The sequence below is a fragment of the Paenibacillus favisporus genome, from assembly GCF_040545415.1.
Taxonomy (GTDB): domain Bacteria; phylum Bacillota; class Bacilli; order Paenibacillales; family Paenibacillaceae; genus Paenibacillus_AQ; species Paenibacillus_AQ favisporus.
Map to the genome: position 1 here is coordinate 346,029 of NZ_JBEPLV010000001.1, position 55,618 is coordinate 401,646.

General features: G+C 53.5%; 62 protein-coding genes and 5 tRNA genes. 53 read left to right on the forward strand and 14 right to left on the reverse strand.

Annotated elements, in window-relative coordinates; translation table 11 throughout:
• Positions 1-388 precede the first annotated feature (388 nt).
• From spoIIGA to ABID47_RS01635, 12 genes are all read left to right on the forward strand, one after another.
• Positions 389-1,354: a sigma-E processing peptidase SpoIIGA gene (gene spoIIGA / locus ABID47_RS01580; RefSeq protein WP_116229543.1), complete on the forward strand. Its 966-nt coding sequence runs from the start codon at positions 389-391 to the stop codon at positions 1,352-1,354.
• Between the two features lie 136 nt (positions 1,355-1,490).
• Positions 1,491-2,213: an RNA polymerase sporulation sigma factor SigE gene (gene sigE / locus ABID47_RS01585; RefSeq protein ID WP_076169860.1), complete on the forward strand. Its 723-nt coding sequence runs from the start codon at positions 1,491-1,493 to the stop codon at positions 2,211-2,213.
• 77 nt (positions 2,214-2,290) lie between these two features.
• A complete protein-coding gene (sigG, locus tag ABID47_RS01590; RefSeq protein WP_076169861.1) occupies positions 2,291-3,073 on the forward strand; it encodes an RNA polymerase sporulation sigma factor SigG in 783 nt (260 codons plus the stop codon).
• Positions 3,074-3,379: 306 nt separating this feature from the next.
• Positions 3,380-3,697: a YlmC/YmxH family sporulation protein gene (locus tag ABID47_RS01595; RefSeq protein WP_116231581.1), complete on the forward strand. Its 318-nt coding sequence runs from the start codon at positions 3,380-3,382 to the stop codon at positions 3,695-3,697.
• Positions 3,698-3,782: 85 nt separating this feature from the next.
• Complete coding sequence (gene pgeF / locus ABID47_RS01600; RefSeq protein WP_435530594.1) at positions 3,783-4,649, forward strand: peptidoglycan editing factor PgeF; 867 nt, start codon at positions 3,783-3,785, stop codon at positions 4,647-4,649.
• Positions 4,646-5,338: a YggS family pyridoxal phosphate-dependent enzyme gene (locus ABID47_RS01605; RefSeq protein WP_354494697.1), complete on the forward strand. Its 693-nt coding sequence runs from the start codon at positions 4,646-4,648 to the stop codon at positions 5,336-5,338. The genes pgeF and ABID47_RS01605 overlap by 4 nt, the downstream gene beginning before the upstream one ends.
• Positions 5,338-5,784 carry a cell division protein SepF gene (locus tag ABID47_RS01610; protein WP_076169863.1) on the forward strand — a complete coding sequence of 149 codons (447 nt, stop codon included), beginning with the start codon at positions 5,338-5,340 and terminating at the stop codon, positions 5,782-5,784. The genes ABID47_RS01605 and ABID47_RS01610 overlap by 1 nt, the downstream gene beginning before the upstream one ends.
• Positions 5,785-5,791: 7 nt before the next feature.
• Positions 5,792-6,064 carry a YggT family protein gene (locus ABID47_RS01615; RefSeq protein WP_076169864.1) on the forward strand — a complete coding sequence of 91 codons (273 nt, stop codon included), beginning with the start codon at positions 5,792-5,794 and terminating at the stop codon, positions 6,062-6,064.
• Between the two features lie 9 nt (positions 6,065-6,073).
• Positions 6,074-6,856 carry a YlmH family RNA-binding protein gene (locus ABID47_RS01620; RefSeq protein ID WP_354494698.1) on the forward strand — a complete coding sequence of 261 codons (783 nt, stop codon included), beginning with the start codon at positions 6,074-6,076 and terminating at the stop codon, positions 6,854-6,856.
• 148 nt (positions 6,857-7,004) lie between these two features.
• A complete protein-coding gene (locus ABID47_RS01625) occupies positions 7,005-7,496 on the forward strand; it encodes a DivIVA domain-containing protein (RefSeq protein ID WP_076169866.1) in 492 nt (163 codons plus the stop codon).
• A gap of 941 nt (positions 7,497-8,437) precedes the next feature.
• Positions 8,438-11,530: an isoleucine--tRNA ligase gene (ileS, locus tag ABID47_RS01630; protein ID WP_354494699.1), complete on the forward strand. Its 3,093-nt coding sequence runs from the start codon at positions 8,438-8,440 to the stop codon at positions 11,528-11,530.
• Between the two features lie 179 nt (positions 11,531-11,709).
• Complete coding sequence (locus ABID47_RS01635; RefSeq protein ID WP_354494701.1) at positions 11,710-12,039, forward strand: DUF5665 domain-containing protein; 330 nt, start codon at positions 11,710-11,712, stop codon at positions 12,037-12,039.
• Here ABID47_RS01635 and ABID47_RS01640 read toward each other — a convergent pair.
• Positions 12,036-12,773, reverse strand: coding sequence for a TraR/DksA C4-type zinc finger protein (locus ABID47_RS01640; protein WP_354494702.1), 738 nt, complete (start codon positions 12,771-12,773; stop codon positions 12,036-12,038). The two genes, ABID47_RS01635 and ABID47_RS01640, sit on opposite strands and share 4 nt — an antisense overlap.
• Positions 12,774-13,000: 227 nt before the next feature.
• Between ABID47_RS01640 and lspA the strand changes: the two genes are divergently transcribed.
• From lspA to pyrE, 12 genes are all read left to right on the forward strand, one after another.
• The gene (gene lspA, locus ABID47_RS01645) at positions 13,001-13,498 is read left to right on the forward strand and encodes a signal peptidase II (RefSeq protein ID WP_076170153.1); all 498 of its coding nucleotides are present in this window, start codon (positions 13,001-13,003) and stop codon (positions 13,496-13,498) included.
• 47 nt (positions 13,499-13,545) lie between these two features.
• Positions 13,546-14,454 carry an RluA family pseudouridine synthase gene (locus ABID47_RS01650; protein WP_260869370.1) on the forward strand — a complete coding sequence of 303 codons (909 nt, stop codon included), beginning with the start codon at positions 13,546-13,548 and terminating at the stop codon, positions 14,452-14,454.
• 95 nt (positions 14,455-14,549) lie between these two features.
• Complete coding sequence (locus tag ABID47_RS01655; protein WP_354494704.1) at positions 14,550-15,803, forward strand: LL-diaminopimelate aminotransferase; 1,254 nt, start codon at positions 14,550-14,552, stop codon at positions 15,801-15,803.
• A gap of 235 nt (positions 15,804-16,038) precedes the next feature.
• Complete coding sequence (gene tatC / locus ABID47_RS01660; protein ID WP_234489325.1) at positions 16,039-16,767, forward strand: twin-arginine translocase subunit TatC; 729 nt, start codon at positions 16,039-16,041, stop codon at positions 16,765-16,767.
• A gap of 88 nt (positions 16,768-16,855) precedes the next feature.
• Positions 16,856-17,113, forward strand: a complete 258-nt coding sequence (locus ABID47_RS01665) for a twin-arginine translocase TatA/TatE family subunit (protein WP_354494706.1) — start codon at positions 16,856-16,858, stop codon at positions 17,111-17,113.
• Positions 17,114-17,464: 351 nt separating this feature from the next.
• Positions 17,465-18,019: a bifunctional pyr operon transcriptional regulator/uracil phosphoribosyltransferase PyrR gene (pyrR, locus tag ABID47_RS01670; protein WP_251677190.1), complete on the forward strand. Its 555-nt coding sequence runs from the start codon at positions 17,465-17,467 to the stop codon at positions 18,017-18,019.
• A 1-nt stretch (position 18,020) separates the two neighbouring features.
• Positions 18,021-18,929, forward strand: coding sequence for an aspartate carbamoyltransferase catalytic subunit (locus tag ABID47_RS01675; RefSeq protein ID WP_354494708.1), 909 nt, complete (start codon positions 18,021-18,023; stop codon positions 18,927-18,929).
• Positions 18,930-19,039: 110 nt separating this feature from the next.
• On the forward strand, positions 19,040-20,323 hold the full coding sequence (locus ABID47_RS01680) for a dihydroorotase (protein WP_354494709.1): 1,284 nt from the start codon (positions 19,040-19,042) through the stop codon (positions 20,321-20,323).
• Positions 20,324-20,421: 98 nt separating this feature from the next.
• Entirely contained in the window at positions 20,422-21,552 is a 1,131-nt protein-coding gene (locus ABID47_RS01685) for a carbamoyl phosphate synthase small subunit (protein ID WP_076169875.1), read from the forward strand.
• A 1-nt stretch (position 21,553) separates the two neighbouring features.
• The gene (carB, locus tag ABID47_RS01690) at positions 21,554-24,766 is read left to right on the forward strand and encodes a carbamoyl-phosphate synthase large subunit (protein ID WP_354494710.1); all 3,213 of its coding nucleotides are present in this window, start codon (positions 21,554-21,556) and stop codon (positions 24,764-24,766) included.
• 21 nt (positions 24,767-24,787) lie between these two features.
• Positions 24,788-25,525 (forward strand): orotidine-5'-phosphate decarboxylase, encoded by a 738-nt coding sequence (pyrF, locus tag ABID47_RS01695; RefSeq protein ID WP_354494711.1) that lies wholly within the window; start codon positions 24,788-24,790, stop codon positions 25,523-25,525.
• Positions 25,522-26,163 (forward strand): orotate phosphoribosyltransferase, encoded by a 642-nt coding sequence (pyrE, locus tag ABID47_RS01700; protein ID WP_105444549.1) that lies wholly within the window; start codon positions 25,522-25,524, stop codon positions 26,161-26,163. Before pyrF ends, pyrE begins: the two co-directional genes overlap by 4 nt.
• A gap of 138 nt (positions 26,164-26,301) precedes the next feature.
• Here pyrE and ABID47_RS01705 read toward each other — a convergent pair whose 3' ends face one another.
• Positions 26,302-27,168, reverse strand: coding sequence for a YitT family protein (locus ABID47_RS01705; RefSeq protein ID WP_116231585.1), 867 nt, complete (start codon positions 27,166-27,168; stop codon positions 26,302-26,304).
• 211 nt (positions 27,169-27,379) lie between these two features.
• On the opposite strand from ABID47_RS01705, the gene ABID47_RS01710 reads away from it, so the two are divergent.
• From ABID47_RS01710 to ABID47_RS01740, 7 genes are all read left to right on the forward strand, one after another.
• Entirely contained in the window at positions 27,380-27,544 is a 165-nt protein-coding gene (locus ABID47_RS01710; RefSeq protein ID WP_163879495.1) for a hypothetical protein, read from the forward strand.
• A gap of 108 nt (positions 27,545-27,652) precedes the next feature.
• Positions 27,653-27,729 (forward strand) — tRNA-Met (locus ABID47_RS01715).
• A gap of 38 nt (positions 27,730-27,767) precedes the next feature.
• Positions 27,768-27,844, forward strand: a tRNA-Ile gene (locus tag ABID47_RS01720).
• A gap of 25 nt (positions 27,845-27,869) precedes the next feature.
• Positions 27,870-27,955, forward strand: a tRNA-Leu gene (locus ABID47_RS01725).
• A gap of 152 nt (positions 27,956-28,107) precedes the next feature.
• Positions 28,108-28,193, forward strand: a tRNA-Leu gene (locus ABID47_RS01730).
• Between the two features lie 163 nt (positions 28,194-28,356).
• Complete coding sequence (locus ABID47_RS01735) at positions 28,357-29,025, forward strand: uracil-DNA glycosylase (protein WP_089550315.1); 669 nt, start codon at positions 28,357-28,359, stop codon at positions 29,023-29,025.
• Positions 29,026-29,057: 32 nt separating this feature from the next.
• Complete coding sequence (locus ABID47_RS01740) at positions 29,058-29,468, forward strand: hypothetical protein (RefSeq protein ID WP_076169879.1); 411 nt, start codon at positions 29,058-29,060, stop codon at positions 29,466-29,468.
• Between the two features lie 31 nt (positions 29,469-29,499).
• Here ABID47_RS01740 and ABID47_RS01745 read toward each other — a convergent pair whose 3' ends face one another.
• Entirely contained in the window at positions 29,500-30,582 is a 1,083-nt protein-coding gene (locus tag ABID47_RS01745; RefSeq protein WP_116229561.1) for an AI-2E family transporter, read from the reverse strand.
• Positions 30,583-30,795: 213 nt separating this feature from the next.
• On the opposite strand from ABID47_RS01745, the gene ABID47_RS01750 reads away from it, so the two are divergent.
• Positions 30,796-30,909 carry a sporulation protein YjcZ gene (locus ABID47_RS01750; RefSeq protein WP_084203873.1) on the forward strand — a complete coding sequence of 38 codons (114 nt, stop codon included), beginning with the start codon at positions 30,796-30,798 and terminating at the stop codon, positions 30,907-30,909.
• Between the two features lie 107 nt (positions 30,910-31,016).
• Positions 31,017-31,508, forward strand: coding sequence for a hypothetical protein (locus ABID47_RS01755; protein WP_354494712.1), 492 nt, complete (start codon positions 31,017-31,019; stop codon positions 31,506-31,508).
• Positions 31,509-31,541: 33 nt separating this feature from the next.
• Here ABID47_RS01755 and ABID47_RS01760 read toward each other — a convergent pair whose 3' ends face one another.
• Positions 31,542-31,703, reverse strand: coding sequence for a mechanosensitive ion channel protein MscL (locus ABID47_RS01760; RefSeq protein ID WP_076169882.1), 162 nt, complete (start codon positions 31,701-31,703; stop codon positions 31,542-31,544).
• Positions 31,704-31,876: 173 nt separating this feature from the next.
• Here ABID47_RS01760 and ABID47_RS01765 point away from each other — a divergent pair, with 173 nt between their 5' ends.
• On the forward strand, positions 31,877-32,617 hold the full coding sequence (locus tag ABID47_RS01765) for a glycerophosphodiester phosphodiesterase (protein WP_354494713.1): 741 nt from the start codon (positions 31,877-31,879) through the stop codon (positions 32,615-32,617).
• A gap of 77 nt (positions 32,618-32,694) precedes the next feature.
• On the opposite strand, the gene ABID47_RS01770 is transcribed toward ABID47_RS01765, so the two are convergent.
• The 3 genes from ABID47_RS01770 to ABID47_RS01780 all read right to left on the reverse strand — a co-directional run bounded on the left by ABID47_RS01770 (position 32,695) and on the right by ABID47_RS01780 (position 33,614).
• Complete coding sequence (locus ABID47_RS01770; protein ID WP_354494715.1) at positions 32,695-32,868, reverse strand: hypothetical protein; 174 nt, start codon at positions 32,866-32,868, stop codon at positions 32,695-32,697.
• A 169-nt stretch (positions 32,869-33,037) separates the two neighbouring features.
• Positions 33,038-33,232: a hypothetical protein gene (locus ABID47_RS01775; protein WP_089548166.1), complete on the reverse strand. Its 195-nt coding sequence runs from the start codon at positions 33,230-33,232 to the stop codon at positions 33,038-33,040.
• A 202-nt stretch (positions 33,233-33,434) separates the two neighbouring features.
• On the reverse strand, positions 33,435-33,614 hold the full coding sequence (locus ABID47_RS01780; protein ID WP_354494716.1) for a YjfB family protein: 180 nt from the start codon (positions 33,612-33,614) through the stop codon (positions 33,435-33,437).
• Between the two features lie 174 nt (positions 33,615-33,788).
• On the opposite strand from ABID47_RS01780, the gene ABID47_RS01785 reads away from it, so the two are divergent.
• Entirely contained in the window at positions 33,789-34,106 is a 318-nt protein-coding gene (locus ABID47_RS01785) for a hypothetical protein (RefSeq protein WP_354494718.1), read from the forward strand.
• Between the two features lie 95 nt (positions 34,107-34,201).
• On the opposite strand, the gene ABID47_RS01790 is transcribed toward ABID47_RS01785, so the two are convergent.
• Positions 34,202-34,274, reverse strand: a tRNA-Val gene (locus ABID47_RS01790).
• A 167-nt stretch (positions 34,275-34,441) separates the two neighbouring features.
• On the opposite strand from ABID47_RS01790, the gene ABID47_RS01795 reads away from it, so the two are divergent.
• From ABID47_RS01795 to ABID47_RS01805, 3 genes are all read left to right on the forward strand, one after another.
• Positions 34,442-34,639, forward strand: coding sequence for a hypothetical protein (locus tag ABID47_RS01795; RefSeq protein WP_354494720.1), 198 nt, complete (start codon positions 34,442-34,444; stop codon positions 34,637-34,639).
• 388 nt (positions 34,640-35,027) lie between these two features.
• A complete protein-coding gene (locus ABID47_RS01800) occupies positions 35,028-35,471 on the forward strand; it encodes a GNAT family N-acetyltransferase (RefSeq protein WP_116229567.1) in 444 nt (147 codons plus the stop codon).
• Positions 35,472-35,561: 90 nt separating this feature from the next.
• The gene (locus ABID47_RS01805; RefSeq protein WP_076169889.1) at positions 35,562-35,801 is read left to right on the forward strand and encodes a DUF3892 domain-containing protein; all 240 of its coding nucleotides are present in this window, start codon (positions 35,562-35,564) and stop codon (positions 35,799-35,801) included.
• Positions 35,802-35,907: 106 nt separating this feature from the next.
• Here the strand turns inward: ABID47_RS01805 and ABID47_RS01810 are convergent, their stop codons facing one another.
• Positions 35,908-36,645: an MBL fold metallo-hydrolase gene (locus tag ABID47_RS01810; RefSeq protein WP_354494722.1), complete on the reverse strand. Its 738-nt coding sequence runs from the start codon at positions 36,643-36,645 to the stop codon at positions 35,908-35,910.
• Between the two features lie 132 nt (positions 36,646-36,777).
• On the opposite strand from ABID47_RS01810, the gene ABID47_RS01815 reads away from it, so the two are divergent.
• The 3 genes from ABID47_RS01815 (at position 36,778) to ABID47_RS01825 (ending at position 38,129) form a co-directional block, all read left to right on the forward strand.
• Positions 36,778-36,969, forward strand: coding sequence for a hypothetical protein (locus tag ABID47_RS01815; protein WP_105444558.1), 192 nt, complete (start codon positions 36,778-36,780; stop codon positions 36,967-36,969).
• A gap of 196 nt (positions 36,970-37,165) precedes the next feature.
• Positions 37,166-37,717: a copper amine oxidase gene (locus ABID47_RS01820; protein ID WP_354494723.1), complete on the forward strand. Its 552-nt coding sequence runs from the start codon at positions 37,166-37,168 to the stop codon at positions 37,715-37,717.
• A gap of 94 nt (positions 37,718-37,811) precedes the next feature.
• Complete coding sequence (locus ABID47_RS01825; RefSeq protein ID WP_076169893.1) at positions 37,812-38,129, forward strand: DUF1292 domain-containing protein; 318 nt, start codon at positions 37,812-37,814, stop codon at positions 38,127-38,129.
• A 101-nt stretch (positions 38,130-38,230) separates the two neighbouring features.
• Here the strand turns inward: ABID47_RS01825 and ABID47_RS01830 are convergent, their stop codons facing one another.
• A complete protein-coding gene (locus ABID47_RS01830) occupies positions 38,231-39,706 on the reverse strand; it encodes an aminotransferase class I/II-fold pyridoxal phosphate-dependent enzyme (RefSeq protein WP_145131773.1) in 1,476 nt (491 codons plus the stop codon).
• Positions 39,707-39,886: 180 nt separating this feature from the next.
• Between ABID47_RS01830 and ABID47_RS01835 the strand changes: the two genes are divergently transcribed.
• Positions 39,887-41,170, forward strand: a complete 1,284-nt coding sequence (locus ABID47_RS01835) for an MFS transporter (RefSeq protein WP_354494725.1) — start codon at positions 39,887-39,889, stop codon at positions 41,168-41,170.
• A gap of 84 nt (positions 41,171-41,254) precedes the next feature.
• On the opposite strand, the gene ABID47_RS01840 is transcribed toward ABID47_RS01835, so the two are convergent.
• Entirely contained in the window at positions 41,255-41,881 is a 627-nt protein-coding gene (locus ABID47_RS01840) for a YktB family protein (RefSeq protein WP_354494726.1), read from the reverse strand.
• A gap of 306 nt (positions 41,882-42,187) precedes the next feature.
• On the opposite strand from ABID47_RS01840, the gene ABID47_RS01845 reads away from it, so the two are divergent.
• Positions 42,188-42,784 (forward strand): hypothetical protein, encoded by a 597-nt coding sequence (locus tag ABID47_RS01845; RefSeq protein WP_076169896.1) that lies wholly within the window; start codon positions 42,188-42,190, stop codon positions 42,782-42,784.
• A 181-nt stretch (positions 42,785-42,965) separates the two neighbouring features.
• Positions 42,966-44,378, forward strand: a complete 1,413-nt coding sequence (gndA, locus tag ABID47_RS01850) for an NADP-dependent phosphogluconate dehydrogenase (protein ID WP_076169897.1) — start codon at positions 42,966-42,968, stop codon at positions 44,376-44,378.
• Here the strand turns inward: gndA and ABID47_RS01855 are convergent.
• The gene (locus ABID47_RS01855; protein WP_076169898.1) at positions 44,369-44,704 is read right to left on the reverse strand and encodes a hypothetical protein; all 336 of its coding nucleotides are present in this window, start codon (positions 44,702-44,704) and stop codon (positions 44,369-44,371) included. The genes gndA and ABID47_RS01855 overlap by 10 nt on opposite strands.
• Positions 44,705-44,882: 178 nt before the next feature.
• On the opposite strand from ABID47_RS01855, the gene ABID47_RS01860 reads away from it, so the two are divergent.
• Positions 44,883-45,398: a shikimate kinase gene (locus ABID47_RS01860; RefSeq protein ID WP_354494727.1), complete on the forward strand. Its 516-nt coding sequence runs from the start codon at positions 44,883-44,885 to the stop codon at positions 45,396-45,398.
• A 260-nt stretch (positions 45,399-45,658) separates the two neighbouring features.
• Here ABID47_RS01860 and ABID47_RS01865 read toward each other — a convergent pair whose 3' ends face one another.
• Positions 45,659-45,961 (reverse strand): rhodanese-like domain-containing protein, encoded by a 303-nt coding sequence (locus tag ABID47_RS01865; RefSeq protein ID WP_076169899.1) that lies wholly within the window; start codon positions 45,959-45,961, stop codon positions 45,659-45,661.
• 135 nt (positions 45,962-46,096) lie between these two features.
• On the opposite strand from ABID47_RS01865, the gene aroA reads away from it, so the two are divergent.
• From aroA to ptsP, 4 genes are all read left to right on the forward strand, one after another.
• Positions 46,097-47,389, forward strand: coding sequence for a 3-phosphoshikimate 1-carboxyvinyltransferase (gene aroA, locus ABID47_RS01870; protein ID WP_076169900.1), 1,293 nt, complete (start codon positions 46,097-46,099; stop codon positions 47,387-47,389).
• A 68-nt stretch (positions 47,390-47,457) separates the two neighbouring features.
• Complete coding sequence (locus ABID47_RS01875) at positions 47,458-47,901, forward strand: CoA-binding protein (protein ID WP_076169901.1); 444 nt, start codon at positions 47,458-47,460, stop codon at positions 47,899-47,901.
• Between the two features lie 132 nt (positions 47,902-48,033).
• Entirely contained in the window at positions 48,034-49,920 is a 1,887-nt protein-coding gene (locus ABID47_RS01880) for a glucose PTS transporter subunit IIA (RefSeq protein WP_354494728.1), read from the forward strand.
• Complete coding sequence (gene ptsP, locus ABID47_RS01885; protein WP_354494730.1) at positions 49,917-51,695, forward strand: phosphoenolpyruvate--protein phosphotransferase; 1,779 nt, start codon at positions 49,917-49,919, stop codon at positions 51,693-51,695. Before ABID47_RS01880 ends, ptsP begins: the two co-directional genes overlap by 4 nt.
• Positions 51,696-51,802: 107 nt before the next feature.
• Here the strand turns inward: ptsP and ABID47_RS01890 are convergent, their stop codons facing one another.
• Positions 51,803-52,327, reverse strand: a complete 525-nt coding sequence (locus tag ABID47_RS01890; protein WP_354494731.1) for a type 1 glutamine amidotransferase domain-containing protein — start codon at positions 52,325-52,327, stop codon at positions 51,803-51,805.
• A gap of 352 nt (positions 52,328-52,679) precedes the next feature.
• Between ABID47_RS01890 and ABID47_RS01895 the strand changes: the two genes are divergently transcribed.
• The 4 genes from ABID47_RS01895 to ABID47_RS01910 all read left to right on the forward strand — a co-directional run bounded on the left by ABID47_RS01895 (position 52,680) and on the right by ABID47_RS01910 (position 55,453).
• Complete coding sequence (locus tag ABID47_RS01895) at positions 52,680-52,985, forward strand: hypothetical protein (protein ID WP_144025411.1); 306 nt, start codon at positions 52,680-52,682, stop codon at positions 52,983-52,985.
• A gap of 112 nt (positions 52,986-53,097) precedes the next feature.
• Positions 53,098-53,445, forward strand: a complete 348-nt coding sequence (gene ytxJ, locus ABID47_RS01900; protein ID WP_076169905.1) for a bacillithiol system redox-active protein YtxJ — start codon at positions 53,098-53,100, stop codon at positions 53,443-53,445.
• Between the two features lie 90 nt (positions 53,446-53,535).
• The gene (ccpA, locus tag ABID47_RS01905; RefSeq protein WP_076169906.1) at positions 53,536-54,549 is read left to right on the forward strand and encodes a catabolite control protein A; all 1,014 of its coding nucleotides are present in this window, start codon (positions 53,536-53,538) and stop codon (positions 54,547-54,549) included.
• A 205-nt stretch (positions 54,550-54,754) separates the two neighbouring features.
• Positions 54,755-55,453, forward strand: coding sequence for a 5'-methylthioadenosine/adenosylhomocysteine nucleosidase (locus ABID47_RS01910; protein WP_116229577.1), 699 nt, complete (start codon positions 54,755-54,757; stop codon positions 55,451-55,453).
• The last annotated feature ends 165 nt before the right edge of the window (positions 55,454-55,618 follow it).

Genomic DNA, 55,618 nt, shown 5'->3' on the forward strand with positions numbered 1-55,618 from the left:
TCGTTGCTCGAAAAACTTCTGTGTGAGTGCGCTCGGTCATTTCTGGCATCCGTGCCAATGCCTCAAGGCGTTCCTCTTTACAGAGTTCATCATATGTCATTAAGGCCGGATGTAATACTTATAACAATTTGATGATAGATATGGGAGTGTCGAATCCCTTGCCAACGGCGGCTTACGCTTCTTTTTCCCCGAAACTTCCTCTATAAAAGAACGGAACTCGACAAAAAAAGTTCAAGAGTCCCTTCCAATTTTAGACAGACTTTGAACCGTATTGTTTTTATACTAATCACATCTCCCAAAAATGCTTAAGAGAATATCGGCGTACCGTGTATGCGTTATGGATCCAATCATTCCATAAACAGGAAAGGCGTCAGGCAGGTGATAAGCACTGGTTGTGTATATTGATTTGATATTCATCACGAATCTGCTGATCGACGGTGCACTGCTCTGGCTTACAGCCTGGATGCGGAAGCTGAAGCCCCCGTGGTGGAGATTGATTGTGGCGGCTGTGGTGGGTGCCCTGTATGTCGTCATGATGTTTGTGCCGCAGCTCTCGTTCATGTATACCTTTTTGGTCAAGCTGGGTTTATCCCTGCTGATGTTATGGATAACCTTCGGTTTTGGAAGTCTTCAAAACTATATCCGGAATATGGGGGCCTTTTATATTATCAATTTTGCGGTAGCCGGGGGGATTATCGGGATACATTATTTGCTGCAAAATTCGGGAGAAATTTTTAACGGGATTTGGTTCACGGCTTCCGGCGGCATGTCGTTTGAGCTGAAGATCGGGTTCTGGTTTACCTTCATCGGGGTGTTTGGCATGCTGCTGTGGTTCAAAATGGTTCACTCGACCCGGAAGCAGGTGGAAAGTCGTTCCGTATTTATGGGTGAGGTCGCCGTCGAGATCGGCGGTCACCGGGTGACCTGCAGAGGGCTGCTGGATACGGGCAATCAGCTGAGCGATCCGCTGACGAGAACGCCGGTGATGGTCATGGAAGCTTCGCTGTGGGCGGACCGTCTGCCTTCGGGATGGTGCGAAAGGCTGGCCGATGGAGAGCCGGACAAACTGGTAATGGAGCTGGAACATATGGATTTTGCGTGGCAGGACCGGCTTCGTCTCGTTCCCTATCGGGGGGTGAACCGCAGCGCCTCGTTCATGCTGGCCATCAAGCCTGACGCCGTTGAGGTTCGGATCGGCGACGGCGTCCATCGTTCCAGCAAAGTGCTGGTCGGCCTGGACGGCGGGCAGCTGTCGGGCGACCGGTCGTATCAGGCCATTATCCATCCGAAGCTGGTTGAGGATGATGCCCAGAGTCCAGCAGCCGAGCCATTGGAAACGGCGGGTAACCTGTGATCGCAGGGGAAGGTCGAAGACCGCTTTCCTGCGGAAGACTAACGCTTATGCTTACGAAGATCGTTTTCCTATGGAAAACTAATGCTTATGCTTACGATGAGAGTTTTCCTGCGGAAAACTTATAGGAGGATCAATTATGCGTGTGAAATGGAGATTGGTAGCGCAGCTGCAGTACTACAGATTCCTGTTTCTCTTAGGACTCAAAAGCGAAGAAATCTATTACATAGGCGGCAGCGAGGCTCTCCCTCCTCCCCTGACACGCGAAGAGGAAGAATATTTGCTCCAGCGGCTGTCCACCGGAGATGCGGCCATCCGGGCGATGTTGATTGAGCGCAACCTGCGGCTCGTCGTGTACATCGCGCGCAAGTTCGAGAATACGGGCATCAACATCGAGGACCTGGTGTCCATCGGAGCGATCGGTCTGATTAAGGCGGTCAACACGTTTGACCCGGAGAAAAAAATCAAGCTGGCCACGTACGCCTCCCGCTGCATCGAAAACGAAATTTTGATGTATCTGCGGCGGAACAGCAAAATCCGGAGCGAGGTATCCTTCGATGAGCCGCTCAATATCGACTGGGACGGAAACGAGCTGCTGCTTTCCGACGTGCTCGGAACCGAAAATGATACCATTTACCGGAACATTGAGGAGCAGGTCGACCGCAAGCTTTTGCACAAGGCGCTCGACAAGCTGACCGACCGGGAAAGAACCATTATGGAGCTGCGTTTCGGCCTTCAGGACGGGGAGGAAAAGACGCAAAAGGACGTGGCGGATATGCTCGGCATTTCCCAATCCTACATTTCCCGACTTGAAAAACGCATCATCAAGCGGCTGCGCAAGGAGTTCAACAAAATGGTCTAGGCAAAATTTTTATCAGGAATAAAATGACCCTCCAGGGAGATAATGTACATTAGTTTCTCCTTGGGAGGTATATCATCATGACCCGAAACAAAGTCGAGATCTGCGGTGTGGATACTTCGAAGCTGCCCGTCCTGACCAATGTGGAAATGCGGGAGCTGTTCCATGACTTACAGCAAAACAACGAACGTACAGCCAGAGAAAAGCTGGTGAACGGCAACCTGAGACTGGTGCTCAGCGTCATCCAGCGATTCAACAATCGGGGGGAGTTTGTCGACGATTTGTTTCAGGTGGGCTGTATCGGACTAATGAAAGCCATTGATAATTTTGATTTGTCTCAAAATGTGAAATTCTCAACCTATGCGGTGCCGATGATCATCGGGGAAATTCGCAGGTATTTGCGGGACAACAACCCGATCCGGGTATCCCGATCACTGCGGGATATTGCGTACAAAGCGCTGCAGGTTCGTGATTCCTTAACGAATCAAAACTCAAGGGAACCGACGATTTTCGAAATTTCGGAAGTGCTGAACGTCCCCAAAGAGGACGTCGTCTTCGCACTGGATGCCATCCAGGACCCGGTATCGCTGTTCGAACCGATCTACCATGACGGCGGCGACCCGATCTACGTGATGGACCAGATCAGCGACGACAAAAACAAGGACGTCTCCTGGATCGAGGAGATCGCGCTGCGTGAAGCGATGCAGAGACTGGGACAGCGGGAAAAAATGATTTTGTCCATGCGCTTCTTCGAAGGCAAAACCCAGATGGAGGTCGCCGACGAAATCGGCATTTCCCAAGCCCAAGTATCACGTCTTGAAAAATCGGCCATCCAGCAAATGCAAAAGCACGTGAAATCGTGAATAGATGAAGTAAAGCAAGGCGGTCCGCGTTACGGGCCGTCTTTTTTTTATGGGTGAGATGATGGTCTGCTAGCTCGGCTTTCGGGTGAATCCTATGGTCGTCGACTTAAAGTTTCGAGAAACCGTACACAAAGCCCCTTCAAACCAACGCGGAGAGGCTGAGTATTGCGGAGGATTTCGCTTCAAAACATGGGCATTTTGCCCGGCGCCGGCATATATTAATCATATATATTGAACGAGTCTGATGAATAGACTGCTAAAGGAGAGGAACATGTGAATCCAGAACGTTGGGCGGTGGACAGAAACATGAAAATATCCGATTTTCAAACGAAGGATGTCATCAACATCGTGGACGGCAAAAGGCTGGGGCAGATCAGCGATCTGGAGCTCGACCTTCGCCAGGGGCGGATCGAAGCGATCGTCGTCCCAAGCTACAGCAAGTTCAGGGGGCTGTTCGGAGGCGGCAGCGACCTGATCATTCCTTGGAGCAATATCGTCAAAATCGGATCGGATGTCGTCCTCGTCAAGATGGAGGAACTGCGGACGCTCCAGGACGAGAAGGACGCCGCCTCCTACAGAGAGAGAACGGAGCAGGCCGACCGCCGCGGCTACCGGGATGTGTAAGGAAAGGTCTGCTTAGTCAAACCAATCATTTTGGTTTTATGCAAGCCGGGTCCATGTGGTACACTGGAGGTTGAGGTGATTGAAATTGGAACCGTTCAAGTTAAAAGAGGGCGATTCGCGCCCTTCGTTATTTATGCTGGAGCCGTGGGTTCATGAATGGAACGGCATCAGCGCCGGATTTACCGGACGGCATGGCGGCGCGGGAAGCGCGCCTTACGATACGCTTAACACCGCCTTTCATGTGGGAGACCAGCCCGAGACGGTGGTAGCCAACCGCTTGAAGGTTGCGGAAGAGCTGGGCTTTACGCTGGATGACTGGACGTGCGGGGAACAGGTTCACCGGGCGGACATCGCGGTGGTAACGAACGAAGGCCGCGGACGCGGCAGCCGGAACAGAGAATCGGGATTTCAGGATACGGACGGACTTCTGACGAACGTGCCAGGGGTGCTGCTGACGTCGTTTTATGCGGACTGCGTACCGCTATATTTTTACGATCCCGTTCACCAGGCTGTCGGACTGGCCCATGCCGGCTGGAAAGGGACTGTGGCCCGGATCGCCGCGGCTATGGTGGAGAAGATGGGGCAGGCTTATGGCAGCCGGCCAGAGGAGATACGCGCCGCAATCGGTCCGTCCATAGGCTCCTGCTGTTACGAGGTAGATGACAAAGTGATGGGTCATGTACACGATTTAGCAAGTCATTTCCTGGGTAATGAACAGTACTCCCCTGCCGATTTTTACGTTGCCAAACCCGACGGCAAAAGCATGCTGAACTTGAAAGAATTAAATCGACAGATTATGATGAAAGCAGGAATATTGCCGACTCATATCGAATGTACATCATGGTGTACGAGCTGTCGCAACGATTTGTTCTTTTCCTACAGAAAAGACGGCGGAACGACAGGGCGTATGGCGAGTTGGATCGGGCTTAGAGAAGGGGTGAATCTTCCTTGACATTGGAAGAACGGATAAGTGAAGTCAACAAGCGCATCGAGGAAGCCTGCCTTCGCAGCGGAAGATCCAGAGAAGACGTCAATGTGATCGCTGTAACCAAGTACGTGTCGGCATCCATGACAGAAAGGGTGCTGGACAGCGGTTTGACGCATATCGGCGAAAATCGCTGGCAGAACGCCGAGGAGAAATGGAATGCACTTGGTTCCCGCGGGACCTGGCATTTTATTGGACATCTGCAGACCAACAAAGTCAAAGACGTGGCAGGCAAATTCGAATATATACATTCGCTGGACCGGCTTTCGTTAGCCAAAGAGCTGGAGAAAGTAGCGTCAGCCCGGAATCTGGAAATTAAAACCTTTGTTCAGGTTAACATTTCTGGAGAAGATACCAAATACGGTTTGGAGCCGGAGCAGGCCGTCCCTTTTTTGAAAGAACTTCATCAGTTTCCTCATATCAAGGTCGCCGGCTTGATGACCATGGCCCCCTTTGAAGGGGAGGCGGAGGATACCCGGCCCGTTTTTCGCGGGCTGCGGGAGCTAAGAGACGACATAAACCGGCAGGCAATTACGCGAGAGCCATTAATCGATCTTTCCATGGGAATGTCCAACGATTTCGAAGTGGCCATTGAAGAGGGAGCCACCTGGATCCGTTTGGGCTCGATTCTAGTAGGTAAACAGGAAGGGGAATGATGAGCGTGATGAACAAGTTTATGTCTTTTTTGGGATTACAAGAGCAGGAGGAAGTCGTAGAACGGGAGCAGCTGCCGGTGGAGGAAGAAGAAGTTGAAACCCCGAGCATTGAGACACGTAGAAATACTAGAACCAACAATGTGGTCAGCATTCACTCCCAGAAAAATGTAAAGGTCATTTTGCATGAGCCGCATTCGTATGACGAAGCACAGGCCATTGCCGACCATCTGCGTGCGCACCGCACGGTGGTTGTCAATCTGCAGCGGGTCCGTTCGGATCAGGCGCTCCGCATTATCGATTTTCTCAGTGGGACGGTTTATGCCCTGAACGGCGGTATTTCCAAGATCGGCCATAACATCTTTTTGTGCACACCGGATACGGTCGAGATTCAGGGTGCCATTTCGGAATTATTATCCGAGGAACATGATTACAACAGAATGAGGTGAGCCAAGTTTGGCCCAAAACATTGATACGATTTTAACGCTGCTCTTTAACATCTACTTCTACATGATCATCATCTATGTTCTCATGTCATGGCTTCCGAACATTCGCGAGAGCTTTATCGGTGAGCTGCTCGGCAAGCTCGTGGAGCCATACCTGTCCCCTTTCCGCAAAATTATCCCGCCAATCTTCGGCATGCTGGATATTTCCCCGATCGTCGCTCTGTTCGTGCTCCAGTTCGCTATGCAGGGATTGCGGTTCATTATTTTTTCACTATTGTTTTAGGTGACTGAGATGAAATTAGACATCTATGATCACTTTCACCCGGATGAACGCGAGTTTGTGGATCGGGCATGGGAATGGGTCGTTCACGCCGGGGAATATCACGAAGTCAAGCTTACCGATTTTTTGGACCCGCGGCAGGCTTTTATTTTGCAGTCGCTGGTGAACCGACACCCCGACGTTCAGGTGCGCCTGGACGGCGGATATGAGGGAGCGGAACGCTGCCGGGCGCTGGTGGCTCCCGATTACCGGGATTTAAGCCAAGAGGACATGGGACTCAAGGTGCTTAGCATCTACTCCGGGGATCAGAAATTTTTGTCGCTGGAGCATGGCGATTACATGGGCTCCATTCTGGGACTCGGCGTAAAACGAAGCAAAATCGGGGATATCCATGTCCTTGAGGATGGATGCCACACCGTGGTTTGCGAAGAGATCAGTTCGTTTCTCGACATGAACTTAACACAGGTGCACCGGATTCACGTGCTGCGCGAAATTTTGCCGATCGAACAACTGCGGACAAGCCAGGTTGAGCTGGAGCTGCAGGATATTACGGTCGCTTCTTTGCGTTTAGATGGAATTGCTTCTGATGCCTACCGCATCAGCCGGACCAAAGTGGTCGTTCCCATCCGTGCCGGCCGCTGCCGCGTCAATTGGAAAGTCGTCGAGGATCCTTCCTATCTGCTGAAAGAAGGGGACCTCGTATCGATGCAGGGGTTCGGGCGGTTTAAAGTGATCGAGGCGGGCGCCATGACGAAAAAAGGACGGCAGCGCGTAAAAATAGGGAAATTTGTGTAGACCTACAGCAGGAATTGTCTATTTGCTGTCGAAATGAATTATCCAAGAATATTTAAGATATCGTAACTTTTGACCGATACATTTGGGTGAGGCCCATCAGGACCGCTCGTCGACAGGGAAACCTGAACATTTTAGGAGGTGCGCATCAATGCCATTAACACCACTGGATATACATAACAAGGAGTTTGCCCGCCGAATCCGGGGTTATGACGAAGATGAAGTGAACGAGTTTCTCGACCAAGTCATTAAGGATTATGAGAGCGTGATCCGCGAGAACAAGGAACTTCAGGGTCAGCTGGCCTCATTGCAGGAAAGACTTGACCATTTCGTGAACATCGAGGAGACGCTGTCCAAGACCATCATCGTTGCGCAAGAAGCTGCGGATGAGGTGAAGAACAACGCGAAGAAGGAAGCGCAGCTCATCATCAAGGAATCGGAGAAGAATGCTGACCGCATCATTAACGAATCCTTGTCCAAGGCCCGCAAGATCGCGATGGAAGTCGAAGAGCTGAAGAAGCAAGCCTCGATTTACCGTACCCGTTTCCGGACGCTGGTGGAAGCCCAGCTCGAGCTGCTCAGTCAGGATGGATGGGAAGCGCTGGAAACCCGGGAGACGCGCGAAGCGAACGAAGTATACTAGGCTTCTGCTTGGTTGACTTTTGCGGGAAAAAGGAATATAAATATATTCATATCGGTTTTTTTGTAAGTGATTGGGCTAGACTTGAAACGAAATATGAATTCGATGACGGGATAAGTAAGCTTGGGATTTGTTCCCCAGAGAGTTGGCATATGCTGAAAGCCAATGTTCAAACCGAAGCCGAAGATCCTCCCTGAGAAGTGAAGCTGAAACGCAGGTTTGCGTGCGTAAGCCGAACCGGGCCGCCGAACGTTATATCGGCTCCATGCCGGAAGCTTGGCATGGACTGAGGAGTCATTCTTTGATCAATGTGCTTGACCTTGCGGTTCAAGGACGATTGTTGAAAGAATGGAATTAGGGTGGTCACGCGAGCAGAAGCCTCGTCCCTTAGGGGATGAGGCTTATTTTTGTTTTTCGGATCCCCCTAAATCCCCCTTATCCTAAGGGGGACCCCAGAGGGTTCTACCCTCTGGACACCCGAAAGTCTCCGAGGACGGAGCTGGTTGGAGTATTGATGCAATGGTAGGCGAGGTGCCCGGTTCTCCTCCGGCTGCCCCCTTTGGGGGACCGCCTTCGGAACCTCTCATGCGAGATGGGTCTTACGCGGCTCCGCACCGCTCGACCTGGGGCACATGCGCAGGCTGTGTGCCGGGCTTGTGAGGGCAATTTGGAGATATGGGAAAATGCGGACTGGGAATGTTGGAGGAGCGTCTCTTAATTAGTAACTAGGTAACACCAACGTCAAGCGTGCCCATCTTCACTTTGTGGGGCAAAGGAAGATGGGCGGCAAGCGGGGATACGCTCAAGCACATCTAAGTCCGTATCAAATGATGCGCCACGGAGGTTTCCGGGTGTCCAGAGGGCAGCGCCCTCGGGGTCCCTCTTACGAAGAGGGATTTAGGGAGATGGGAAATCTTTTAAAGATTACGAAAGGTTGGATAATCATGCATAAGGTCGATGTCAAAGAAAAAGCGCGCACGAGAGATCAGCGCATCCTGAAAAAATGGAATGAAGAAGGCACCTTCAAAAAATCCATCGAAAACCGTTCGGGCAAGCCGAACTTCGTATTTTTCGAAGGCCCGCCGACAGCCAACGGGGCTCCGCATATCGGGCACGTGCTGGGGCGCGTGATCAAGGATTTTGTGCCGCGTTACAAAACGATGAAGGGCTACCGTGTCGTGCGCAAAGCCGGCTGGGACACCCACGGTCTGCCGGTGGAGCTCGGCGTAGAGAAGCAGCTCGGCATCTCCGGTAAGCAGGATATCGAGAAATACGGCGTGGAAGAGTTTGTGAAGAAATGTAAGGACAGCGTGTTCGAGTACGAGAAGCAGTGGAGAGAGCTGACCGAAGCGATCGGGTACTGGACGGATCTGGACCATCCGTACATCACACTGGAGAACAACTACATCGAAAGCGTGTGGAACATCCTGTCCACGATTCACGGTAAAGGGCTGCTGTACCGCGGACATCGCGTGAGCCCGTACTGCCCTTGCTGCCAGACGACGCTCAGCTCCCACGAAGTGGCGCAGGGCTACGAAGACGTCAAGGATTTGAGTGCTACGGCCAAATTCAAGCTGCATGACAGCGGCGATTATGTGCTGGCCTGGACGACCACGCCTTGGACGCTGCCGTCCCACGTGGCGTTGGCCATGAACCCGGATATGGAATATGCCCGCGTCCAGCAGGAAGACGGCGTCTACATCGTCGCCAAAAACCTGGTGGAAGACGTGATGAAAGGCGACTATACGGTTTTGTCCACACACAAAGGTTCCGAATTTGTCGGACAGAGCTACACGCCGCCGTTTACTTACTTCAAGCCGGAAAAAGGAAACATCATCGTCGGCGCATCTTTTGTTACGGATTCGAGCGGTACGGGGATCGTGCATATGGCGCCGGCCCACGGGGAAGACGACTACAAAACCTGCCGGGAAAACGGCATCAGCTTCGTGAGCGTAGTGAACGCCCAAGGACGCTATACCGATGAGGTTACCGACTTCGCCGGACGCTTCGTGAAAGATTGCGATCTGGACATCGTGAAGATGATGTCGGAAAAAGGAACTTTGTACAGCAAGGAAAAATATGAGCACAGCTATCCGTTCTGCTGGCGCTGTAAGTCTCCGCTTCTCTATTATGCGATGGAGAGCTGGTTTATCGAAACGACGGCCGTCAAGGATCAGCTGATCGCCAACAACAATGGGGTTACCTGGTATCCAGGCCATGTCCGTGAAGGACGCTTCGGCAAGTTCCTGGAAGAGCTGGTGGATTGGAATATCAGCCGTAACCGCTATTGGGGCACGCCGCTGAACGTTTGGGTCTGCGAATCGTGCAAAGGCGAGTTTTCGCCGCACAACTTTGCGGAGCTGAAGGCCCAGGCGGTCGGCGAAATCAGCGACGATCTGGAGCTGCATAAGCCTTACGTCGATGAGGTCAAAGTGCGCTGTCCGCACTGCGAAGGTGGCGTGATGGAGCGGACGTCCGAGGTGATCGACGTTTGGTTCGACAGCGGCTCGATGCCGTTCGCACAGCACCATTATCCGTTTGAGAACGTGGACACGTTCGAGGAGCAGTTCCCGGCGGATATGATCTGCGAAGGGATCGACCAGACCCGCGGCTGGTTCTACAGCCTGCTGGCCGTATCGACTCTATTCAAAGGCGTTGCGCCTTACAAATCGGTCATCGCCACGGGGCATATCCTGGACGAAAACGGCCAAAAAATGTCCAAATCGAAAGGCAACGTTATCGACCCTTGGGACATCATCAACGAATACGGCACGGACGCGTTCCGCTGGGCGCTCCTTTCGGACAGCGCACCTTGGAACAGCAAACGCTTCTCCAAAGGCATCGTCGGTGAAGCCAAATCCAAAGTGATCGACACGCTGGTCAACACGCACGCGTTCCTGACGCTGTATGCGAACATCGACGGCTACAATCCGGCTGAGCATCCGTACCAGCCGTCGGAAAACAAGCTGGACCGCTGGATCCTGTCCCGTCTCAACAGCCTGATCCTGCTGGTGGACAAAGCGCTGGAAAGCAACGACTTCCTCAACTCGGCCAAAGCCATCGAAGGATTCGTCGACGAGCTGAGCAACTGGTACATCCGCCGTTCGCGCGACCGCTTCTGGGGCAGCGGACTCGGAGAAGATAAACTGGCCGCTTACGGCACGCTCACGCATGTGCTGGTCACGCTGGCCCAACTGATGGCGCCGTACACGCCGCTGCTCTCGGAAGATATCTACACGAACCTGACTGGCGGGGAAAGCGTTCATCTGACCGATTATCCGGTTGCCGATGAGGCTCGGATCGACAAGGCGCTCGAGGAAGATATGGAAACCGCCCGCCAGATCGTCGAGCTCGCCCGCAACGTGCGGAACGAAACGGGGATCAAGACCCGCCAGCCGTTGTCCGAGCTGATTGTGTCGCTGGACCGCGATTTTGATGTGGCCGGATACGAGGAGATCATCAAGGAAGAAATCAACGTGAAGAACATCGTCGTGGAGACGAGCGACAGCGGATTCGTCGACTTTACGCTGAAGATGAACCTGAAGGTAGCCGGCAAGAAATACGGTAAAAACATCGGGTTCCTCCAGGGCTTCCTGAAAGCGATGAGTCCGGAGGATACGCGGAACGTCGTCAATACCGGCAGCCTGAACGTCACATCGCCGGATGGAGATGAGCTTCAGATTACGGCTGACGAGCTGCTCGTCGAAAAGCAGGCGAAAGCCGGATTTGCATCGGCTTCGGGCTATGGCATCACCGTTGCCCTCAATACGGAAATTACGCCTGAACTGGAACAGGAAGGCTGGGTTCGCGAAGTGGTGCGTGCTGTACAGGACTACCGCAAAAAGCTCGATCTGCCGATCGAGAAACGCGTCACCCTGGTCCTTGATGCGGATGAAGAATTGACGGCTGCCATCCAGGCGTTTGAGCATGTGCTCCGGGAAAACGTGCTGGTGAACGAGCTTGCGTTCGGGCAAGAAGCCGAAATGGAGCGCGTTGATCTCGCCGGCAAAACGCTGGGTATCCGCATTGCAGGATAATCTGCCTTTTCACCGCCATTGAATGGCAATCGCCGCTTTGGCGCATAATAGCACAACAAACGAACAAACGAGCCTTCTGGCCCGTGCGGAAATGAAAGACCATTTTCGCGCCGGCTTCGGCTCGTTTGTTGTTCATCGGAACGATGGATACCGCGCTGATCCGAGAGGAGAATGCAGAGATGGCGAATAAGAAGGGCATCATTCCCGAATCGGAAGAGGAGAAGCTGAACGTCGTATACCGCTTGACCGTGCGGATTGCCGAGGAATTGGAGCAGGCACGAATTGCGGAATATACCCAGCTTCTGCACAGACCCTTCCGGTTGATTATGTTGAACCTGCTGTCCGGTGCGGCGCGCGGCGTCGGGGTCGCCATCGGGTTCACCTTTTTTGCCGCTACGATTATATATGTGCTGCAGGTGCTGGGAGCGCTCAATCTTCCGATTATCGGAGATTATATTGCCGATATCGTCCGGATCGTCCAGCGGCAGCTTGAGCTGAAAACGTATTAAATGAACCCTTCGTCCTCTTCGCCGAGCTGGTCCATACTGACCCCTTCGCCTTGGTCCATATATTTTCGGTACTCTTGGTTACGGACAAATTCGATCTGATTCCCGTAAATATCGGTGGAGACAAAAGCTTCATACGCCTCAACACAGCCTTCCAGCTCGTCGGAAGCCTCGATCTCGAGCTCGTTGTAGCTGTGGACCTCACGGTCTTCTGCATAAGCCGGGCTGGTGGAGCTGCCGAAGTTTTCTACGATTTGCCACGCGTCTTCGCCGTCGAAACCGTTCTGGTCATCGCGTTCGTCCAGGCTCGTCCGGCCAAAAGGAGGCATCAGAAATTCCTCTTCAACCGGGCGGTAATTCTCGACATGCACTTTTGGAGAATGCTCTTTGCAAAAAGACGTCGTCGGAACGGCTTCCAACCGCTCATACGGGATCGGCTTTCCGCATTCCTCGCAGACGCCATAGGTTCCCTGCTGGAATCGGTCCAGCGCCATTTCAATGCGGTCCATGTGATGGTCATCATGGTCCTGCAGCGTTAAATCGACTTCCCTGGAGTAAAGCTCGGTAGCCACATCGCCGGGATGGTTGTCGATGTTCGAAAGCTCGCCGGTCTGGTCGCGCATGGAGTCTTCCAGGCCGTAATGCTCGTTGCTGTCATCCTTTTGGCGGATGGATTCCTGCTGTTCCTTAAGCATGCTGTGCAAATGATCCAGCTGTGATTGTGTGAGATGCTGCATGACAAAGCCCCTTTCCGCTTCGGATCAACAAAACGATAAAGACGATTTCTTTTCATATCTAGAATGTGCGGATTAAGCCTGTTTTACAGAAGGAAATTGTTTTCGCCATTCCCCGTTTATGGACGGTTTCCGGCGCCCTATGCTACAATAAACAAGTCTTTACATGACGTGAAAGGCTGTGTCCGAGCGGACGGGCCTAATGAATAAGAACGGAGTGACAAATGGCTGTGGTGTACTACTTAATCGCTTTAATCGTGTTTTTGGTGGATCAGGGCGCCAAGTATTTAATTGCCACCAGATTGGAATTAGCAGAGGAAATTCCGGTGATTGGCAACTTTTTTCTGATTACCTCCCACCGGAACACGGGTGCAGCCTTCGGTATTCTTCCCAACCAGCGCTGGTTTTTTATCGTGATTACCATCGTCGTGGTGGTGGCGATTATCTGGTATATGAACCGGGTGAGAAAATCGTCTTCGCGCAAGCTGCTTCCGGTAGCGCTTAGCCTCGTCCTGGGAGGGGCGATCGGCAACTTTCTCGACCGTGCGCTGAACGGCGAAGTGGTGGACTTTTTACAATTCAATTTCGGCAGCTATACGTTTCCGATTTTTAATGTGGCCGACTCCTGCATCGTGATCGGGGTGGCGCTCATTATACTGGATTCGCTGATGGACATGAACCGAACCGAATCGAACAACAAGAGCAATGAAGGGAATGAACCGGTTTGATCGAAGAACAAACATCCGGAGCGGGGGAAAACCCGGAGAGTGCGGATATCAGGGAGTGGGTCGTTGACCCAGTCCATGCCAAAGAACGCATCGATAAATATATTACGGAATCCTGGGAGGAGGACATTTCCCGGTCCCAGGTCCAGCTCTGGATCAGCGCAGGCCACGTGCTTGTGAACGGTCAGCCGGTCAAAGCCAATTATAAGCTGGCGGCGGGCGACCGCTTGGAAGTGACCGTTCCGGAGCCATCCGCCGTCGAGATCGTACCGGAGGACATTCCACTGAATGTCGCTTTCGAGGACAAGGATGTCATCGTGGTCAACAAGCCGCGGGGGATGGTCGTTCATCCTGCGCCCGGGCATGCCTCGGGGACTCTGGTGAATGCGCTGATGTACCACTGTAAGGATTTGTCCGGCATTAACGGGGAGCTGCGCCCAGGCATCGTTCACCGGATCGATAAGGACACTTCCGGCTTGATCATGGCCGCTAAGAACGATATGGCCCACGCCTCTTTGGCCGCCCAGCTCAAAGACCACAGCGTGACCCGGCGCTATTATGCCCTGGTCCACGGCAATGTCAGCCATGATCAAGGAACGATAGACGCTCCGATCGGGCGCGATCCAATCGACCGCAAAATGTATACCGTGACGGAGAAGAACAGCAAACACGCCGTCACCCATTTTACGGTCAAGGAGCGTTTTGGCGACTATACCCTGCTGGAGCTTCAGCTCGAAACCGGGCGGACTCACCAGATCCGGGTGCACATGAAGTTCATCGGCCATCCGCTCGTCGGGGATCCGGTGTACGGACGGAGCAAAGGCATCAAAATGAACGGACAAGCGCTGCACGCCGGCGTGCTTGGATTCATCCATCCGGCAAGCGGCGAATATATGGAGTTCTCAGCGCCGATTCCCGGCGATATGGAGGATCTGCTGACATCGCTGCGCAGCCGTTGAAAGTACAAATCATACGATAATTAGTCCATGGCATTCCGCCATGGATTCCTTCATATTTAGGGGTGTAGAAATTGAAGTAGGAGATGAAAGAATACATGAGTATCGAACAGTACCAGCAAACGTACATTCAGAACAGCTTTGCGGACCGGATCGGCGGTTCCAATTATGGTAAAGACACAGCCATCTATAAATTCGAAAAAATCAAGCGGGCCAAAGCCCAGGCCAAAAAAGACTTCCCGGACGTGGAACTGATCGACCTTGGCGTAGGCGAACCGGATGAAATGGCTGACGCCGGCATTGTGGCCAAGCTTGCGGAAGAAGCGGCCAAGCCGGAGAACCGTGGCTATGCAGATAACGGAATTCCTGAATTCAAGGAAGCGGCGGCCAAATATTTGAAGGAAGTCTTCAACGTGGACGGCATCGACCCGCAGACGGAAGTGCTCCACTCCATCGGCTCCAAGCCGGCCCTGGCGATGCTTCCATCGGTGTTCATCAACCCTGGCGACGTGACCATCATCACTGTGCCTGGTTATCCCGTTCTGGGAACCCACACGAAATACCTCGGCGGGGAAGTATACACCGTTGAGCTGAAGAAGGAAAACAACTTCCTGCCGGACCTGAAGAGCATTCCGGAAGACATTGCTCAGCGTGCCAAGCTGATCTACCTGAACTATCCGAACAACCCGACGGGCGCAAGCGCCACGGTCGAGTTCTTCACCGAAGTGGTGGAATGGGCGAAGAAGTACGACATCGTCGTCGTTCATGACGCTCCTTACGCAGCCCTGACTTATGACGGACTGAAGCCGCTGAGCTTTCTGTCGATTCCAGGTGCGAAGGACGTAGGTGTCGAGCTGCACTCGCTATCCAAATCCTACAACATGACCGGCTGGCGGATCGGCTTTATCGCCGGTAACCCGCTCGTCGTGAAAGCCGTCGGCGACGTGAAGGACAACAACGACTCCGGCCAGTTTATTGCCATCCAGAAAGCGGCCGCTTACGGTCTCGCCCATCCGGAAATTACGGAGAAAATTGCGGAGAAATATTCCCGCCGCCACGATATGCTGGTAGCCGCGCTGAACGAGCTGGGCTTCCAGGCCGAGAAACCGAAAGGCTCCTTCTTCCTCTATGTGGAAGCGCCTAAGGGCATTAAAGGCGGGGTCCGCTTCAATTCCGGCGAGGACTTCTCCCAGTTCCTGATCCGCGAGAAGCTGATTTCCACCGTGCCTTGGGATGATGCCGGCAGCTTTGTCCGTTTCTCCGTCACTTTCGAAGCGAAGGGCCAAGAAGACGAGAAACGCGTCATTGCCGAAATTAAACGCCGCCTGAGCGACGTGGAATTCGAATTTTAATTCAATGTGCAGCAAGATCCGTCCCTGATATGCAGGGCGGATCTTTTTTTTGGCCGCAGCGTTATATCAGCCTGCTGGAGCGGCTGAAGGAACTGGAAACAAGCCCATGATTTTTGCGGCCAAACATGGTAAAGTGGACATAGCAATAAGGGCGCTTGTTTTCGAGAACAAGGCCTGAAGTGGGAGTTGAGCAGCTCTGTTTAAACATTGGAAATGGGATTCGTATGTTGAACATTTGGGCGAATTGCGCAAGCGCCTGTTCTGGATTTTGGGCGCGTTTTTAGTGTCAATGATCGCGGCGCTGTTCGTGGTGGGCGACGTGCTTCACTTCTTGAGGGGCAGGCCGCCGGCCTCGCTGGTCGAATGGAACGCGTTCAGCCCGTGGGAGGGCGTTCGCATGTATATGTACATTGCCGCAGCCCTGTCGCTGGTCGTAGCGGTACCTTTTACGATGCTGCAAATTTGGGCTTTTGCCAAAAAGGGACTGCGCAAGAGCGAGCAGAAAGCGGCGCTAAAGTATGTGCCAGCTGCGTTCGTACTGCTGCTTGTCGGGTTTGCTTTTGCCTATTTTGTCGTGTTCCCGATGGCGTTTCGCTTTACGACGAGTATGACCAAAAACTTGGGATTGGTGGAGACGTACGGCATTGCGCAGTACTTTACGTTTCTGACCAACATCGTGGTTCCGGTGTCGCTTGCCTTTGAGCTGCCGGTGCTGGTGATGCTGCTGACAAGGCTGCGTGTCATCAACCCGGGACTGCTGGGGAAAATGCGTAAAGTCTCGTACATGGTGCTGGTCTTCATCGCGTGCATGATTTCTCCGCCGGAGTTTTTTTCGCATATTTCGGTGTCGGTACCGTTTATTCTGCTGTACGAAATCAGCGTATTGATGTCCAAGCTGGTATACCGCAAGCAAATGCAGACGGATGCGGGGACCAAAGACCGGATGAATTATGGATCTGCCTAAGGCAGGTTCGACCTTGGGTGTTGAAGTGCACTGAGATCAAGTGGAGAAGCTGGTTTATAAATTGGTTTAAGGGAGGACGATTTACGTTATGCTAAGCGATATCGGTTTGCCGGGTTTCATATTGCTGGCCGTGCTTGCGCTGCTGTTATTCGGACCGAACAAGCTGCCTGGACTGGGCCGCTCGGCCGGACGCATGCTGCGGGAATTTAAAAACGAAATGAGCGACATTATGGGCGACTCGCCGCGCCAGAAACGCAGCTCCGCCCAGGAGCCCGTAACGGAACAGGGGCAGCAGCCTCAGGCGGTTCGGACGGAATCCGCCGCATCCTCGCGTTTGCCGGAATAAAATTCCACGGATCGGGAAGGCTAAGCTCGGTTGACAACAGACGTCCAGTCTGTCATAATCTTCTGTAGTTGAATAGCACCTTTAAATCAGTCCCGTGAGACTGGCAAGGTAACGTGAACCGAGGTTCACTTCGCGGCAGCATACTGTCTGCTTTAAGCCGCCCAGAGAATCTCTATGTCTATCAGCGCATGCTGATGGATTCTAACTCCTTGCCTACGGGCAGGGAGTTTTTTTGTTATCTGGGTCCCCACCAAGCATCTAAACAGGCATCACAGCAAAACCTCGCTTAGTGGGGAACCTTCACGGGTCAGCTATTTAAATCCCTTTTAGACGGAAGAAGGAGTGTGGAGCATGAGCAACGAGGTGCATGTCATTATGGATGAAACGGCAATCCGCCGTGCACTGACAAGGATTGCACACGAAATACTGGAGAGGAACAAGGGGATTGAAAATTGTGTGTTCATCGGCATCAAAACCCGGGGAGAATTTCTGGCCCAGCGCATCGCCGGCAAAATTCTCGAAATCGAAGGCACACCGGTTCCATGGGGCGCCGTTGACGTCACCCGGTACCGGGACGACCAGAAAGACAGCACAGCAACTCTGACTGAAGCAAACATCGGCCTGGAAAAGCTCGATATTCATGATAAAAAAGTGATTTTGTTCGACGACGTGCTGTACACGGGACGGACGATCCGCGCCGCAATGGACGCCCTGATGGACTGCGGCCGGCCGCAGATGATCCAGCTGGCGGTGCTGGCGGACCGGGGACACCGGGAGCTGCCGATCCGGCCGGATTATATCGGCAAGAACGTACCGACGGCAAGGTCCGAGCAAATTGAAGTCGCCCTCACGGAAACGGACGGCAAGGACGAAGTGACGATTATGCAAAACCGGGAGGAGAAATAACATGCTAACGATGACGCAGCTGAAGGACCGGAGCCTGCTCGGACTGAAGGATCTGGGCCGCGACGAAATCGAATCGATCATGAACCGGGCCGCACACTGGGAAGCACAGCACGAAAAGCTGGTGCCGGTACTGGCCTCCAAATTCGTAGCCAACATGTTTTTTGAGAACAGCACGCGGACGCGTTTTTCCTTCGAAATGGCAGAGAAACGTCTGGGCGCCCAGGTTCTGAACTTTACGGCGGCTGCTTCAAGCGTAGAGAAAGGCGAATCGATCTACGACACGGTAAGAACGCTCGAATCGATGGGGATTGACGCAGGCGTCATCCGGCTGAAGCCGGCTGGGGTACTGGAGGAGCTGTCCAGCAAAATCTCGGTTCCGCTCATCAATGCAGGGGACGGAAACAATGAGCACCCGACGCAGGCACTGCTCGACCTGTACACGATGAAGAAACGCTTCGGCAGCCTTCAAGGCCTGACGGTGTCGATCATCGGCGACATTAAGCACAGCCGGGTGGCCAGATCGGACCTGTGGGCGCTGCGCAAGTTCGGGGCCGAAGTCAAATTCTGCGCGCCGAATAATATGACGGCACCAGAGCTGGAGCCGTTTGCCAGATACGTAACGATGGAAGAGGCGCTCCGCTCGGATGTGGTCATGATGCTGCGGGTTCAGCTTGAGCGTCATGCGACCGGCATGCTGAAATCGGCGGAGGAATACAGAGCGCAGTACGGATTGACGGAGGAGCGGGCATCCAAATTGTCCAAGCATACACTAATTATGCATCCTGCTCCGGTGAACCGGAACGTGGAGATCGACGATGCGGTTGTCGAGAGTGAACAGTCGGCGATCTTCCCGCAAATGAGCAATGGCGTTCCGATCCGTATGGCTGTCATGGAACGGGCAATGAAATAATCAGGGATATATAGGCATACACAAATTTTATTAATAAATATACACAAAAATGAATTATTATTATACAATAGATTGGAAGCCACAGTGCCAATCAACGACCGGAGGTACTCATGATACAGATCATAACGAACGCCAGCGTACTGAACGAACAAGGGGAACAGGTAAGCAAGCATATCGTCATCGAGGACGGCATCATCAAAACATTGGTGGAACCCGATGCCGACTGGAGTGCTCCCGAAGGGGCGGAAGTGACGGACGCTGCCGGCAAGCTGGTTACGCCCGGCTTGATCGATATGCATGTTCATCTGCGCGAACCTGGATTTGAACATAAGGAAACGATCGAGACCGGGAGCCGCTCGGCTGCCAAAGGCGGCTTCACGACCATCGCCTGCATGCCGAACACGAAACCGGTGACCGACAACCCGGAAACGGTCCAGCTGGTGCTGGAGAAGGCCCGCGAGGCGGGAATCGTGAAGGTGCTCCCTTATGCAGCGATTACGGTACGGGAGCTCGGACGGGAGCTGACGGATTTTGAAGCGCTCAAAGCAGCGGGGGCGGTCGGCTTCACTGACGACGGCGTTGGCGTACAGAATGCCAAGATGATGAAAGACGCCATGCGCCGGGCGAAAGAGCTGAACATGCCGGTGATTGCACACTGTGAAGAGAACTCCCTGGTCGAAGGGGGAAGCGTGACGGAAGGCAAGTTTGCCGAGCAGCACGGACTGATCGGTATTCCGAACGAGTCGGAAGCGATTCATGTGGGGCGGGACATCCTGCTGGCGGAAGCGACGGGCGTGCACTACCATGTGTGCCACGTCAGCACGGAACAGTCAGTCCGGCTGATCCGCCAGGCCAAGGAAGTCGGCATTCACGTCACCGCCGAGGTGTGTCCGCACCATCTGCTGCTGTCGGATGAAGACATTCCGGGGCTGGACGCCAACTGGAAAATGAATCCTCCGCTGCGCTCGCCGCGGGACGTAGAAGCCTGCATCGAAGGGCTGCTGGACGGAACGCTCGACATCATCGTGACGGACCATGCGCCGCATGCGGCGGAAGAGAAAGCAAAAGGCATGGAAATGGCGCCTTTTGGCATCGTTGGTTTCGAGACGGCCTTCCCGCTCTTGTACACCAAATTTGTGGCGACTGGCAAATGGGATCTGGCCATGCTGGTTCAGCGGATGACTTCCGATCCGGCGCGGGTGTTCGGTTTGAACACCGGGCGGCTTGAGGAAGGCGCTCCCGCTGACCTGACGATGATTGACCTGGAAACCGAAAAAGCGGTGAATCCGGAAGAGTTTGCCTCAAAGGGGAGGAACACGCCGTTTACCGGGTGGAAGCTGAAGGGCTGGCCGGTTAAAACCTGGATGGACGGCAAAGTCGTGTTTGAAGCCTAAGACCGGATATAACCGGGCCGGATCGGTTGATACAAAAGAAACAGATATAGATACTACTAGATACTAACTTAACGTAATTTGACAGAGGAGTGAGTGGGATGCAGGCAAGATTGCTGCTGGAGGACGGAACACTGTTTACGGGCAGTGCTTTCGGAGCAGAAGGTGAAACGACGGGCGAAGTCGTGTTTAATACAGGGATTACGGGATATCAAGAGGTGCTGTCGGACCCGTCGTACTGCGGGCAAATCGTCACGATGACGTTCCCGCTGATCGGCAACTACGGCATTACGCGCGACGATTTTGAGTCGGTTGCGCCGTATGTGCACGGTTTTGTCGTACGCCGCCATGAAACGGTGCCGAGCAACTGGCGCGCCGAGTACAGCGTGGATACGCTGCTGAAGGAATACGGGATCGTCGGCATCAGCGACATCGATACGCGCATGCTGACCCGCCTTATCCGCAGCCACGGCACGATGAAGGGGATTCTGACAACATCCGCTCAGTCCGTCGAGGAGCTGAGAGAGCGTCTTGCTGCGAGCACCCTGATGACCGATCAGGTGTCGCGCGTGTCCACGAAGCATACTTACAGCAGCCCGGGCGCTAGAGAGCGGATCGTACTTATCGACTACGGCGCCAAGAGCGGTATTTTGCGCGAACTGACTTCCCGCGGCTGCGACGTGGTGGTTGTTCCGCATGATACGACGGCCGAGGAAATCCGCCGCCTGAACCCTGACGGCATTCAGCTGTCCAACGGCCCTGGGGATCCTAAAGATGTACCGCACGCGATCCAGACGATCAAGGAACTGCTCGGCGAATATCCGATCTTCGGCATCTGCCTGGGTCACCAGCTGTTCGCCCTGGCTTGCGGCGCCGACACCGAGAAGCTGAAATTCGGGCATCGTGGCGGCAACCATCCGGTGAAGGATTTGGCGACGAACCGCTGCTATATCACATCGCAGAACCATGGCTACACGGTTAAGGATGACTCCATTGCCGGCACAGAGCTCGAGGTTACGCATATCAACAACAACGACAAGACGGTGGAAGGGCTCAAACATAAGAAATACCCGGCCTTTACCGTGCAATACCACCCGGAAGCGGCCCCTGGCCCTTACGACAACAGCTATCTGTTTGACGAGTTCTTGAAAATGATTGCCGATCATAAACAGCAAAAACCTGCAAAACCGCGCCAGGCTGAACTGGCTGCAGCCGTGAAAGGAGCACGATAATATGCCTATCAATAAACAGCTTAAGAAAATCCTCGTTATCGGTTCTGGACCGATCGTCATCGGCCAGGCGGCTGAGTTCGACTATGCGGGCACGCAGGCATGCGAAGCACTGAAAGAGGAAGGCGTTGAGGTTGTCCTGATTAACAGCAACCCGGCGACCATCATGACCGACACGAACACGGCGGATAAAGTATACATCGAGCCGATCACCCTGGACTTCGTAACCCAGGTCATCCGCCAGGAGCGCCCGGACGGACTGCTGCCGACGCTCGGCGGCCAGACCGGCCTTAACATGGCGGTGGAACTGGCGAGAGCAGGCGTGCTGGAGCAGGAAAACGTTAAACTGCTGGGCACCCAGCTTCATTCGATCGAAAAAGCCGAAGACCGCGACCTGTTCCGCGAACTGATGCGCGAGCTGGAACAGCCGGTACCTGATAGCACGATCGTCACGACCCTGGAAGAAGCGCTCGACTTCGCCGAAGAGATCGGCTACCCGCTGATCGTCCGTCCGGCGTACACGCTCGGCGGAACCGGCGGCGGCATCTGCGCGAATGAAGAAGAACTGCGTGAAACGGTAAGTTCCGGTATCCGTTACAGCCCGATCGGCCAGTGCCTGATCGAGAAGAGCATTGCGGGTATGAAGGAAGTCGAATACGAAGTCATGCGCGATGCCAACGACAACTGCATCGTCGTATGTAACATGGAGAACTTTGATCCGGTCGGCGTTCACACCGGGGACAGTATCGTCGTAGCCCCGTCCCAGACGCTCTCGGACCGTGAATACCAAATGCTGAGATCGGCGTCGCTGAAAATTATACGCGCGCTGAACATCGAAGGCGGATGTAACGTGCAGTTCGCCCTGGATCCGCACAGCTACCAATACTATGTCATCGAGGTTAACCCTCGTGTCAGCCGCTCTTCGGCGCTCGCTTCCAAAGCGACCGGGTACCCGATCGCCAAGATGGCGGCAAAGATCGCCCTTGGCTACACCCTGGACGAAATCGTCAACCCGGTGACCGGGCAGACATACGCTTGCTTCGAGCCGACGCTGGATTACATCGTCAGCAAAATTCCGCGCTGGCCGTTCGATAAATTCGTGCAGGCGAACCGCAAGCTGGGCACGCAAATGAAAGCGACCGGCGAAGTTATGGCTATCGGCCGCACGTTCGAGGAATCGATCCATAAAGCGATCCGCTCCCTGGAAATCGGAGTGCACCGCTTCTATCTGAAAGGTACGGAAGAGCTGAGCGAGGAAGTGCTCCGCGAGCGCCTCATCAAAGCCGACGACGAGCGGATCTTCCTGATCGCGGAAGCGTTCCGCCGCGGCTACGGCTTGCAGGAAGTTCAGGATCTGACCAAGATCGACTGGTGGTTCCTCGATAAAATCCAGGGGCTGATCGCGTTCGAAGAGCAGCTTCAGGAAGACACGCTTTCTTATGACACGCTGTACCTGGCGAAACGCCGCGGTTTCACCGACCGGGCGATTGCCGAGATCCGCAGCCAGAGCCAGGCCGGAAGTCTGACGACGGAGACGGAAGTTCGCGAGTTCCGCCTCTCGAGCGGTCTGCGTCCGGTCTACAAAATGGTTGACACCTGCGCGGCCGAATTCGAAGCGACAACGCCTTACTACTACTCGACCTACGAGACGGAGAACGAAGTAACGCCGTCCAACAAGGAGAAAGTGGTCGTGCTGGGCTCCGGACCGATCCGGATCGGCCAAGGCATTGAGTTCGACTACTCGACCGTACACGCCGTGTGGGCGATTCAGAAGGCCGGATACGAAGCGGTTATCATCAACAATAACCCGGAAACGGTATCCACGGACTTCAACACGTCGGACCGCCTGTACTTCGAGCCGCTGTTCTTCGAGGACGTCATGAACGTGATCGAGCAGGAGAAGCCGATCGGCGTCATCGTTCAGTTCGGCGGCCAAACGGCCATCAACCTGGCCGGACCGCTGAGCAGAGCGGGCGTGAACATTCTCGGCACCAGCCTCGAAAGCATCGACGAGGCGGAGGACCGCAAGAAGTTCGAGGCGCTGCTCTCGAGACTACAAATCGCCCAGCCGAAGGGCAGCACGGTTACATCGGTCGACGAAGCCGTAGACACGGCCCAATCGCTCGGCTATCCGGTGCTGGTCCGTCCATCCTACGTCCTTGGCGGGCGCGCGATGGAAATCGTCTACTCCGATGAAGAGCTGCTGAGCTATATGGAGCAGGCTGTAAAGATCAATCCGGAGCATCCGGTACTGATCGACCGCTACATGCTGGGTAAAGAGGTGGAAGTCGACGCGATCTGCGACGGCGAAACCGTGGTCATCCCGGGCATCATGGAGCATATCGAGCGCGCGGGCGTGCACTCCGGCGACTCGATCGCGGTATATCCGCCACAGCACCTGGAGGAGCATCTCAAGGAGAAGATCGTATCCATCACGACGCGGATTGCAAAGGAACTGAAAACGATCGGCCTGGTCAACATCCAGTTTGTCATTTACAACGACGAAGTGTATGTCATCGAGGTAAACCCGCGCTCTTCCCGGACGGTACCGTTCCTGAGCAAAGTCACGACAATTCCGATGGCGAACCTGGCCACGCAGGCCATTCTCGGCCGCAAGCTGAAGGACGCAGGCTACAAGGAAGGCCTCTGGCCGGAAAGCGACTACGTTTCCGTCAAAGTGCCGGTGTTCTCCTTCGCGAAGCTGCGCAGAGTCGAGCCGACACTCGGACCGGAAATGAAGTCGACCGGCGAAGTTATGGGACGCGACCTGCAATACGCCAAAGCGCTGTACAAAGGCTTGATCGGCGCAGGCATGAAAATTCCGGCATCGGGTGCGATCATCGTCACCGTGGCCGACAAGGATAAGGAAGAAGCTGTGGAGCTCATGAAGGGCTACAAGCGCCTTGGTTACAAGATCTACGCAACCGAAGGTACGGCTCAAGCTTTGAACGAAGCCGGACTCAACGTAACGACCGTGCAGAAGCTCAGCGACGGCACACCGAACATTCTGGATCTGATCCGCAATGGTGAAGCGCAGTTCGTGTTCAACACCCTGACCAAAGGGAAAACGCCGCAGCGCGACGGATTCCGTATCCGCCGGGAAGCGGTAGAGAACGGCGTAGTCTGCATGACCTCGCTGGACACGGTCAGAGCGCTGATGAATATGCTGGATACCCTCAACTTCTCTTCGCAGGCCATGCCGGCTTTTGCGAACTGAGAAGGGGGAAATACTAGAAGCATGAATGATAAGTATACAGAAATGGCGGGCCGCTTGATCGTGGCCCTGGACTACCCGGATGCCGAAGCGGCATCCGCGCTGGTCCGCGAACTTGAAGGTATTCCCTGCTACTTGAAGGTGGGCATGCAGCTGTACTATGCTGCAGGGCCTGCTTTTGTGCGGGAATTGAAGTCAAAAGGCTACAGCGTATTTCTTGATCTGAAAATGCATGACATACCCAATACGGTAAGGGGTGGCGCAGAGAGCATCACCCGTCTTGGTGTGGACATGTTTAACGTCCATGCTGCCGGAGGTACGGCGATGATGAAAGCCGCGCTTGATGGAGCCGAATCCGCGGTTGCGGCCGATCCCGGACTGAGCAGGCCGGTCATTATCGCGGTCACCCAGCTGACCAGCACCAGCCAGGAGACGCTCAACAGCGAGATCGGCATTCAGGGCAGCGTTCAGGACGCCGTGGTACACTACGCCAAGCTGACGCAGTCGGCCGGACTGGACGGCGTCGTCGCCTCGGCCCAGGAATCGGCGCTGATCCGCGAGGCTTGCGGCCAGCAATTTATCACCGTCACGCCGGGTATCCGGCCTACGGGCTCCGCAGCAGGCGACCAGGCGCGCGTCCTGACGCCGGGCGAAGCCATTCGCCAAGGCAGCCATTACATCGTCGTAGGGCGTCCGATTACGGCGGCGGAAAACCCGCGTGAAGCTGCCGAACACATTATCAAGGAGATGATCGAAGCTTGACTACCCTAGCAGAAATTCCAGCACGTATCGCATCCCATTTGCTTGAGATCGGAGCGGTGGCGCTCCGGCCGAAACAGCCGTTCACTTGGACCTCGGGCATCAAGTCGCCTATCTACTGCGATAACCGTCTGACGATGTCTTACCCTGAAATCCGCGAGCTTATCGCCGAATCGTTCGCTGCGATCATCCGGGCGCAGTATCCGGACGCGGAAGTCATTGCGGGAACGGCGACGGCCGGTATCCCTCATGCAGCGTGGGTTGCCCAGAAGCTGAATCTGCCGATGGCCTATATCCGCGATAAAGCGAAGGGACACGGCAAGGAGAACCTGATCGAGGGCATCATCAAGCCGGGGCAAAAAGTCGTCGTCATCGAAGACTTGATCTCGACCGGCGGCAGCTCGCTTAAAGCGGCGGTAGCCGTGAAGGAAGCCGGTGCCGAGCCGCTCGCCGTGCTCGCCATCTTCAGCTATCAGCTCGATAAAGGGGTACAAGCCTTTGCCGAAGCGGGGATTCCGCTGCAGACGTTGTCCAACTATGCGGCGCTGATGGAAGTGGCCCTGGAAAAGGGAGCCATTCAGCAGGAGGACGTCGAAGCGCTCAAAGCGTGGAGAGAAGATCCGTCATCGTTCGGAAACTAAGAAGACGACACTTGTGTGAATTTCCTCAAATGGATTTATAAAATGATAAAGCAAAGGCAGCCCTAAGGGCTGCCTTTTTAAGTGGTTTACACGGATGATGAACCATGCTGTAACCTTAAGCTTGAGGTTTCAAATCTTTTAGTGGATGGCATTTTTCTCAAAATTGCCGCCGAGCACATCGGACACATGCTCAATGGCAATAAAGGCTTTGGGATCGATCTCCTGCACGAGCGCCTTCAGTTTGGCCAGCTCAAGCCGGGTGACGACGCAATAGATGACTTGTGTATCTTCCTTCGAGTAGCCGCCTCTGGCGTACATGAAGGTCGTGCTGCGTCCCAGCCGATCCTGAATCGTTTGGGAAATTTCCTCGTATTCGTTCGAGATGATGGTGACCGACTTGGACTCGTTCAAACCCTCGACCACGATATCCATCACTTTGGAGGCCATATAGTATGTAAATATGGAGTACATCGCGGAATCCCAACCGAATACGAATCCGGCAACAATGAAAATGAAGACGTTCATGATCATGATAATTTGGCCGACCGGCATGCGGAGCTTTTTAGACAGCAGAATCGCGACAATTTCGGTTCCGTCGAGCGAGCCGCCGAAACGGATGACGAGTCCGACGCCAAGACCGAGAATAAGGCCGCCGAACAGGACCGCTAATATTTTCTCATTGGTAAAAGGACTGACATGATGCAGCAGCTGCGTCGTTACAGACATGACGGCGATGCCGTAAAGGGTAGAAAAGGCGAACGTTTTTCCGATCTGCTTGTATCCCAGAAATAAAAAGGGGAGGTTGATAATAAACAGAAAAATACCGAGCGGAAAGGCCGTCACTTTGGATAAGACGATCGAAATCCCGGTGATGCCGCCATCGATGATTTCATTGGGAACCAGAAATACCTCGAGCGCGACGGCCATAAGCACGGCCCCCACCGTAATAAATACAAATTTTTTGACCAGATCCGCAAAAGACAGCTTTTTATGTGTTTTTGCCATGGACATTCCCCGCTTTCCTGAAAATTAAAATGTTAAACAACTTAGTTATCAGTATAAACGATTTTTTCGCTCAGCACAAAGCAATCTCGCTTTTTTTCGAACGTTTTCGACATTTTACTAGCCGACATTTCTGCTGCTATGAATGAACCATCGCGTTTGCGGCAACAATAGGCATCAAAACAGCTCATCTATGAAAGGGGGGTTAGCAGCAATGCGGTGGGTGTATTTCGGCAAGCTCTACCGGACGAAGTTCCAGGCAGGGTGCCTGGCGAAGAGGCTGGAGCAGGACAGCTGGATTTACGGTTATGAAGAGCCGCGGCTCGTTGAAATTTTCCGTTCAAGGAGAGGCAGGTACGGTGTCCGCTTCTTGCCGTGACATGGCAGGCCCCAGGATGTCCTAACACCAATTCCATAAATAAATACTTGACGCAGTGGGTACATATGCTGTATATTAATTCTTGTCGCTATTTGATATGGTTAATGACGCGGGGTGGAGCAGTCCGGTAGCTCGTCGGGCTCATAACCCGAAGGCCGCAGGTTCAAATCCTGCCCCCGCAACCAATTTAACAGCCATTATCTGTACGGTATATACTTGATCAGGGCCCTTAGCTCAGTTGGTTAGAGCGGTCGGCTCATAACCGACTGGTCGGGGGTTCGAGTCCCTCAGGGCCCACCATATAGCATTATGCAAGAAACAGCATGCCGGGGTGGCGGAATTGGCAGACGCACAGGACTTAAAATCCTGCGGTAGGTGACTACCGTACCGGTTCGAGCCCGGTCCTCGGCATACAGGTAAACCATTCGAAGGAAGCCGGTTCAGTCTTTGACTGAGCCGGTTTTTTTGTGCTCATGGCCGGTAAAAGGAATGGGAATTAAAGGATTGCCGGTATAGGCAAAACATGTTATATTAAATTTTGTCGTCACAAAAGTGATAGACAAGCCGGGATGGCGGAATTGGCAGACGCACAGGACTTAAAATCCTGCGGTAGGTGACTACCGTACCGGTTCGAGCCCGGTTCTCGGCATTGGATTGGAACAAGTTGAACAGGGTAAGCTGGTCCGGATCGGGGCCGGCTTATTTTTTTAGCTGCCGTTCAATGCGGTCTGACTTTCATTGATTGTGCGTCGGCAGACGTTTTTCTATAAAAATAGGTTTATATATTTACGAGAGAGGAGAAATGCTTCATGATATTTAATAACGATTGGGACGAGCAGCTGAAGGAAGAAACCGAAAAGGACTATTTTCAGGAACTCCGTTATAAGCTGGCCAAGGAATACAAGCTTCACAAAGTGTACCCGCCGAAAGAGGACCTCTTTAAAGCGCTCAAGCTGACCCCATACGAGGATACCAAAGTGGTCATTTTGGGACAGGATCCTTATCATGGACCCGGACAGGCCCACGGCCTAAGCTTTTCGGTCAAACCCGGCGTGCGGATTCCGCCTTCCCTCGTGAACATTTACAAAGAGCTGCACAGCGATCTGGGCGTGCCGATTCCAAACCATGGAACGCTGGTGCATTGGGCCGAGCAAGGGGTGCTGCTGCTCAATACGGTGCTGACCGTCCGGGATGGCGAGGCAAATTCGCATAAAGGATTAGGATGGGAGCGATTTACCGATGCTGTCATTGAGAAGCTGAATGAGCGGGATAAGCCGGTCGTGTTCATTCTATGGGGAAGCCATGCCCAGAAAAAAGGAGCTTTTATCGATCGGAAAAAGCATCTGGTGATCCAGTCGGTTCACCCGAGTCCGCTGTCGGTGCACCGCGGTTTTTTTGGAAGCAGGCCGTTTTCCAAAGCCAACGCGTTTTTAGCAGCCCATGGGATCAAGCCGGTCGATTGGGCGATTCCTGACCGGTAACTCATTTTCATGCGAAAGGAGGCGAAAGGGCCATGAAGAACTGGATCGGCAGGCGGGTTACTATCCTGTGCAACGACAAGCTGCATTCCCGGGTCAAGGGGACGCTTCGCAAGTGGGATGAACATAACGAATGGCTCGTGCTCGGGCCGCACGACCTGAAGCTGCCGTTTGGCGAGGTTTGTACGATCCGGCTTCTTCCCGAAGGGAAAAATGCCCCTGACGCCGCGCCTCATTCGGTCGGATATATCATGAAGGACAAACGGCAGTTCGATAACGCCGTGTTGTTCGGGTCCGAGGTCATGATCTGGCGGAAGGACCGTCTGGAAGCATACAGGGCCACCCTGAGCTCGCATAATGCGGAGACGGTGACCCTGTCGGACGGCCGGACTTTTCGGAAAGCGGAGTGCACTTGCGTTGTCCGGTCATTGCGGGGCATGCTGTGAGACATTAGTCTTGCGGCATGCTTTTTTTTTCTCACTCTTTCATGTCATCGACCTTTTCCGCCAAAAACAGCCCATACCCCCGGACGATAATGATCTTGGCGATCATATAGACGGGAATGGCCAAAATGACGCCGACGATCCCGGATACGTCCCCGCCGATCAGCAGCAGGACGATGGCCGTCATCGGATGAATGTCCAGCTGCTTGCCGTAAATAATCGGCGTCAGCAGATTATCCTGGATCTGCTGGGAGATGATGATCACGACGAGCGACCATACGGCAACGGAAGGCGAATCGATAAAACCGATGATAACGACCGGAATGGCAGCGATGATCGCACCTACGTATGGAATCAGGTTCAGGACGATCGAGATCAGCGCGAGCAGGAGAGAGTACGGAAGCCCGATAATGAGGAAGCCGATGTACATCAGCACGCCTAAAATGAGATTCAGCACGACCCTGCCGACGATAAAGTTGCTGAGCGCCGTATCGATTTCCCGCAGCGCTTCTTTCCCTTCCTTCCGGTATTTCCGCGGAAGGATATGCAAAATTTTAGGGGGAAGCTTGCTGCTTTCTTTCAGCATGTAATACAGCACGATCGGAACGGTAGCAATAATGACCACGACATTGGATACGACGGATATAAAATTGGAGATCGAATCCGTTACGGCCATAATTAGACCGTTGAGATATTCACTCACGCGGGCATAAATTTCCGACTCGCTTGGCAGCGCCTTGGCGAAAAAGCTGTTTTTCTGAAGAGCCTCAAACTGCTTCTGCAAATCTTCCACGAAATAAGGCGCGTTTTCGGCAAAAGTGATCACCTGCTCGCGCAGCGTTGGCCATACCAGCACCGAAAACAGGGCGATCAGACCAACGAACATGAGGTAGATCGACAAAATCGAAAGCGACCTTTTCCAGTGGTGCTTTTCCAAGTAATTCACGATGGGCCTCAGCAAATAATACATGAAACCGGCCAGCATCACCGGGACCAGCAGCAGCTTGAACAGCAGGACGATCGGATTGAAAATAAACTTTACTTTGGCACCCAAATAAATAATTAAAAGCGCCGCGATGATACCCAGACATGTACGAAAATATTTGCTCTGCAGCAATCAAATCCCCCCAGCCTTCATGGACCAGCCTATGTAACGGTCTGTTTCCTCTTTTACAACCCATTAACCAAATGTCATAAGGATGATTCAGGGAGCTCCTGCCATCGCTTCTGGAAGCGGTAACCGTTTGAGGCAATCCGGGTATTCGTACAGTCAAATCGCAGGTGAACTACATAATATAGGTTGACCCCATGAAAAAGGAGGTTCAAACCTATGAGCGGAGTCGTAGGCGGCGTTGGTTATCCAGGCGGAGTTTTCAAATCGACGGGAGCGATCTTGGTCCTTTTCATCCTCTTGGTCATTATTCTGAGTTCGTGTTTTTGTTAAGTAGGAACACAGGAGCATCCTGGCGGATCATCTTGCCGGGATGTTTTTTTATGCCCGCGTTAGTTTACCTAATTACATACAGTCATTTAACCTGGGAGGGATTGAGGATGAGCCAACTCGTGATCGCATTGTTCCGGACGAGACAGGATACGGCGCTGGCGGTCAGCGCGCTTTGGGAGCGTCATTTTGACAAAAAGGACGTGTCGCTGCTTGCCCTTGACAAGAGACAGTTATCTATCGTATGCCGGGATACCGGCTTGAAAGAACCCGTGTCCAGGCATGGTACCAGCGGGTTGTTCGGCGAAATCCGGGATTTAACCTCCAGCCTGACGCTGCGGGATCAAGTCACCTGGGCATCGGGACCGGCAGCGGCCAAACTTGGGGGGGCGGAAGTCGGCGGGAAGAGCGACGGGCTGATTGTCAGTCTGGTGGGGATTGGCATCCCCGAAGGGGATGCAGAAAACTATGAGAAGCTGCTGATTCAGGGGCATTTTATGGTCATTGTGGAATGCAGTAAGGAGCGAAGCATCGAGGCGCAGCATGTTCTTGAGGCCCATCGGTGCGTCGAGACGAGAAAAGAAAAGCGTGTATCGACATAAAAAAAAGGCGATCGAGTACCGATCCCCTTCCGGTCAATAAATGATTCTCCGGCTTAAGTTAACGGCCGTTCCGTATTTTTTGCTGAGGATCTTGGCCTCTTCGGTGACGTAGGCGAGGATATGCTGCAGCCGCTGGGTGGCCGGCCGGATGGTTTCTTTGACTTCTCCGTGGACGATGACGTCAAACACGATCATGAACGAATACCTCCTTATATGCGGGATAAATCCATGATAAAATACAACCATCAGAGAGGAATCAATTTGGATGGAGCGGTTTGTAAACTCTACGGTTTATACTCGCATTACATAAGACGGGTACGATAAGTTGGTAAGGTTTGCGAGAATACCAGTCGGGAGGTTGAGAGAAGTTGGATTCGATTATTAATTTTGCCCACCGGGGCGCATCTGCGGTATGTCCGGAAAATACGATGGCCGCTTTTGCCCGCAGTTTGGAGCTTGGTGCCACAGGGATTGAAACCGATGTTCAGTTAACCCGGGACGGCCGGCTTGTCCTGATTCACGACGAAACGTTGTCCCGGACGACAAACGGGAGCGGGGGGGTCAAAGATCATGACCTGAAAGAGCTGAGGAAGCTGGACGCCGGCAGCTGGTTCCATCCCGATTTTGCGGAGGAGCGCCTTCCGCTGCTGGAAGAGCTGCTGGAGCTGGTTCAGGGCACCGGGACCGTCGTCAACATCGAGTTGAAAAATACGAAGGTACCTTATGCAGGGCTTGAGGAAAAGGTCATCGACATGGTAAGAAGCTATAACCTGAGCGAGCGGATCGTCATCTCAAGCTTCAATCACTATTCTCTGCGGCTCTGCAAGCAGCTCGCGCCTGAAATCCGCACCGGCATTTTGTACATGGAGGGACTGTATGAGCCGTGGGAGTATGCCCGCAGCGTTGAAGCTGACGCCCTGCACGCTTACCATTTTGCGGTGCTGCCTGAATTTGTGGCGGGAGCAAAGGCGGCCGGTAAGGTATACCACCCATGGACGGTCAACGAAGAAGAGGAAATGCAGCGTCTTATCTCCGCAGGGGCAGCGGGGATCATCACCGACTACCCCGATAAGCTGGCAGCGCTGCTGAGCGCTTCGGTGCGCTCCTAAACAACGATAACCCGATGCCACGGCGGCATCGGGTTATTTTGTGCCCGTAAACGTCTCCAGAACAGTGAGGGAACGCGTCACCCTTGATGATCCGCTGAATCCCCGTTCGACGGATGTTTACCTTTCTTCAATTTCCGCGCCCCTTCTTCCAGCACGTCTTCAATCATGTCCGTGGATGAGGGCGTTTCATGATCGGGATCCGGAATGGGGTCGACCCCGGGGAAACGATCCTCTTCATTCGGTTTATTCATCGCCACACGTCCTTCCAATAGAATCGTTGGTACTTCCATAGTGTGTTCCTTATATGTAAGGATAAACCGTTCCAAGCGCCGATGAACCACATTTTCCTGCACCTTACGAGCCGAAAGGTGGTTAATCGTTATATAAAAAAATAAAGCCGCCCAAGCAGGGCAGCGAATATTAACGAATATGAATGAGGCGTGACAGATGGCCGACTTCATCCAGCGGAATCCACATGGAGCCATACACCGTCCGCATCTTTAAAGTTCCCGGATCATCGGATTTCTCAGGGATGCCGGTGATGGATTCACCATCCAAATTTTGAACGAATAATTGATGGCCGCGCCGGATCGCCATTTCAATTTCCTTTTCCATGAGACTATTCTCCCGTATCCACATACTGGTAAGACTTTTGTATCAATAACTATCTTTATCATAAGATAATTTTCGTCTGTTGGATAGAGAACAGATGTTTGATTGGTGGGGATATGGACCTAAAATATGAATTTAATTTGAACGGATGTGCTGAAAAATAAAAAAACCCTCCGTCTGGAGGGGCAGAAAAGAAACCGAGCAGCTAAATCCGGATGTCTAGACGGTTTCCCAAATGGGGTACGGTGCTGCTATCCAGCATTTTGACCAGGGATTGACCGTCCTGCGAGGCTTGATCCTTAGCGATTTTAAGCACCTGAATGCTCACATTTTGAGCCAGCCGGGACTGGCTCATGGCCATCGATAAAGCAGGAATATCCATCATAAGCCTCCTCTATGTAAAATGGGTAACATCTATGTTATCGGATTTTCGGTATGATTTATAAAATAGATGCCGCCCGGGAACCAAGTTCCCGGGCGTGCGATCAGGGAGGTGTCATGCTGATTTCATCCGAAAAATCCGGAATTAATACATTCCTCCACCGAAGTGATCGCGACAGTGGCATCTTTTATGGTGGCGTTTTTTGAAGTGGTGGTGATGTTTGTGAATCTTATGGCAGGAAACATGCTTTTCTTTGTGGACTTTTTTGATTACAGGTTCCCAGTCGACTTTGACGAATATCGTTTTCTTGATTTCTTTTTTGAGGATGACTGGTTTTGGTCTGCGGACATGACAGTGACGACGGTGATCATGTTCGTGGAAAAAGAATTTACCCATTTGGTTACCCCACCTTTGTTGGAAAATGTGAAACCTGAGATATCGTATGTAACGGTTTCCTTCGCAAACACGGCGGAGGTCCCTGTGAGAACAAAATAGATGATTATCTTAACGGGACAGGGCCAAAACTCTGCGGCTAATTGTGAAAATAACAAAAAACCCTTGAAGCCTTACGCTCCAAGGGTTTCTATAGATGATCTGCAGTGGGCTCGAACCACTGACCCCCACCCTGTCAAGATGGTGCTCTCCCAGCTGAGCTAGCAGATCGTACAAGTCAGATACATTTAATATAATAACAGCGCCGTAGTTAGCTGTCAATCATTTTATTTGGCTCACGGTGAATGGCATGCACAATTTGTTTGCCGCTCATGATTAGAAGCTATCCAAACGGGCGAAAACTAAAGTATATTTCGAAACAAAAGGAGTGGCACGGTATGCCGAACAAAGGCGGGCTGCTCACGGCAGGGCTGTGCCTGCTGCTTGCCGGATGCTCCCCCGCGGGTGAGTTTTCGGATGCGCAGGAGCCGATCAAGCCCGGTTCAACAATGGCCGACTCACCGATTATGCTGGACGTTTACGGCAAATCGGTCAGCGAGGATGTGTATTCCAAGGGCCCTATTACGCCGCCCTGATTCCCCTGGACAAGACATAGGGCCCGTGCTCCGACTGCACCGGCCCTTGTTTTATTTTAGATATAAGAAAGATTGCATCGGAGATTCGGTTTCCTTATATCACAAGAAAACTTCCGCAAAACGCGGTCTATCTTCCGTGAGTGTTCGTCGATAAACGTTTCTCTTATTCCTCATCCCATTTGCGTGAATACCCTTTTTGGATGACATAAATAAATGAATAGATCAAGATGGCTGATAAAATGACGATCAGCGCAATGGTCATGCCCATAACGATCCATGGTCTCCCTTCCATAGAGCTCTCATGAGTCAACTATACAGGAAAATCATTTTTTTGTATAATGATTCAGCCGTGTTTTTTATATTGATTGCATGAAAGAGAGGGTAACCGATGCCTGCAGAAATAGTATACGTGACGACTCCCGAGCAGCTGGAACATGCGCTGGACATCCGCCAGGAGGTGTTCGTCAAGGAACAAAACGTGCCCGCTGACCTGGAGATCGACGAATACGATGTGATCAGCGAAAATGTTCATCATATCCTCCTTCAGGACAAGGATCAGTATGTGGCCACCGGCCGGATCATTTATTATAACAGCGATACCGCCAAGATGCAGCGAATCGCGGTTCGCCGCGAGTTCCGCACCCACGGGTTCGGCCGCATTTTGCTGATGGCGATGGAAGAGCGGGCGAGGGAACTGGGGCTGGCCTATTCCATCCTGGATGCTCAATGCCAAGCTGAACAGTTCTATGCAAAACAAGGCTACGAGGTCATTTCCAAGGAGCCGTTCGATGACGCGGGCATTCCGCATGTCCGTATGAAGAAAACACTGTAGGCTTCATTTCTTCGCATAAATCCATGTTCTCAGGGAACGATATCCATATGTCACCTTGATATATCATGACAACTTAAGGAGTGGATATCGATGGGAAACCCGGGAAGAGAACAATTTATCGCAGTACAGAAGAACGGTGACGGCGACTTGACGGCCTTTCAAACGTCGTCGGGCCGGGTGCTCGATTACGAGCAGGCGCTGCAGGAAGTAAAGGCGGGCGCCATTGCCGGAGTAAACGTCTTTAAAGGCCGTGACGGCGAGATGTACATCCGCGGGGACGCCGACGGCGATCCGTCGAATAATCTCGATAACCTGCCTACCTTTGAATAAAAGACGATCGTCATGCTTCCAAAAATAACAGCCGGCTGCAGAGAAGATTCATCTTTCTGCAGCCGGCTGTGTTTTTTCACCCGTAATCCACATCGACCTGCAAGGGTTACAGCGTATATAAGTGCCCTTGCTCAAGGAAGGTCATTTCTCCGGTTTTTCCTACAAATCCGTCTTTATTATCCGCATAATGCATCAATCGGATCATACGCTGAACCGGCTCCGGCAGCGATAGCAGCTCGCTAAGCGTCGTATGCACCTCGCCCGGTCCTTCCAGCTGGACCTCGTGCAGGATCGTATCACAGCCGCGTTCCCGTACGAGCTTGTCCAGCAGCCCGGGGTCGAAGGTCATGTCTGCGCTGTAGAAGATCCGGCCGTTAATATAGAGCGAAAAGCTGTCTTTGCCCGGAATGTGACGGTTCGGGATAAGCTCCAGCTCGATTTGCTCCGACAGGCGGCAGGGAACCCCCGGCTGAAGCGTATGTACGTCGAAGGCGTCCTCGAGGCAGGTGATCTCGCCGGGTTGGGACAGACCGCCCTTCAGCGTGTGCTCCCACAGCACATCACGCAAAGCTTCCGCGATAAAAAGCTTCATTTTGCGACGATACGCATATTTCATCTTGAAGGCAAGCTCCTCCAGGCCGCCGACATGATCGCCATGAATATGGGTGATCAGCACGGCATCCAAGTCGTTAAACGTTTTGCCCAGTTGGTGAAGGGCGAGGGGTGCCGTAATTCCGCAATCGATCAGCAAAGTGAACGACCCGTCCCCGAGCAGGGCATTATTGTTGAAATACTTTTTGGCAAAAGCGCTGCCTGTCCCCAGCATCTGAAGCTGCAAGCTCATCGGTTGATCCTCCTGTGAATGAGCGGCATGCCGAGCATGCCGTTCGTATTTTTTTCTTTCATTATACACCACAGTTCCCAATTTCCATCTCCCCCCATAATATGCTGTAAACGCGCGAAATGGGGTTTTGTCATGGCGAAGGGAAAAAGCAAAAAACCGGCACAAGCCAAAGGGGAAAAGGTCATCCGAGGCATGAGGCTCGTGACCTCCGACGTATGCGAGGCCTGTAAAACGCCTTGTGCCCGGGGAATGGCGTACGCGGCACGGATGAGAGTTCCGGGTGCGGTCGGCAAAGGGGTGCCCTGTATTTTAACCAAGAAGTAAGGAGAGAAATGAGGAACTGAACCAAAAATTTGGAGCTATAGTCCCACAAGGTGGGGCTTTTTTTGTGTTTCTGGAACAAAATTCCTTCACTTTTGAGAAAAAATGTGAGTTTTGTCCGTATGTACAGCGCAACTTGCGTTTGTACTTTTCGTATATACATACAACATCACGATGGAAATGGAGGGAAATGAACAAGATGAATTGGAAGAAAGTTATGGTATGCGTATTCGCCTTTTCCCTGATGGGGGGTTCTGTGTTTGCGGATTCGATCACCCAGAAAGTCAGGGTGTGGATGAACGGCAAGGAAATCCAGGACGGCGGTTATATCATCGACGGTAAAACCTATGTCCCGATCCGGGAGTTTGACGGGGTCGTAAAGTTTAATTCAGACACGAACAAGGTTGAATTCATTAAGCCTAACGTACATATATTTCTGTTTAATGGAGATACCATCTTCGGTAACGTCAATAAAGGGAAGCTCAAATTTAACGTATTCTGCCAGGTGGACAGTTTATCGGACGACGTGGCTAGCGTAAAGGTGGCTATTACGGATCCTTCGGGAAAGGTCAAGGATATCCAGTCTCAGGACGTGAGCGGCAGCCAGAAGGATAATTTCTGGTTCCGGACTTACGATTTTACGTATGATTTCAGCAGCGCGGGCAAATATAAAGTGGGGTTCTACATTAAGGCCACTAAGACCAGCGATTACGTCCTCGTATCGCAAAAAGTGATCACTGCGCTGAACTGACAACCCCCGAGGAGGATAAATTGACCAGATCATGCGGACGTGATACGATACGGTGGTATGATCCATTCCAACCATAAGTGAGGTTTTTGTTAAAATGAGCGATCACAAGCATGAACACGGCGAAGCCTGCAATCATGATCATGACCATGATCACGAGCATGAGGAATTTGTTCTGACGCTGACAGATGAGAACGGCAAAGACGTGGAAATGGTTCTTGTCGAAACATTCGATGTAGGCGAGAACGTTTATGCACTGCTGCTGGAACGTGAGAATCCTGAAGCGGACGGCATCATCCTTCGCGTCGAGGAAGAGGACGAGGAAATGATGCTTTACAATATTGAAGACGAAGAAGAATGGAACAAAGTGGAAGCCGCTTATAACGAGCTGGTTGCCCAGTTGGACCAGGAGTAATCCATTTCGCCACAAGCCCTACACCAAGAAACCCCCGAACCGCAGCGAAAGCGGGACCGGGGGTTTCTTTTTTTGGTGCAGGCGCTAAACAGCCGCGCGTATTAAAAAATCGGATCGGTTTCCACAATGACCTTGACGTTTTGGATATACCGGTCTTCCGGTCCTTTTACCGGCAGTCCGACGTCCACATGGTCGACGATGTAGTCGATATTGTCTTGGGAGATGACCTCTCCCGGAAGAAGGATCGGAATGCCCGGCGGATACACATAAATGAACTCGGCTATGATGCGTCCGGCCGATTCCTTGAACGGAATGACTTCCGTATCCCCGTAGAAGGCGTCCCTTGGAATGAGGGACAGCTGCGGAATTTCCGGAATTTTAACAACCAGCTCGTTGGCTGTGTTTACATTATAGTAGGTCTGTGCCAGCTCGCGGAGCGCATTCACCAGGATGGAGATGGTCTCTTCGTTATCCCCTGGCGTAATCAGGCACAGGATGTTGTACATGTCGCTCAGCTCGACTTCGATATTATACTTTTCGCGAAGCCAGTTTTCGGTCTCATAACCGGTGATGCCCAGGTGGCGGACATGGATGGTCAGCTTGGTCGGATCATAATCGTAAGTCGCTTCCCCGCCGAGAATTTCCTTGCCGAAGCAGTAGAGACCTTCAATTTCATTGATTTGCTTGCGGGCGGACTGCGCCATATCGATGGCACTTTGGGCCATGGCATAACCGTTCAGCGCCAGGTTCCGTCTGGAGGTATCCAGCGAGGCGAGCAAAATGTAGGAAGTCGACGTCGTGGTCAGCATACTGATGATCGTTTGCACGCGCTGCGGATTGACATAGCCGTTCTTCGTGTTCAGATTCAGCACGGAGCTCTGCGTCATGGAGCCGCCCAGCTTATGCACGCTCGTCGCGGCCATATCCGCTCCGGCATCCATAGCGGACATCGGCAGTTCCGGATGGAAATGGGTCAGCACGCCGTGGGCTTCGTCCACGAGGACGGGCACATTCCGGCTGTGGGCGAGGTCCACGATCTCCTTCAGATTGGCGGAGACGCCGAAGTACGTCGGATTAATGACGAGAACCGCCTTGGTGTCCGGATGACGGTCCAAGGCCCGCTGCACGGAGCGGACGGTAATGCCGTGGTCGATCCCCAAATTTTCGTCGCGGGCCGGCGAAACGAAGACGGGCTTGGCACCGGAGAAAATAATCGCGGACATGACCGACTTATGGACATTCCGGGGAACGATGATTTTGTCGCCAGGAGAGCACATCGTCAGAATCATGGTCATGATCGCGCCGCTGGTTCCCTGTACGCTGAAATACGTGTAATCGGCGCCGAAAGCGTCAGCAGCCAGAATCTGGGCTTCCTCGATGACGCCCGTCGGCTGGTGAAGGTCGTCCAGCGGGGCAATATTGATCAGATCTATTGAGAGGGCGTTATCGCCGATAAATTCTCTGAATTCGGTATCGGTCCCCATTCCCTTCTTGTGGCCGGGAATATGGAACTGAACGGGATTTTTTGCCGCGTGCTGTGTGAGTGCTGTAAATAAAGGGGTACGGCTATGGTCCATGTATGCTGTCACAACCTTTCATCTGTTAAAATTACAAAGCTCAGTATAGCAAATCGGGGGGCGAATGCAAGCGGCTTTTTGACCCTGTGAAAATCTCGTCCCCATATGGGGTACACTATTAGTATAGACCATACTGTCGGGAGGATTCGCACAAACCAAAATAGGGAAGTGGTGAAACGCGTGTCGCAAATAACGGAAGCGGCGGCAGCCCGCCGGCTGATTTCGCCTTTTTTCATCGGGCTGCTGACGATTCTATTTCTCGTGGAATTTATGAAAGGGTCGCTTCTGGTGGCCATTTTGCCGGTTTATATGAAAAACTCGCTCGGTCTCGGCGCCCATACGATCGGTCTCGCTTTTTCCCTTCAATATATCGGTGATAACTTGTTCCGCAGCCCGTCGGGCTGGATCGCCGAGCGGCTGGGGTACCGCAGAACGCTGACGGGGGCGCTGGTGCTGACCATCGTCGCGGTTGGCATGATCGCCTTCTTATCCGGCGCAGGCTGGCTGTCGCTTGCCTGTTTTATTCTTGGGGTAGGCACTTCGCCGCTGTGGCCCTGCGCCATGACCGGGACGACGGCCATTTCGGGTCCGAGAGGCAGCAGCGGACAAATGATCGGCATGCTCGAGATCGCTTCGCTGGGCGGAACAGGCGCAGGACCGATCGTCATGAATTTTTTGATGGACCGTACGAACAAGAACTATCAGACGCTATTTTTTATCCTTATCGGCTGCTGCATCATCGTAGTTCTGGTTGCATTGCTCCTCCCGGGAAGAGTCAAGGCCAATGGGAAGGGGATGGAAAGCAGGACGGAAGCTGTGAGTGGGTTCCTTCCCCAGCTGCTCGGAAAGGTAAATCATCTTTTTGCCAGCATCCGCAAGACGCTGTACGAAATCAGGCACAACCTGAAGGTCAGCTGGCTGGTGTTTCCGGCGCTGTTTCTCCAATCCTTCGTCATCGGGCTGCTCAGCCCGGTGATCACGCTGTACGTTCAAAATGATCTGCACCTGTCTCCGAACATGTACAGCCTGCTGCTGATCGCGGGCGGAGGCATTACGGTGCTGGCGATCATTCCATGCGGGAAGCTGGTCGACCGGTTCGGAACCGCCCCTTTCCTGAATGCCGGGTTTCTGCTGGCGGCTATTTCCCTCATCATGTTCTCGGCTGTGCGCTCGCTGCCGGTTGTGTTCGCCGTCGTAGGTATGGTGGGCATCAGCTATGCCATGATCCTGCCTGCCTGGAATACCTTTGTATCGACGCATGTTCCGAAAGGCGAGCGGGGAGCGGTATGGGGATTTTTCCTTACCCTCCAAGGCTCGGGCATGGTTGTCGGGCCGATCGTTTCAGGTCAGCTCTGGGATCGTCTCGGGCATTCGGTGCCTTTTGTCGCCAGCAGCATCGTCATGGCCGTGCTGTTTGTGATCCACCTCGTTTTGTCGCGCAAGAAGCGGGCAGAGGCGCCGTAACGAACAAAAAAAGGATAGGGTGCCAGCGCGCTTATGCGTACCGGCTGCTCTATCCTTTAATATTTGGCTGCACCGTAGCGGCGGTTAGAACGCCATTTTATACAGCGGCAGCAGCTGTTCAAAAGTGGAATGAATGACGGACACCAGTTGGTCTCCGTCGTCCAGCACGGGGTCCCCTTTTTCGATCCGGAGTCCGCATAGCACCTCGGATTTTTTGACGTTCTTCAGCTTGTCCGCCATTTTGGCGAAGTCTGCGGCCGTCATTTCAGACTGCGGGGTAAAGCCGGGGTCCATATGGTCCATCGACCAATAGAACGTTTTGGGGAGCTTTTTGACAGCCGCGATTCCTTTCTTGCCTTCCAGATGCTCGGCGAATACCGACTTGTTCGTGCTCTCGTAAATGATCGCAAAGATGATGAACAGATGCGTGCCGAACATGCCCACCTGAAAATGGGGGAGGGCTTTGTAGCCGCGTTTGTTGGCCGCCCAAGCCACCCAGGTATCGTTCGGCGGGTTTACCGTCCGTCGGGCATGCTTGGCAACGTGAACAAACATTTCCTCTCCGCAGAGCGCGGACAGGAATGGGACGATTTCGCTGCCTAATATTTCAAGTTTGGGGCGAACCCGCTCAATGAGCACTTCCATCCGGGGCTCCAGTCCCTCCACATTAAACACTTCAAAATCCTGCGCGTTAAATCCTGCAAACGGCATTCTTGCTGCCTCCTCCATCCAAATGCGTGTTGAATTTTTGTCCCATTATACCACAATCCGCGGCGGATCTTTAATTGGCAGGGCTTCCGGCCGGTCTTTTCCGTTTGATGCTGCGCCCTGTCGGGTAAAAATAGTCAATAAACCAAGTTACCGTTACATAGGATAAAGTATAAAATATAGCAAAGCTGTTAAGCCATCAGCTTGATAACGAAGCTGAAGAATCACCGGCCGATTCCAGCCCGCCGGTCTTAAGAAGCGGGAGAAGGAAACAGCCAAAGGCGGTCCAATTTTGAAGGAGGGAGTGCCGTGAATAAGAGCTATGAAGTGGAATACTGCAATTTGGAGCTTCGGTTTAACCGGCGGCATATTCAGGACCTGATCAAGGATTTGATTCAAGACGGCTATTCGTTGTACTGGAGCGAAAACGAAACCCTGTTCATCATCTCCGTCCGAACGGGGCGCAAACTCGTCAAGCTGCGGTTTAACCGGACGAAAAACGGTTATAAGATGGTTGGGGATTACACGATCCGGGACGCCAAGCTGGCGGAATGGATGGAGAAGCTGATCGAGGATACCCGCGGTCACGCGATCGTCAAACGGTTCAAGGACCGCCAGATTCTGATCGAGAGCATTCTATTCGGCGAGGTGATTCGGCTTGTCGAAATTTCAGGCTATCAGCAAAAAGTACTGTATCAGAAGGGTCCTTTTATGACGGAGCAGGAGATTTCCAAAATGTATTTCTCCAAAGAGGGCGACTTGCGCCTGCAGCTCCTGAGGCTTGAGCTGGATGACGAGCTGGAGCGCCTGTACGAGGCGATGCAGGCTGGAGATGCCGAAAAAGCGGAGAAGAGCAAGGAGAAGCTCGCCGCCCTGTCCAAGGATTTAATGATGCTTGAATGGTAAATTACCTTTTGTACGACAATAGAATGGAAGATCGTTCATAAACACCTCGGATGCGCTGCGGGGTGTTTTATCACGGGCAGCTGACTGCCGAACCCAGACTTCACTTTCACGCGTAAACACGTTAAAATAGGCTTGTTCTAAAATTTTCATCAAAAAATCGCAAAGAATGGAGAAAAAACATATGTCGAAACAACAAATTGGTGTCATCGGCCTTGCTGTCATGGGCAAAAATCTGGCACTCAACATTGAGAGCAGAGGCTTCACCGTTTCCGTGTTTAACCGCTCTCCAGAAAAAACGCATGATCTTTTGAAGGAAGCCGAAGGAAAAAATCTGACGGGGACTTTCTCGATTGAGGAATTTGTGAACTCGCTGGAAACACCGCGAAAAATTTTAATTATGGTACAAGCCGGCAAGGCGACCGACGCCACGATCGAGCAGCTGGTGCCTCACTTGGACGAAGGGGACATCATCATCGACGGAGGCAACGCGTACTTCCCGGATACACAGCGCCGCAGCGCGGAGCTGGAAGCAAAAGGACTGCGCTTTATCGGGACAGGCGTATCCGGCGGGGAAGAGGGAGCTCTGAAGGGACCTTCCATTATGCCTGGGGGACAAAGAAGCGCCTACGAACTGGTAGAACCGATTCTGACGGCGATTTCGGCCAAAGTGAACGGGGAGCCTTGCTGTACATATATCGGACCGGACGGTGCCGGACATTACGTAAAAATGGTGCATAACGGAATCGAATACGGCGACATGCAGCTGATCTGCGAAGCTTACCAGCTTCTTAAGGACACGCTGGATTTGAGCGCCGAAGAACTGCATGAAATTTTCTCTGACTGGAACAAGGGAGAGCTCGACAGCTACCTGATCGAAATTACGGCCGATATTTTCGCGCAAAAGGATCCGGAGACGGGCAAACCGATGGTGGACGTTATTTTGGACTCCGCCGGCCAAAAAGGCACGGGCAAGTGGACAAGCCAAAGCTCCCTGGATTTGGGCGTGCCGCTGTCCATGATCACGGAATCCGTATTCTCCCGCTTCCTGTCGGCGATGAAGGAAGAACGCGTAGAAGCGAGCAAAATATTGAACGGCCCGAAAAAAGCACCGTTCCAAGGGGACAAAGCCGAGTTTATCGAGAACGTCCGCAAGGCGCTGTTTGCAAGTAAAATCGTATCCTACGCCCAAGGCTTCGCGCAGCTGCGCGTCGCTTCCGACGAGTACGGCTGGGATCTGCAGTACGGCAACCTGGCGAAAATCTGGCGCGGCGGCTGCATCATCCGCTCCCGCTTCCTGCAGAACATCACCGACGCCTACGAGAAAGATCCGGGCCTGAAAAACCTGCTTCTGGATCCGTTCTTCAAGGACATCATCGAGAACTACCAGGAAGCATGGCGTACGACGGTAGCGACGGCCGTGGCTCAAGGCGTTCCGGTTCCCGGCTTTGCCAGCGCCCTGGCATATTTCGACAGCTACCGCACGGAGCGGCTTCCGGCGAACCTGCTTCAGGCGCAGCGCGATTACTTCGGAGCCCACACGTTCAAGCGCGTGGACAAGGAAGGCGTCTTCCATCACAACTGGATTCAGGAGTAATCGTTACTTGGGGGAGCCGCTTCGTTTTCTCCGCTCTGGAAAAGACCGTGCATTGCCTCCAGCAGGCAGACGCGGATCCTTTCGTTGTCGAGCCCCTGGGCAGATGACCGGCTGAGCAGGAGGACGGCGGCCTCGCCGAAATATTGAAAATTGCGCATTAGACGTGGCTTGGGAAGCTCCAGCAGGGCTGGATCTTTCTGGGCCACTTTTTTTTGGACGTAATGAAGCACCCAGAGCAGATCGTCCCGGCACAAAATGTGCTGGGGATCGAAGATTTGCTCTATCCGTTTGGGGCCTCCAAGTAAAGGGCTATGGGAATCATGCATGGCTCCTCTCGACCACTCCTCATATTCTACTGGTTATCAAGTTGATGTATGTATATGATAGAGTTCCTGCAAATAGACTTGCAGGCGAAGGACGGCATTGTCGAAAGTTTTTGGCCTGTGTTATGATATGTAGCAAGTAACGGCATGGGCAGCAGCAAGTGCAAAAAGGGGTGTTCTATTGAACCGGACTAAACAAAATATTATCTTGATCGGTATGATGGGCACGGGCAAGTCAACCGTCGGCGATCTGCTGGCTATGGAGCTCGGATTCCGGCTGATCGATCTGGATGCCGCCGTCGTGGAAAAGGCCGGCATGACGATCCCGGAGATCTTCGAGCGGCATGGCGAGCCGCATTTCCGCGAGCTCGAGAACGAGACGCTGCGGCAGGTGCTCGCCTCCGGAGAAGGAGTGATCGTCGCCACGGGAGGCGGCGCGGTGCTGCGCCCGGACAACTGCGAGTTGATGCTGCAGGGGGGGCTCGTCGTAGCGCTCACCGCAGATGCGGAGCATATTATTGCCAGGGTCCAGGGGGACCGGAACCGGCCGCTGCTTGCGGGCAATGCGGAGGAGCGGGTGAGAGCGCTGCTTGAGGAGCGGAGAGACGCGTATCGCTTTGCCCACTGCACGGTGGACACGTCGGGCCTTGCGGCGGAAGAAGTCATGCGTGCAATTTTAGCGCATTACCGCGTCTAAGCTTATCTCTGTGAAAAACAGCAGCAGTCTGACCGAGGTCAAGCTGCTGCTTCAGTAGCTTAGGTTGCGGCCCGGTTAAGCAACCGGAAGGGCATCCAAGCCATAACTTCCCTTTGTGGGGATGATGTTTTCGGGCCCCCCGCAAAGTACCTGAATAGGCATCGAAGCAAAAGCTTCCCTTTGTGGGGATAATGTTTTCGGGGCCCCCCGCAAAGTACCTGAATAAGCATCGAAGCGAAAGCTTCACTTTGTGGGGATAATTATTCTTCTTCTTCCTCGTTCCATTGAAGCATGCCGCCGACCATGTTGACGCAGTCGATGCCGTGCTGCGACAGGTACTGGCAGGCGCGCATGCTGCGGCCGCCGCTGCGGCAGATCATGATGACTTCGCCGTCTCTCGGGATTTCGTCCAGACGGGCGGGGATTTCACCCAGCGGGATATGCTTGGCGCCGCTGATCATGCCCTGGGCCACTTCATCGTCCTCACGGACGTCGATCATCTGCAGGGACTCGCCGGCAAGCAGGCGGCGTCTCACCTCAGAAGGCTCTATTTCACGAAACATTGACAATGTTAAAACCTCTTTTCGACTGTAATCATACTGTTCATCACCTATGATAACCAAGCAGTAAATCGGCTGTCAATCCGGACAGACCCGCGGGAAGAGCCATACTACCGACTAGTGCAAAGGAGATTACACATGGACATGATCGTACATCCGACTCCCCGGCTGAGCGGGGAAATCGGAGCTCTCTCATCCAAAAACTATACGACCCGCTACCTGCTGGTGGCGGCGCTGGCCGAAGGGACAAGCACGGTATACTTCCCGGCTCACAGCGAGGACAGCGACGCAATGCGCCGCTGTATCCAGGACCTTGGCGCCACGCTCGTCGAAGACGACGAGAAGGCCGTCATTACCGGCTTCGGCAGGCATCCGCGTGACGTCAAGGAGCTGAACGTCGGCAACGCCGGCGCGGTGCTGCGCTTCCTGATGGGGACCGCCGCCCTCTGCCCGGAGGTGACGTTCGTCAATACGTATCCGGACTCGCTGGGCAAGCGCCCGCACGACGACCTGATCACTGCGCTTGAGCAAATCGGCGTGCAGGTGGAGCACAACAACGGACGCCTGCCGATCACGATTCGTGGCGGGCAGGCGAAAGGCGGCCGAATTACGGTATCGGGCGAAGTAAGCTCGCAGTACTTAAGCTCTCTGCTGTTCCTGACACCGCTGCTGGCGGAGGACAGCGAGATTGAGGTGACGGGCGACCTGAAATCGAAAGTCGTCATCGGTCAGACGCTGGAAGTGCTGGAGCAGGCAGGGATCGTCATTCATGCCAGCGACGACTACACGCATTTCCGCGTTCCCGGCAACCAGTCCTACCAGGCGAAAACCTATACTGTGCAGGGCGACTACCCCGGATCGGCGGCGGTGCTGGCCGCGGCAGCGGTCACGGAATCGGACGTGCTGATCAAGCGCCTGCCGGTGCAGAGCAAGCAGGGAGAGCGCGCGGTTGTCGACGTGCTTCAGATGATGCAGACTCCCCTGACGCATGAGAACGACGAAGTCCATGTCCGCGGCAACGGGAAGCTTAAAGCCGTCGAGTTTGACGGGGACGCGGCCACGGATGCCGTGCTGGCCATGGTGGCGGCCGCCGTGTTTGCGGAAGGAACCTCCCGCTTCTATAACGTGGAAAATTTGCGCTACAAGGAATGCGACCGCATCACCGATTACCTGGCCGAGCTGCGCAAAGCCGGGGCCAACGTGGAGGAGCGCCAGGCGGAGATCATCGTCCACGGGCGGCCGGAAGGGGTCGAGGGGGGCGTAGAGATCAACGCCCATTACGACCACCGGGTCATCATGGCGCTGACCATCGTCGGCCTGCGCTCCAAGCAGCCGCTGCGGATCAAGGACGCGCACCACGTCGCCAAATCGTATCCGCAGTTCTTCGACCATATGAAGGCGCTTGGCGCCCAGGTGGAATGGGTAAAGTAACTCATAAGTTATATAAGTACAGGTAAATCCGATTCTTGAAGAAAAATAGAGTAAAGGCGGGATGAACGATGTCATTTGAAAATCCGACCCGGGAAGAAATCAAGGAAATTCTGGAGCAGGCCGGCAACATTGCGGTCGTCGGCCTGTCCGACAAGCCGGACCGCACTTCTTATATGATTGCTGAAGCGATGCAGCAGCGCGGCTACCGGATCATTCCCGTGAACCCGACCGTTCAGGGAACCATCCTTGGCGAAACCGTCTACGCCTCGCTGAAAGACATTCCCGAACCCGTCGATATTGTCGATGTGTTCCGGCGCAGCGAATACTGCGCGGACGTGGCGAGGGAGGCTGCCGACATCGGCGCGCGGGTACTGTGGCTGCAGCTCGGCGTTGTCAACGATGAAGCCGCCAGCATCGGCGAAGAGAACGGCATGCGGGTCATTATGGACCGCTGCATCAAGGTGGAGGACTCCGTAACCCGGCCGAACCGTCCAGGTCAAAAGAACGGATAATGCCTTCACTGAATATGAGGCAAGACAGGGCCGTGCAGAGCAATCTGCAGGTCCTTTTTTCTTTTTGACAAAAAGTTGAACAACGCGTACCATTTTAAATATGTGTGTGTTGTTGAGAGGAGAGTGCATGTCTTGAACTGGCTTGGATCGCTGCAGCAGCTCGGCAGAGCAGTGATGCTGCCTACGATGGTTCTGCCGTCGGCCGCCATACTGCTGTGTGTCGGCAGTCTGCCATGGGCAGCCTGGGGGCTGCCGGGCGTCGCAGAGGTGTGCACTTGGGCAGGACAGGGTATTTTTTATTTCCTCCCGTATCTGTTTGCGGTAGGAGTGGCCTGGGGTCTGGCGAACCAGGCGGGACCGGCTGGCCTTGGGGCTCTTGCCGGGATGTTTATCTATGATCAAATTACGAGGCATCTGGGTAATGGTGGCATTCAGCCTTCCACGCTGATCGGCATCATTTTCGGCATGATCGCCGGCTCTGCCTATAACCGGTATAAACATATCAAGCTGCCTGAGATTGTCCAGTTTTTTGGCGGCTCGCGCTTCGTGCTTTTGTTTATGGGGCTGTTCTCCGCCCTGTTTTCGTGGGTGATGGTCTTTATCGCTCCGCTGCTGCAGAAGGCGCTGAACGAGCTGACCATGCTCATGGCGCATATGGGCGGATTCGGTCTGTTTTTATACGGCATTTTGTACCGGATCCTGACGGCGTTCGGCCTTCATCATCTGCTCAACAATGTTTTCTGGTTCCAGCTGGGAACCTACAAAACCCCGTCGGGCAGCATTGTGCAAGGGGATTTGCCGCGTTATTTTGCAGGGGATCCGACCGCTGGTACATTCATGGCCGGACTGTTCCCTATTATGATGTTCGCACTGCCGGGCATCGCCTTGGCGATCATCCAGGAAGCGCGGGAAGACCTGAAGCCGAAGGTCAAGAAGACGTTTTTGACGGCGGCCTTGGTCTGCTTTTTGACCGGGGTGTCGGAACAGATCGAGTTTGCCTTCTTGTTCGCAGCGCCTTATTTGTTCATCCTGCATTCGATCCTGTCGGGGATCGCGATGTGGATTACGTATGCGCTCGATATTCATCACGGGTTTTCCTATTCCGCAGGGGCGATCGATTACCTGCTGAACTTCCATCTGTCGCATAACGCGCTTCTGATTATTCCGATCGGGCTCGGATACGGCCTTGTGTACTATTTTCTGTTCCGCTGGGCCATTCGGAGGTTTCAAATACCGACGCCCGGACGCGAGGAAGGCTCCACGCTGGAGGACTGGGCAGGCAACATCCCTTATCAGGCGCCGCTCATTCTGGAAGCGCTCGGGGGCAAGGACAACATCGTTCAGGTGGAATCCTGCATCACCCGGCTGCGGCTGACGGTCAAGAACGACCGCATGATCGACGGCAATGCGCTGAAGCTGCTCGGCTCCGCGGGGCTAATCAAGCTCGGCGGCGGCAACGTGCAGGTCGTATTCGGCACCTATTCGGAGCTGATCCGCGAGGAAGTGAACAAGCTGCTGCACCGGGATTTGCCGCAGGTGCTGTTCAGCGCGCCGGTCCAAGGGAAAATGATCCCGATCGAAGAAGTGCCCGATCATATTTTCGCCGCGAAGCTGGTGGGAGACGGGGTGGCGTTCATGCCGGAGAAAGGGGAGCTCGTGTCCCCGGTATACGGGACGATCATGCACCTGTACCCGACGATGCATGCCATCGGGATCTCGACACCGGAAGGACTCGAGGTGCTGCTTCACATCGGCATCGATACGTCCCAGCTCAAGGGCGGGCATTTTACCGCGGTCGTGCAAGAAGGAGACGCGGTGGAGCCCGGCCAGCTGCTGGTTAAATTTGATATCAACTATATCCGAAGTCATGCTTCATCGCTTGCCACGCCGATGGTGATCACCAACCCGGACCGCGTTAAGTCATGGAGCTTCGCTCCGTTCAAAGCCGTCAAGAAGGGGCAGACGTCGGTTATGTCCGTAGTATTACACGACAGAAATGTTGGAGGTTTGGAATCATGATACAAGGCATCGGTGCATCTGCCGGGGTAGCGATTGGAAAAGCATTTGTACTGCCGAACTGGGAATGGGACCTGCCCGAGACCGGGATCGACGCAGTAGATCTGGCCAACGAATTTGAACGGCTGTATGAGGGGATACGCACCTCCAAAAATGAGATTGAGTTTATTAAAAACGAGTTCAGGGATATGGTCGGGGAAGAGGAGTCGAGCATTTTTGACGCCCATTTGGCCATCCTGGACGATCCGGTGTTCATGAATGAAATTCAAGGCGTCATTGAGCGCCAGTATAAAGCGGCCGAGGTCGCGGTAAAAGAGGCGATCGATCATTTTGTCACGATGTTCGACCTGCTGGATGACGAATACATGAAGGAGCGGGCGATGGACATCAAGGATGTCGGCAACCGCCTGCTCAAGCATCTGCTCGGTGCGCCGGAGATTACGCTGCCTGCGGATACCCAGCCGTATATCCTCGTTGCCAAGGAGCTGTCCCCGTCCCAGCTGGCGCATTTGAATCCTTCCCATGTGCTCGGCATCGTGACGATGGTCGGCGGGAAGACGTCCCATTCGGCCATCATGGCGCGGGCTCTCGGTATCCCGCTCGTTGCGGGGCTGGAGAACAAGCTGAAGGATCCGATCCAGACCGGGGATTTGCTGGTCATAGACGGGGACACCGGGGCGCTGTATCTCAATCCGGACGATGCGCTCGTGGAAGAATATGTGCGGATCCGGGAGCGCCAGCTGGCGAAGAAGGAGCAGCTGGAGCTGCTGGCTGCTGTCGAAGCGATCACGAAGGACGGCTGCGAGCTTCACCTTGCCGCGAACATCAGCTCCGCCAAAGAAGTGGAATCGGCCTTGAAATACGGCGCCAATGGCGTAGGGCTGTTCCGGACGGAATTTTTGTACATGGACCGCAGCACGTTTCCGAGCGAAGAGGAACAGTTTGAGGTGTACCGCCAGGTAGCCCAGCAAGTGGGTGAGCTTGGGGCGGTGATCCGCACGCTCGACATCGGCGGCGACAAGCAGCTGGATTATTTTGCGCTGCCGGATGAGGATAACCCGGTTCTAGGCTACCGGGCGATCCGGATCAGCCTTGACCGCCAGGAACTTTTTCAGACGCAGCTGACCGCTATTCTTCGGGCGAGCGCGTTCGGCAGGGTCAAAATTATGTACCCGATGATTTCATCAGTCGACGAAATCAGACAAGCCAATGAAGTGCTGCATCGGGCCATGGCCGATCTTGACGCAAGGGGCATCGCTTACGACAAGGACATCCCGGTCGGCATCATGATCGAGATTCCCGCCGCAGTCATCATCGCTGATCTGCTCGCGGAAGAATGCGACTTCTTCAGCATCGGCACGAACGATCTCGTGCAGTACGTATTGGCAGTTGACCGGATGAACGAGCAAATCGCCCATATGTATCATCCGTTCCATCCGGCGATTCTGCGGATGCTGCGCACGACGGTGGAAGCCGCGCACCGGGCGGGCATTCCCGTCAGCGTGTGCGGCGAAATGGCCGGCGATGAACGCTCGGTACCGATCTGGCTGGAGCTGGGCGTGGACCATCTGAGCATGTCGATCCAGTCCTTGCTGAAGCTGAAGCATCGGATACTTAACACGACGGCTTCCGATGCGAAGCGGACGGCGCAGACATGCTACCAGTTGAAGAGCAGCGTCGAAATCGAACGCCTGCTGACCGAATTTGCCGAGCCTGCCTGCGCAAATAACGAAAGCGTGAATCAGCCTCGGGGCGAAAAGGGCAGCAACGCTTCCTGACCTCCTGTGTTGCCATTGCCGCATAATATAGAAAAAGAGCCGGCCGATCCACCAAGTGGACGGTCAGGCTCTTTTTTTGACCCGGCTGACTGCCTATGGCTTGCTGCTTATTGCCCCGCAAGCGCATCACAGAAGGCTTTGCCGTAAGGCGGAAGATCCGGCGGGCGGCGAGCGGACACGATATGTCCGTCAGTGACGACCGCCTCGTCCTTCCAGATCGCGCCGGCGTTCTCCATGTCGTCCCGGATGCCCGGAGTGGAGGTCACGGTAACGCCCTGCAAAATTTTAGCTGAGACCAGCACCCAGCCTGCATGGCAGATTTGCCCGATCGGCTTGCGGTCCTCGTGCATTTCCCGCACGAGCTGCAGCACCTTTCCGTAGCGGCGCAGCTTGTCCGGCGCCCAGCCGCCGGGCACCAAAATGCCGTCGTAATCCCGGCTGTCCACTTCATCAAACGAATAGTCCGATACGGCAGGAACGCCATATTTGCCGATGTAGGTATGTCCCTTCCTGTCCCCGACCAGGTGCACCTCGGCGCCTTCCTCCCTCACCCGGTATACGGGATACCACAGCTCCAAGTCTTCAAACTGGTCATCGACGAGCGCAATGACCTTCTTTCCGGCTAATCTCATGTTCAGCATGCTCCCTCCTGAGTAAATGTCCCTATGTTTCCAGTGTAACAAAAATGAATAGAACAATCATGCTTTACAAGAAAGGGATGGGCCGTTTGGTAAATAAAACAGGTGGGCAAGAGAGGAAGGAATCCAGCGCGGGCAGGGCGAATACGAAGGGAACGACGATTTTTACAATGACTATATAAAGATGTAAAAAGATATATGGGGTGGAAATATGGGATCAAAATGTAAATGTGGGGAAGTCCTTAGACTTGACCTTCGCACGGTGATGTATACCCGTAATGTAATCATACGGCATGTTCCGGTGCTTGCTTGTGACGATTGTTCGAATTATGAACTGCTGCCATGCATGAGACCGGTGCTGAAGAAATGCGTCGAGACGCTCGGGGAGCGTCCCTCCCGTCGAAGCTTTTCTTTGGCAGACCACCATGAGCTGGCAGGAATGGTTCGCGAGGTGTTCTTGCGTCCCGACAGCCTGTCCCGCGAAGATTTGGAGCTGCAGATTGAAACCGAGGTCAGGGACCGTATCAATCTGCTTCTGGACTTATACAGCTTTGCCGAACAGACGGAGGACCACGAATGGGTGGAAAATATCCGGGAGCGGCTGTCCCAGCTGTCGGCGATGCTGCCTGAATTGAACCAATTTTACGCCTGATTTACGTTTTACTGCATTTTTTCGGGTTTTTCGCTAGGTATGTTGGATTTTTCACGAGCTTTTTGATACGATAGATTCAGGATTTGAATCGAAAAAAGGGGATGTATATCAAATGGCGACAATGACTAAACTGACTACTAGCGATCAGCTGCAATCCGCATTGGAAGCCTCCACAGATAAGCCTCTGCTGCTGTTTAAGCACAGTACACGCTGCCCGATCAGCGCCGGTGCGTATCGGGAAATGATGTCTTACTTGGAAGATCAGCCGAATGAAGCCGTACAGTATGGTCTGATCCATGTTGTCGAAGACCGTCCGGTATCGATGGAAGCGGCGGATCGTCTTGGGGTGCAGCATGAATCGCCTCAGGTTATTCTGGTTCAAAATCAGGCGCCCATCTGGCATACGTCTCATTCTCATATTACTTCTGAAGTGATTAAAGAGCATTTGCAACAGCTGTAAGTGTAATCATTGCACAATGCAAAATTTTGTCGTATCATTGAGTTTAATGGGTTGACGAATGAAAATTTATTTGCAATGGAGAGAAGGAATTTGACGGTAACCATTTACGATGTGGCGCGTGAAGCAGGCGTATCGATGGCCACGGTATCGCGGGTTGTCAACAACAATCCGAACGTGAAGCCTCAGACCCGGAAGAAAGTATATGAAGCAATTGAACGTTTAGGATATCGTCCGAACGCGGTGGCAAGAGGACTTGCCAGCAAGAAAACGACAACCGTAGGTGTCGTGATTCCGGACATATCCAACTCCATTTTTGCGGAGATCGCTCGGGGTATCGAAGATATCGCCAACATGTACCACTACAATATCATTTTGTGTAACGCTGACAAGAGAAAAGACAAGGAAATTCGCGTCATCAACACGCTGCTTGAGAAGCAGGTGGACGGGCTGCTCTTCATGGGCGGAACCGTAACGGACGAGCATATTCAGGCTTTCCAGACTTCGGCTGTGCCGATCGTGCTCTGTGCGACGCGCGACGAGAACGGCATTTATCCTTCCGTGGATATCGATCATGAGGCGGCCGCCTTTGACGCGGTAAATACGCTGATTCGTCACGGTCACCGGGACATTGCCATGATCAGCGGAACGCTCCAGGACCCGGCGAACGGCTATGCCCGTTTCCAAGGCTACAAGAGAGCGCTGGAAGCTGCCGGCATCGAGTATCAGGAAGACTTGGTTCGCATCGGCAACTACCGGTATGAATCCGGTGTGGAAGCGATGAAGTATTTCCTCGGGCTGAAGAAGAAGCCTACGGCGATCTTTGCGGCCACCGACGAGATGGCGATCGGCGCCATTCACAGCATTCAAGACGAAGGTCTGAAGGTTCCCGATGACTTCTCGATCATCAGTGTGGATAACATCCGCATGGCTTCGATGGTTCGTCCGCAGCTGACGACTGTAGCGCAGCCAATGTACGATTTGGGTGCGGTAGCGATGCGTCTTTTGACCAAGCTGATGAAGAAAGAAAATGTGGACAACCCTCGGGTCATTCTTCCTCACGAAACGATTTTGCGGCTCTCCGTAAGTCATGTGAACGAGGAATAAATAGACATATCCAAATATGAAAAAGGTTGAATACTCGTGAAAAAAGCTCCTTCGGGGAGCTTTTTTTGGGATGTGCGGCTCTTAACAGATACGATACAGCCATGTGCCTGTTTTCATAGCCAATGAAGGCCTTATCGTCCGAAATCATATTTTTGCACAAGCCAGCATCATCGAGAACTGACCGCTTGAAAGGATTGAAGATGACATGCCAGAAATGATAGGAATCATCGGAGCCATGGATGAGGAAGTGGAACTGCTTCTTGCCGGGATGGAAGGGGCGGAGACGGTCACGAAAGCGGGCGTCAAATATGCCCGGGGTACATACAGAGGCAAGCCGGTTATCGTTTGCAAATCCGGCGTGGGCAAAGTCAATGCGGCGGTAACGACGCAAATTTTGATCGACCAGTTTGGCGTCGGCAAAGTGCTGTTTACCGGTGTGGCCGGAGCCGTTCATCCGGAACTGAACATCGGCGATATCGTCATTTCGTCGGACTGCGTGCAGCATGATATGGATGTCAGCCCGCTCGGATACGCACGTGGCGTAATCCCTTACCAGGAAGTATCGGAGTTCAAGGCGGACGCAAGTCTCATCGCTTTGGCACAGGAAGCTTGCCAGGCTCTCGGAGAGGTCAACTGCAAGGTGGGACGGGTTCTCTCGGGGGACCAGTTTATCGCGAACGTCGATCAGGTAGCCTGGTTTTATGAGCATATGGAAGGAGCCTGTGTCGAAATGGAAGGCTCTGCCGTAGCCCAAGTCTGCTATATGAACGGCGTGCCGTTTGTTGTGATCCGGTCGATGTCCGACAAGGCCGACGGTTCGGCACATGCCAATTTTGCCGAATTTACGGTAGCGTCGTCACGCCGCTCCCATGCGATTCTGGATTACATGGTGCAGCGGTTGTAGCCGACGGCTCGACAAGCATCGAAACGATTGGAATCTAACTAAAAATCCCCAGTCCCTTGAAGAGAGGATGGAGCCGCACGATGATCGGCTCGCTTTGTCCCTCTTCCGGGAGACCGGGGATTTTTTCGGCTTGTCCGGCATATGGCAAAGGCCATCTCCGAAACA

What these genes read in the sequence shown, in the direction of transcription:
- sigE (WP_076169860.1), top strand. Translation starts at nt 1,491, where the DNA reads ATGCGTGTGAAATGGAGATTGGTAGCGCAGCTGCAGTACTACAGATTC.
- sigG (WP_076169861.1), top strand. Translation starts at nt 2,291, where the DNA reads ATGACCCGAAACAAAGTCGAGATCTGCGGTGTGGATACTTCGAAGCTG.
- ABID47_RS01595 (WP_116231581.1), top strand. Translation starts at nt 3,380, where the DNA reads ATGAAAATATCCGATTTTCAAACGAAGGATGTCATCAACATCGTGGAC.
- ABID47_RS01610 (WP_076169863.1), top strand. Translation starts at nt 5,338, where the DNA reads ATGAGCGTGATGAACAAGTTTATGTCTTTTTTGGGATTACAAGAGCAG.
- ABID47_RS01620 (WP_354494698.1), top strand. Translation starts at nt 6,074, where the DNA reads ATGAAATTAGACATCTATGATCACTTTCACCCGGATGAACGCGAGTTT.
- ABID47_RS01625 (WP_076169866.1), top strand. Translation starts at nt 7,005, where the DNA reads ATGCCATTAACACCACTGGATATACATAACAAGGAGTTTGCCCGCCGA.
- ileS (WP_354494699.1), top strand. Translation starts at nt 8,438, where the DNA reads ATGCATAAGGTCGATGTCAAAGAAAAAGCGCGCACGAGAGATCAGCGC.
- ABID47_RS01635 (WP_354494701.1), top strand. Translation starts at nt 11,710, where the DNA reads ATGGCGAATAAGAAGGGCATCATTCCCGAATCGGAAGAGGAGAAGCTG.
- ABID47_RS01640 (WP_354494702.1), bottom strand. Translation starts at nt 12,773, where the DNA reads ATGCAGCATCTCACACAATCACAGCTGGATCATTTGCACAGCATGCTT.
- ABID47_RS01655 (WP_354494704.1), top strand. Translation starts at nt 14,550, where the DNA reads ATGAGTATCGAACAGTACCAGCAAACGTACATTCAGAACAGCTTTGCG.
- ABID47_RS01665 (WP_354494706.1), top strand. Translation starts at nt 16,856, where the DNA reads ATGCTAAGCGATATCGGTTTGCCGGGTTTCATATTGCTGGCCGTGCTT.
- pyrR (WP_251677190.1), top strand. Translation starts at nt 17,465, where the DNA reads ATGAGCAACGAGGTGCATGTCATTATGGATGAAACGGCAATCCGCCGT.
- ABID47_RS01675 (WP_354494708.1), top strand. Translation starts at nt 18,021, where the DNA reads ATGCTAACGATGACGCAGCTGAAGGACCGGAGCCTGCTCGGACTGAAG.
- ABID47_RS01680 (WP_354494709.1), top strand. Translation starts at nt 19,040, where the DNA reads ATGATACAGATCATAACGAACGCCAGCGTACTGAACGAACAAGGGGAA.
- ABID47_RS01685 (WP_076169875.1), top strand. Translation starts at nt 20,422, where the DNA reads ATGCAGGCAAGATTGCTGCTGGAGGACGGAACACTGTTTACGGGCAGT.
- carB (WP_354494710.1), top strand. Translation starts at nt 21,554, where the DNA reads ATGCCTATCAATAAACAGCTTAAGAAAATCCTCGTTATCGGTTCTGGA.
- pyrF (WP_354494711.1), top strand. Translation starts at nt 24,788, where the DNA reads ATGAATGATAAGTATACAGAAATGGCGGGCCGCTTGATCGTGGCCCTG.
- ABID47_RS01705 (WP_116231585.1), bottom strand. Translation starts at nt 27,168, where the DNA reads ATGGCAAAAACACATAAAAAGCTGTCTTTTGCGGATCTGGTCAAAAAA.
- ABID47_RS01710 (WP_163879495.1), top strand. Translation starts at nt 27,380, where the DNA reads ATGCGGTGGGTGTATTTCGGCAAGCTCTACCGGACGAAGTTCCAGGCA.
- ABID47_RS01740 (WP_076169879.1), top strand. Translation starts at nt 29,058, where the DNA reads ATGAAGAACTGGATCGGCAGGCGGGTTACTATCCTGTGCAACGACAAG.
- ABID47_RS01750 (WP_084203873.1), top strand. Translation starts at nt 30,796, where the DNA reads ATGAGCGGAGTCGTAGGCGGCGTTGGTTATCCAGGCGGAGTTTTCAAA.
- ABID47_RS01755 (WP_354494712.1), top strand. Translation starts at nt 31,017, where the DNA reads ATGAGCCAACTCGTGATCGCATTGTTCCGGACGAGACAGGATACGGCG.
- ABID47_RS01760 (WP_076169882.1), bottom strand. Translation starts at nt 31,703, where the DNA reads ATGATCGTGTTTGACGTCATCGTCCACGGAGAAGTCAAAGAAACCATC.
- ABID47_RS01770 (WP_354494715.1), bottom strand. Translation starts at nt 32,868, where the DNA reads ATGAATAAACCGAATGAAGAGGATCGTTTCCCCGGGGTCGACCCCATT.
- ABID47_RS01775 (WP_089548166.1), bottom strand. Translation starts at nt 33,232, where the DNA reads ATGGAAAAGGAAATTGAAATGGCGATCCGGCGCGGCCATCAATTATTC.
- ABID47_RS01780 (WP_354494716.1), bottom strand. Translation starts at nt 33,614, where the DNA reads ATGATGGATATTCCTGCTTTATCGATGGCCATGAGCCAGTCCCGGCTG.
- ABID47_RS01795 (WP_354494720.1), top strand. Translation starts at nt 34,442, where the DNA reads ATGCCGAACAAAGGCGGGCTGCTCACGGCAGGGCTGTGCCTGCTGCTT.
- ABID47_RS01800 (WP_116229567.1), top strand. Translation starts at nt 35,028, where the DNA reads ATGCCTGCAGAAATAGTATACGTGACGACTCCCGAGCAGCTGGAACAT.
- ABID47_RS01805 (WP_076169889.1), top strand. Translation starts at nt 35,562, where the DNA reads ATGGGAAACCCGGGAAGAGAACAATTTATCGCAGTACAGAAGAACGGT.
- ABID47_RS01810 (WP_354494722.1), bottom strand. Translation starts at nt 36,645, where the DNA reads ATGAGCTTGCAGCTTCAGATGCTGGGGACAGGCAGCGCTTTTGCCAAA.
- ABID47_RS01815 (WP_105444558.1), top strand. Translation starts at nt 36,778, where the DNA reads ATGGCGAAGGGAAAAAGCAAAAAACCGGCACAAGCCAAAGGGGAAAAG.
- ABID47_RS01820 (WP_354494723.1), top strand. Translation starts at nt 37,166, where the DNA reads ATGAATTGGAAGAAAGTTATGGTATGCGTATTCGCCTTTTCCCTGATG.
- ABID47_RS01825 (WP_076169893.1), top strand. Translation starts at nt 37,812, where the DNA reads ATGAGCGATCACAAGCATGAACACGGCGAAGCCTGCAATCATGATCAT.
- ABID47_RS01830 (WP_145131773.1), bottom strand. Translation starts at nt 39,706, where the DNA reads ATGGACCATAGCCGTACCCCTTTATTTACAGCACTCACACAGCACGCG.
- ABID47_RS01840 (WP_354494726.1), bottom strand. Translation starts at nt 41,881, where the DNA reads ATGCCGTTTGCAGGATTTAACGCGCAGGATTTTGAAGTGTTTAATGTG.
- gndA (WP_076169897.1), top strand. Translation starts at nt 42,966, where the DNA reads ATGTCGAAACAACAAATTGGTGTCATCGGCCTTGCTGTCATGGGCAAA.
- ABID47_RS01855 (WP_076169898.1), bottom strand. Translation starts at nt 44,704, where the DNA reads ATGCATGATTCCCATAGCCCTTTACTTGGAGGCCCCAAACGGATAGAG.
- ABID47_RS01865 (WP_076169899.1), bottom strand. Translation starts at nt 45,961, where the DNA reads ATGTTTCGTGAAATAGAGCCTTCTGAGGTGAGACGCCGCCTGCTTGCC.
- aroA (WP_076169900.1), top strand. Translation starts at nt 46,097, where the DNA reads ATGGACATGATCGTACATCCGACTCCCCGGCTGAGCGGGGAAATCGGA.
- ABID47_RS01875 (WP_076169901.1), top strand. Translation starts at nt 47,458, where the DNA reads ATGTCATTTGAAAATCCGACCCGGGAAGAAATCAAGGAAATTCTGGAG.
- ptsP (WP_354494730.1), top strand. Translation starts at nt 49,917, where the DNA reads ATGATACAAGGCATCGGTGCATCTGCCGGGGTAGCGATTGGAAAAGCA.
- ABID47_RS01890 (WP_354494731.1), bottom strand. Translation starts at nt 52,327, where the DNA reads ATGAGATTAGCCGGAAAGAAGGTCATTGCGCTCGTCGATGACCAGTTT.
- ABID47_RS01895 (WP_144025411.1), top strand. Translation starts at nt 52,680, where the DNA reads ATGAGACCGGTGCTGAAGAAATGCGTCGAGACGCTCGGGGAGCGTCCC.
- ytxJ (WP_076169905.1), top strand. Translation starts at nt 53,098, where the DNA reads ATGGCGACAATGACTAAACTGACTACTAGCGATCAGCTGCAATCCGCA.
- ABID47_RS01910 (WP_116229577.1), top strand. Translation starts at nt 54,755, where the DNA reads ATGCCAGAAATGATAGGAATCATCGGAGCCATGGATGAGGAAGTGGAA.